This window comes from Paraburkholderia sp. NMBU_R16, from assembly GCF_013282575.1.
Classification (GTDB): Bacteria; Pseudomonadota; Gammaproteobacteria; order Burkholderiales; family Burkholderiaceae; genus Trinickia.
On record NZ_JAAAYE010000038.1, the window covers coordinates 1 to 55,229 of the forward strand.

The 55,229-nt window shown below is 64.5% G+C and carries 45 protein-coding genes and 1 pseudogene; 30 read left to right on the plus strand and 16 right to left on the minus strand.

The features are described 5' to 3' along the window. The first annotated feature begins 374 nt into the window (after positions 1-374). Both GWC77_RS18820 and GWC77_RS18825 read left to right on the plus strand, forming a co-directional pair. Positions 375-1,859: a coproporphyrinogen-III oxidase family protein gene (locus tag GWC77_RS18820; RefSeq protein WP_254367036.1), complete on the plus strand. Its 1,485-nt coding sequence runs from the start codon at positions 375-377 to the stop codon at positions 1,857-1,859. Then, positions 1,856-2,734, plus strand: a complete 879-nt coding sequence (locus GWC77_RS18825; protein WP_173259501.1) for an alpha/beta fold hydrolase — start codon at positions 1,856-1,858, stop codon at positions 2,732-2,734. The genes GWC77_RS18820 and GWC77_RS18825 overlap by 4 nt, the downstream gene beginning before the upstream one ends. A 69-nt stretch (positions 2,735-2,803) precedes the next feature. On the opposite strand, the gene GWC77_RS18830 is transcribed toward GWC77_RS18825, so the two are convergent. Both GWC77_RS18830 and pdxY read right to left on the minus strand, forming a co-directional pair. Then, a complete protein-coding gene (locus GWC77_RS18830; RefSeq protein WP_173259503.1) occupies positions 2,804-3,952 on the minus strand; it encodes a branched-chain amino acid ABC transporter substrate-binding protein in 1,149 nt (382 codons plus the stop codon). 357 nt (positions 3,953-4,309) lie between these two features. Next, positions 4,310-5,161, minus strand: coding sequence for a pyridoxal kinase PdxY (gene pdxY, locus GWC77_RS18835; RefSeq protein WP_173259505.1), 852 nt, complete (start codon positions 5,159-5,161; stop codon positions 4,310-4,312). Between the two features lie 486 nt (positions 5,162-5,647). On the opposite strand from pdxY, the gene hpnI reads away from it, so the two are divergent. The 14 genes and pseudogenes from hpnI (at position 5,648) to astE (ending at position 21,420) form a co-directional block, all read left to right on the plus strand. Beyond that, complete coding sequence (gene hpnI / locus GWC77_RS18840) at positions 5,648-6,802, plus strand: bacteriohopanetetrol glucosamine biosynthesis glycosyltransferase HpnI (protein ID WP_173259573.1); 1,155 nt, start codon at positions 5,648-5,650, stop codon at positions 6,800-6,802. 39 nt (positions 6,803-6,841) lie between these two features. After that, on the plus strand, positions 6,842-8,284 hold the full coding sequence (hpnJ, locus tag GWC77_RS18845) for a hopanoid biosynthesis associated radical SAM protein HpnJ (protein ID WP_367949065.1): 1,443 nt from the start codon (positions 6,842-6,844) through the stop codon (positions 8,282-8,284). Positions 8,285-8,311: 27 nt separating this feature from the next. After that, complete coding sequence (gene hpnK / locus GWC77_RS18850) at positions 8,312-9,184, plus strand: hopanoid biosynthesis-associated protein HpnK (protein WP_173259509.1); 873 nt, start codon at positions 8,312-8,314, stop codon at positions 9,182-9,184. A 2-nt stretch (positions 9,185-9,186) separates the two neighbouring features. Continuing rightward, positions 9,187-10,262, plus strand: a pseudogene (locus GWC77_RS18855) (lysylphosphatidylglycerol synthase domain-containing protein). 125 nt (positions 10,263-10,387) lie between these two features. After that, positions 10,388-11,077 (plus strand): histidine ABC transporter permease HisQ, encoded by a 690-nt coding sequence (locus GWC77_RS18860; RefSeq protein WP_173259513.1) that lies wholly within the window; start codon positions 10,388-10,390, stop codon positions 11,075-11,077. Then, the gene (locus tag GWC77_RS18865) at positions 11,074-11,787 is read left to right on the plus strand and encodes an ABC transporter permease (RefSeq protein ID WP_173259515.1); all 714 of its coding nucleotides are present in this window, start codon (positions 11,074-11,076) and stop codon (positions 11,785-11,787) included. The genes GWC77_RS18860 and GWC77_RS18865 overlap by 4 nt, the downstream gene beginning before the upstream one ends. A gap of 19 nt (positions 11,788-11,806) precedes the next feature. Beyond that, positions 11,807-12,601, plus strand: coding sequence for an ATP-binding cassette domain-containing protein (locus tag GWC77_RS18870; protein ID WP_173259517.1), 795 nt, complete (start codon positions 11,807-11,809; stop codon positions 12,599-12,601). A 114-nt stretch (positions 12,602-12,715) separates the two neighbouring features. Next, positions 12,716-13,810, plus strand: a complete 1,095-nt coding sequence (locus GWC77_RS18875; RefSeq protein WP_173259575.1) for a GlxA family transcriptional regulator — start codon at positions 12,716-12,718, stop codon at positions 13,808-13,810. Positions 13,811-13,919: 109 nt separating this feature from the next. Next, positions 13,920-15,155: an aspartate aminotransferase family protein gene (locus GWC77_RS18880; RefSeq protein ID WP_173259518.1), complete on the plus strand. Its 1,236-nt coding sequence runs from the start codon at positions 13,920-13,922 to the stop codon at positions 15,153-15,155. Between the two features lie 79 nt (positions 15,156-15,234). Beyond that, complete coding sequence (aruF, locus tag GWC77_RS18885) at positions 15,235-16,377, plus strand: arginine/ornithine succinyltransferase subunit alpha (RefSeq protein WP_173259577.1); 1,143 nt, start codon at positions 15,235-15,237, stop codon at positions 16,375-16,377. Beyond that, positions 16,374-17,459, plus strand: coding sequence for an arginine N-succinyltransferase (gene astA / locus GWC77_RS18890; RefSeq protein ID WP_173259520.1), 1,086 nt, complete (start codon positions 16,374-16,376; stop codon positions 17,457-17,459). Before aruF ends, astA begins: the two co-directional genes overlap by 4 nt. Continuing rightward, positions 17,456-18,937 carry a succinylglutamate-semialdehyde dehydrogenase gene (gene astD, locus GWC77_RS18895; RefSeq protein ID WP_173259522.1) on the plus strand — a complete coding sequence of 494 codons (1,482 nt, stop codon included), beginning with the start codon at positions 17,456-17,458 and terminating at the stop codon, positions 18,935-18,937. Before astA ends, astD begins: the two co-directional genes overlap by 4 nt. An 88-nt stretch (positions 18,938-19,025) precedes the next feature. Then, positions 19,026-20,366 (plus strand): N-succinylarginine dihydrolase, encoded by a 1,341-nt coding sequence (gene astB, locus GWC77_RS18900; RefSeq protein WP_173259524.1) that lies wholly within the window; start codon positions 19,026-19,028, stop codon positions 20,364-20,366. After that, positions 20,350-21,420, plus strand: a complete 1,071-nt coding sequence (astE, locus tag GWC77_RS18905) for a succinylglutamate desuccinylase (protein ID WP_173259526.1) — start codon at positions 20,350-20,352, stop codon at positions 21,418-21,420. Before astB ends, astE begins: the two co-directional genes overlap by 17 nt. Positions 21,421-21,461: 41 nt before the next feature. Here the strand turns inward: astE and GWC77_RS29150 are convergent, their stop codons facing one another. Continuing rightward, entirely contained in the window at positions 21,462-22,349 is an 888-nt protein-coding gene (locus tag GWC77_RS29150; protein ID WP_217283334.1) for a hypothetical protein, read from the minus strand. A 104-nt stretch (positions 22,350-22,453) separates the two neighbouring features. After that, positions 22,454-23,293, minus strand: coding sequence for a LysR family transcriptional regulator (locus tag GWC77_RS18915; protein ID WP_173259527.1), 840 nt, complete (start codon positions 23,291-23,293; stop codon positions 22,454-22,456). A gap of 127 nt (positions 23,294-23,420) precedes the next feature. Between GWC77_RS18915 and GWC77_RS18920 the strand changes: the two genes are divergently transcribed. From GWC77_RS18920 to GWC77_RS18935, 4 genes are all read left to right on the plus strand, one after another. Beyond that, positions 23,421-24,056, plus strand: coding sequence for an FMN-dependent NADH-azoreductase (locus GWC77_RS18920; RefSeq protein WP_173259529.1), 636 nt, complete (start codon positions 23,421-23,423; stop codon positions 24,054-24,056). 55 nt (positions 24,057-24,111) lie between these two features. Next, a complete protein-coding gene (locus GWC77_RS18925) occupies positions 24,112-25,050 on the plus strand; it encodes a helix-turn-helix transcriptional regulator (protein ID WP_173259531.1) in 939 nt (312 codons plus the stop codon). Between the two features lie 274 nt (positions 25,051-25,324). Beyond that, entirely contained in the window at positions 25,325-26,119 is a 795-nt protein-coding gene (locus tag GWC77_RS18930; protein ID WP_173259533.1) for an ABC transporter substrate-binding protein, read from the plus strand. A gap of 141 nt (positions 26,120-26,260) precedes the next feature. Beyond that, positions 26,261-27,622, plus strand: a complete 1,362-nt coding sequence (locus GWC77_RS18935; protein WP_173259535.1) for an EAL and HDOD domain-containing protein — start codon at positions 26,261-26,263, stop codon at positions 27,620-27,622. Between the two features lie 14 nt (positions 27,623-27,636). On the opposite strand, the gene GWC77_RS18940 is transcribed toward GWC77_RS18935, so the two are convergent. Both GWC77_RS18940 and GWC77_RS18945 read right to left on the minus strand, forming a co-directional pair. Beyond that, on the minus strand, positions 27,637-29,094 hold the full coding sequence (locus GWC77_RS18940) for an HDOD domain-containing protein (protein WP_173259537.1): 1,458 nt from the start codon (positions 29,092-29,094) through the stop codon (positions 27,637-27,639). A gap of 67 nt (positions 29,095-29,161) precedes the next feature. After that, a complete protein-coding gene (locus tag GWC77_RS18945) occupies positions 29,162-31,009 on the minus strand; it encodes a bifunctional diguanylate cyclase/phosphodiesterase (RefSeq protein WP_173259539.1) in 1,848 nt (615 codons plus the stop codon). A 259-nt stretch (positions 31,010-31,268) separates the two neighbouring features. Here GWC77_RS18945 and GWC77_RS18950 point away from each other — a divergent pair, with 259 nt between their 5' ends. Continuing rightward, a complete protein-coding gene (locus GWC77_RS18950) occupies positions 31,269-31,832 on the plus strand; it encodes a peroxiredoxin (RefSeq protein ID WP_173259541.1) in 564 nt (187 codons plus the stop codon). 39 nt (positions 31,833-31,871) lie between these two features. On the opposite strand, the gene GWC77_RS18955 is transcribed toward GWC77_RS18950, so the two are convergent. The 6 genes from GWC77_RS18955 to GWC77_RS18980 form a co-directional block, all read right to left on the minus strand. Next, a complete protein-coding gene (locus tag GWC77_RS18955) occupies positions 31,872-32,330 on the minus strand; it encodes a YMGG-like glycine zipper-containing protein (RefSeq protein ID WP_254367037.1) in 459 nt (152 codons plus the stop codon). 112 nt (positions 32,331-32,442) lie between these two features. Beyond that, complete coding sequence (locus GWC77_RS18960) at positions 32,443-32,859, minus strand: hypothetical protein (RefSeq protein WP_173259545.1); 417 nt, start codon at positions 32,857-32,859, stop codon at positions 32,443-32,445. Between the two features lie 141 nt (positions 32,860-33,000). After that, entirely contained in the window at positions 33,001-36,306 is a 3,306-nt protein-coding gene (locus tag GWC77_RS18965) for an efflux RND transporter permease subunit (protein ID WP_173259547.1), read from the minus strand. Positions 36,307-36,318: 12 nt separating this feature from the next. Continuing rightward, positions 36,319-39,462, minus strand: a complete 3,144-nt coding sequence (locus tag GWC77_RS18970) for an MdtB/MuxB family multidrug efflux RND transporter permease subunit (RefSeq protein WP_173259581.1) — start codon at positions 39,460-39,462, stop codon at positions 36,319-36,321. Positions 39,463-39,499: 37 nt separating this feature from the next. After that, positions 39,500-40,870, minus strand: coding sequence for an MdtA/MuxA family multidrug efflux RND transporter periplasmic adaptor subunit (locus tag GWC77_RS18975; RefSeq protein WP_173259549.1), 1,371 nt, complete (start codon positions 40,868-40,870; stop codon positions 39,500-39,502). Between the two features lie 160 nt (positions 40,871-41,030). Next, on the minus strand, positions 41,031-41,867 hold the full coding sequence (locus GWC77_RS18980) for an IclR family transcriptional regulator (protein ID WP_367949066.1): 837 nt from the start codon (positions 41,865-41,867) through the stop codon (positions 41,031-41,033). 424 nt (positions 41,868-42,291) lie between these two features. On the opposite strand from GWC77_RS18980, the gene GWC77_RS18985 reads away from it, so the two are divergent. The 5 genes from GWC77_RS18985 to GWC77_RS19005 all read left to right on the plus strand — a co-directional run bounded on the left by GWC77_RS18985 (position 42,292) and on the right by GWC77_RS19005 (position 47,834). Further along, positions 42,292-43,221, plus strand: a complete 930-nt coding sequence (locus tag GWC77_RS18985; protein WP_173259550.1) for an ABC transporter ATP-binding protein — start codon at positions 42,292-42,294, stop codon at positions 43,219-43,221. Further along, positions 43,221-43,982 (plus strand): ABC transporter permease, encoded by a 762-nt coding sequence (locus GWC77_RS18990; protein ID WP_173259552.1) that lies wholly within the window; start codon positions 43,221-43,223, stop codon positions 43,980-43,982. Before GWC77_RS18985 ends, GWC77_RS18990 begins: the two co-directional genes overlap by 1 nt. A gap of 130 nt (positions 43,983-44,112) precedes the next feature. After that, positions 44,113-45,711 (plus strand): ATP-binding protein, encoded by a 1,599-nt coding sequence (locus GWC77_RS18995; RefSeq protein WP_173259554.1) that lies wholly within the window; start codon positions 44,113-44,115, stop codon positions 45,709-45,711. 18 nt (positions 45,712-45,729) lie between these two features. Further along, a complete protein-coding gene (locus GWC77_RS19000) occupies positions 45,730-46,188 on the plus strand; it encodes a response regulator (protein WP_173259556.1) in 459 nt (152 codons plus the stop codon). Further along, positions 46,185-47,834 carry a response regulator gene (locus GWC77_RS19005; RefSeq protein WP_173259558.1) on the plus strand — a complete coding sequence of 550 codons (1,650 nt, stop codon included), beginning with the start codon at positions 46,185-46,187 and terminating at the stop codon, positions 47,832-47,834. Before GWC77_RS19000 ends, GWC77_RS19005 begins: the two co-directional genes overlap by 4 nt. An 84-nt stretch (positions 47,835-47,918) precedes the next feature. On the opposite strand, the gene GWC77_RS19010 is transcribed toward GWC77_RS19005, so the two are convergent. Beyond that, on the minus strand, positions 47,919-48,398 hold the full coding sequence (locus GWC77_RS19010; protein ID WP_173259560.1) for an Rrf2 family transcriptional regulator: 480 nt from the start codon (positions 48,396-48,398) through the stop codon (positions 47,919-47,921). Between the two features lie 196 nt (positions 48,399-48,594). Between GWC77_RS19010 and hemN the strand changes: the two genes are divergently transcribed. From hemN to GWC77_RS19030, 4 genes are all read left to right on the plus strand, one after another. Continuing rightward, a complete protein-coding gene (gene hemN / locus GWC77_RS19015) occupies positions 48,595-50,040 on the plus strand; it encodes an oxygen-independent coproporphyrinogen III oxidase (protein ID WP_173259562.1) in 1,446 nt (481 codons plus the stop codon). Positions 50,041-50,057: 17 nt separating this feature from the next. Further along, a complete protein-coding gene (locus GWC77_RS19020) occupies positions 50,058-50,759 on the plus strand; it encodes a Crp/Fnr family transcriptional regulator (protein WP_173259564.1) in 702 nt (233 codons plus the stop codon). A 167-nt stretch (positions 50,760-50,926) separates the two neighbouring features. Continuing rightward, positions 50,927-52,162 carry a nitronate monooxygenase family protein gene (locus GWC77_RS19025; protein ID WP_173259565.1) on the plus strand — a complete coding sequence of 412 codons (1,236 nt, stop codon included), beginning with the start codon at positions 50,927-50,929 and terminating at the stop codon, positions 52,160-52,162. After that, the gene (locus GWC77_RS19030) at positions 52,159-52,584 is read left to right on the plus strand and encodes a putative zinc-binding protein (protein WP_173259567.1); all 426 of its coding nucleotides are present in this window, start codon (positions 52,159-52,161) and stop codon (positions 52,582-52,584) included. The genes GWC77_RS19025 and GWC77_RS19030 overlap by 4 nt, the downstream gene beginning before the upstream one ends. Here the strand turns inward: GWC77_RS19030 and GWC77_RS19035 are convergent. From GWC77_RS19035 to GWC77_RS19045, 3 genes are read right to left on the minus strand one after another with little or no spacing between them, the layout of a single operon-like run. Next, positions 52,558-53,256: an anaerobic ribonucleoside-triphosphate reductase activating protein gene (locus GWC77_RS19035; RefSeq protein ID WP_173259585.1), complete on the minus strand. Its 699-nt coding sequence runs from the start codon at positions 53,254-53,256 to the stop codon at positions 52,558-52,560. The genes GWC77_RS19030 and GWC77_RS19035 overlap by 27 nt on opposite strands. A 37-nt stretch (positions 53,257-53,293) precedes the next feature. Then, positions 53,294-53,476, minus strand: coding sequence for an anaerobic ribonucleoside-triphosphate reductase (gene nrdD, locus GWC77_RS19040; RefSeq protein ID WP_173259569.1), 183 nt, complete (start codon positions 53,474-53,476; stop codon positions 53,294-53,296). 2 nt (positions 53,477-53,478) lie between these two features. Continuing rightward, on the minus strand, positions 53,479-55,152 hold the full coding sequence (locus GWC77_RS19045) for a ribonucleoside triphosphate reductase (protein WP_173259587.1): 1,674 nt from the start codon (positions 55,150-55,152) through the stop codon (positions 53,479-53,481). Positions 55,153-55,229 lie beyond the last annotated feature (77 nt).

Sequence of the window (55,229 nt, forward strand, 5' to 3'; positions counted from 1 at the left end):
CGAGCCTCAGACCATCAGAAATCCCTGAAATGAGGCCCAGATTTCCATATCCCGAAAAATCGACTGGCTCGACGAGCCGACGAAAGGTACGCGCTCGCTGACGAGGGGTATTTCAGCAAGCTGCTAGCGCACACCGTATTTTCGGGGTATTCGTTTTCGTCGCACTGTTGAAAACGAACATCGATTTTGCATAAGCGTGATATCGAATCCGATAATCGAAAAGAACTACGGATTGTGACGCAGGTGAGCAGTCGATGCAGACTTAAACTCGATTCCGTCGAATTAATACGAATTCAACAAAGCAAGACGGTGAATCGGGGAAGAAGCTTGGCAACGGCGCGCCGTTGCCGAGCGCGTCGATCACGGAGAACGGCATGTCTACGACCGATATGACGCGTGCTGATGTAGCCGCGTTCATCGAGCGCGAGTTTTCGCGTCCACAGAGCAACAAGGTACTCCATACGCACCCCAGCCCGATGTATTGGCGGGCGAACGATGGCAAGACCCGCGAACGTTGGGAAAAGCGGGCACATTTGGCGAAGCAGCGCCGGTTCAAGGACAACCTTTACTTGGGTATTCCGTTTTGTATTCCGACCGATCCGGCGCATTGCGGATTTTGTCTTTTTCCCACACAGGATTATCGAGGGAAGTCGCAAATTTCCGATTACCTCGATTATCTCGAGCGTGAAGCGGACCTTTATGGCGATATGCTGTCGGGCGATACGCTGGCATCGCTCTACGTCGGCGGTGGCACGCCGAACCTGCTGCGTGACGGCGAGTATGCGCGCCTCATGACGATCGTCCGGAAGCTCTATGGCGACGTCGCGCCCGGAATCGAGAAGACGCTCGAGGGCATCCCGCAGCTTTTCACGCGTGACAAGGTCGATGCCATTCGCAGCGCCGGCTTCACGCGTGTAAGCATGGGCGTGCAGCAACTGAGCGACCGGCTGATCCGCTATAGCGGCCGCAAGCAGACGCGCCAGCAAGTGATGGACGCGCTGGCATATTTCAACGAGGCTCAGCTCGCCTGCAACGTGGACCTCATTTACGGCTGGCCCGAGCAGACAGTCGACGACATGCTGTTCGATCTCGACGAACTGGCGCGCTCGGGCGTTCGCCATATCACGCACTATCAGCTCAATATCGCGGGGCGCAGCGACTTCAGCAAGACGCAACGTGCGCAGTTGCCGTCGCTCGAGGAGACGATCGAGATGTATCGTGAATCCGTGCGATTTCTGAGCGCCCGGGGGTTTCGTCAAGCGACCGTGTATGACTGGGAGCGCATCGCCCCTGACGGCGACGGGCGCTTCGAATTTGCCGGCGCCGAGCGCTACGAATACGAAACGCACCTGCGCCGCCTCCTCAGTATGGACGGAAGCGATCTCGTCACGCAGCACATGATCGGCATCGGCTATGCGGCGATCAGCATGCCCCCATCGTCGTGGAGCCCGGACGACGGGCTCAACTGGTTGCAGATGAATCATCGCTCGCTCGAGGCGTATCATGCCGCGATCGATGCCGGGCAGTTTCCGGTCGACAGGCAGTTCGTGCAGGCCTTGCCGGACATGAAGCTTGCATGGCTCTTCCAGGAGATGCAGACGATGAATATCGATCTCGGTGCCTACGAAATGGCGTTCGGGTGCGACGCCATCGGAGAGTTCGAGCCGATCTGGGAGGAGCTCGGTGCGCGCGGGTGGATCGAAATCGAAAACGATACGATCCGTTTCGTCGACATCGGGGCGTTTCACATCCCCATGCTGCAAGCGCTGATGAGCCAGACGCGGCTACGCCAGTTGCGCGATGGCGTGGACCTCGGGGGCGGTACGCGGCGCGTCGTTCCGATTCACGCCGAGATATGACCGCGCTCGCCGAATGTATTTCGACCCGGGACGGTGTGCGGCTCGCCCTCACGCGCGTGGGCAACGGCCGGGGCGCGCCCGTCGTTCTCACGCACGGTACGTTCTCGAACCACCGCTGCTGCATGGCGCTCGCCGAGTACCTGGCCCGCCGTGGGCTTGCCTGCTGGGTGTTCGACTGGCGCGGGCACGGCCGCAGCGCAAAGGCGCCGACGCCTTACACGTTCGACACGGTCGCGCGCGAAGATGTCGAGGCCGTCGTCGATGCGCTCAGGACGAAAAGCGGGGGGCGACCGATCTACTGGGTCGGGCACAGCGGCGGCGGGCTCGTTGCGGCGATGTGGATGGCGCGCAATCCGGCGCGCGCGGCACGTGAATTCGGCGGACTCGTGTTGTTGGCCAGCCAGGCGACGGCCGCGGCGCTGAGTTGGCGCAACCGCGCGCGCGTGCGGGCGATGGCCGCGTGGATCGCCTGCGGTGGGCGCTTGCCCAGCTGGCTTTTGCGCGTCGGTCCCGAGGGCGAAGAGCCGCGACTCATGCGCCAGTGGTGCCGGTGGAGCCTTACCCGGACGTTCGACGGCGAGGACGGGTTCGATTACCTGGGCGCGCTCGGCGCCGTCGAAGTACCGCTGCTTGCGCTCGCAGGCAGCGGCGATGCATTCATCGCACCGGAGCAAGGGTGCGCGACGCTGGCCAACGCCTTCGGCGGCGCGGACCGTACCTACCGGCTGTGCGGCCGCGATCGCGGTTTTAGCGAAGACTATACGCACGAGCGCTTGATTCTCTCGCGCAATGCCGCGCGCGAAACGTGGCCGCTCATCGGGCGCTGGCTCGAGGCGCATCGCGCGCATGGCGCACAGGACGAGCGGTTCGCCTGAGCCGGAAACGCAACACGGCGCCCGAAGGCGCCGTGTCGTGCGGTGCGGCGGCGATGCCTGGGCGCTGGATCAGAGCCCCGCTTTCGTGGCAACGGTCACCCACTGACCGTTCTTGACTTCATAGACGGTCGACGAGCCTTGCTTGAGCGAACCGTTCGAGTTGAATGCGATATGGCCGGTGATGCCGTCGAAGCTGATCGCCTTGAGCTTGGGACGGTAGTCCTCCGGCTTGATCGAGTTCGCGGCCTGCATGGCTTTGATGGCCGTCCATGCGGCGTCGTAGCCGAACGGCGCGTACGACAGCACATCGACGCCGAACTTCGCCTTGAATTTGCTCGCGAACTCCTTACCCACCGGCGTGCTGTCGAGCGGGCGGCCGTACTCCCACGCCAGGGCGCCCTGGGCGGAGTCGCCGGCGAGCTTGATGAAGTCGATGTCCTTCACGCCGCCGCCGCCCACGAACTGAGCCTTGATGCCAAGCTGGCGCATCTGTTTCATGATGCCCGCGGCCTGCGGGTTGAGCGCTGCGACGAAGATGAGGTCCGGGTTGACGCCTTTGAGCTTCGTGAGTTGCGTCTTGAAGTCGGTCGCGCTGTTCGTCGTATATTCGCGTCCCACGATATTGCCGCCAGCCTTCTTGACGGCCTTCTCGAATTCGTCGGCTTCGCCCTGACCGAATGCCGTCCGGTCGTCGATGATCGCGATGCGCTTGGCCTTGGTCGTCTGCACGGCATACGTGCCTGCCGTACCCGCGTTTTGCGCATCGCTCGAAATCACCATGAACACGTTCTCGTAGCCGCGCCCCGTGATGATCGGATTCGTGGCGGCCGGATCGATGTCGGGAACGCCCGCTTTCTGGTAGATCTCGGAGGCCGGAATCGTCGTGCCCGAATTGAAGTGGCCGACGATCACGTTCACGCCCTCATCGACGAGCTTCTGCGCCACCTGGGAGCCGGTCTTGGGATCCGCCTGATCGTCCTCGGCGACGAGTTGAAACGATGCGGGCTGTCCGTTGATCTTGATGCCTTGCGCCTTGGCATCGTCGAGCGCCATCTGCACGCCGTCCTGGAGATCCTTGCCGTAGCTGGCGTTGGGGCCCGTGAGCGGGGCGGCAAAGCCGATCTTGACCGTGACATCGGCGGATGCGGAAAACGGCACGACTGCGAGAAGCGCTCCAACAGCAACTGCGATAGGGGTAATCGTCTTCGCGAAACGCATGTTCTTTCCTTTTGGGCGACAACATGGAAAACGGCAGTGGTGTGCATCCCGGCATGCGCGCGAAGGTGCGCGACACGCGCGGATCTTATCCGCGCCGAAAACGCCGGTGCACGACTCTTGTTCGGTGAGAGGGCGTGTGGCGGAACCTCCTGGGATTCGTAGTTTTCGTCGATCTGTGCCGCCGGCGCGTCGGCCTGCCGCGGCACCCCCTTGACGCGAATATAGGAAGCCAATAACAGGCCGTCTTGACCGTTCGCGTCGTCCAGCATGCGCATTTCGGCATAGCGGCGCTGCGCCGGCAATCAGGGCAAACACGCTCGTTCCGCGGAAGCACCGCCCGCGCGGCGGCGATGCGCGTCAGGCGGCCCCGACGAACCACGCGCCGAGCCACTCGCGCGGACGCGCGATATCGTCTTGTGCGGCGACGAGTTCGAGCTCGTAGCGACCGGCTTCGTAAGTCGCCTTCAGCACCGCGTGCACAGCGGCGGACGTATGCTCGAGCGCGGTTCGCACTGAATCTCCCGTGAGGCGCCGTGCGACGAATATGGCACTCGTGAGTTCCGACACGCCGACGGGCTGGCGGGCGAACGGGTAGCGCGGATACTGGCTCATCCACGCCTCGCTCGCTGTCACCGCAAGCAGGTTGACGCGGTCGGCCGGGCTGTTGCGATCCCGCAACTGCTTGACGAGCACGAGTTGCGGCCCGCGCGCGATGATCTCCCGAGAGGCCACGACGGCTTCGTCGACGGTCTCGATTGCACGGCCGACCAGCTTTTGCAGCGTTTCGTGATTCGGAGCGAGGCCATCGGTGGCCGCGGGCATCGCGCTGAGCAGGTATTCGTCGACGTGGGCGCCGGCGCCCGCGCCGATGACCGGCGTGGCGAAATGCCACGCTTGGGGATTGGCCGCTTTCACCGCCTTCACGATATCGACGACGGCCTGCACCTGCTCAGTCGAACTCAAGTAGCCGGAGAGCACGGCGTCGCAGCGCCGCAAGACGCCAATAGTACCGATTCCTTCGACGAGTTCGTTCATCTGGGCGGCGTCGATCGCGCTGCCGGCCCAGTGGCCGTACTGCATGTGATTCGAAAACTGCATCGTCTCGAGCGGCCAGACGTTCACGCCGAGGCGTTGCATCGGAAACACCGCGGCGCTGTTGCCTACATGGCCGAACACGACATGCGGCTGTATGCTGAGAACGTTTTTCATGGTGGCTTCGCTTCGCGCGGCGCGCGCTTCGAGGTCGACTGGCCCGCCGGCCGGCGCGAGTCGCTTCGACCGCTCGTGCGGGCGGCGGGAAACAGCATCTAATTGAACACGATACATGACTTGCTGCGCCGCGTCATCGCTCGGGGCCGGATACCGCACGTTGCGCGCCCGGCCGCCGTGCCCAATGCAGCGTCCACGCGACGGAATCCAGTAGTCGATACGCGTTGCGGCACCGCTTATGCTTCGCACTGCTACAATTACGGGTTTGCGGCTTCGAGCTTCAGGCGCGCGGGCGGGGCCCATTTTCCCGCCGGGACCTGTGGCACGAGGCACGCGCTCGTCTTCTATGAAGGAGCAACGACCCGTGCGAGCCAGCACCTTTTCATCGCGGTTGACCGTGGCGTGCCGCGAGCCGGTCCGTTGCGTGCCGCCATTGGCGGGGCGCGTACGGTGAACGCGGCGGTGGCCTCGGCATTGTCCGATTGGATGCTGGTGATGCTCGCGTGCATCGCCGCGGGCTATGCGCTTGCGGCGGCGTTGGCCATGCCGTCGGCACGGGCGTTCAGCCGGGCCCGCGCCGCCCGGCCGCCCGCGAGCCCATTGGGCGTGAGCGTGCTCAAGCCGCTGTGCGGTGCCGAGCCGCGGCTCTTCGAAAATCTCGCGACTTTCTGCGAGCAGCGCCATCCGTGCTACCAGCTGCTTTTCGGCGTTTCCTCGCCGAACGATGCGGCCATCGGTGTCGTGCGGCGGCTGCAGGCCGTCTACCCGGGGCGCGATATCGAACTCGTCGTCGATTCGCGCGTGCACGGCAAGAACCTGAAGGTCAGCAATCTCATCAATCTCGCCGCGCGTGCGAAGCATCCGCTCATCGTCGTGGCGGACAGCGACATCGCGGTCGAGCCCGGCTATCTGGAAGCGGTCACCGCGCCGTTGGACGACCCCGAAGTCGGCATCGTCACGTGCCTGTACCACGCCGAAAGCGTCGGCGGTTTCTGGACGCGCGTGGGTGCGCTGTTCGTCAACGAATGGTTCGCGCCGTCGGTGCGGCTCGCGCATGCGGGCGGTTCCCGGCGCTTCGGCTTCGGCGCGACGCTCGCGCTGCGCGCCACGACGCTGGAATTGACGGGCGGCTTTGCCGCCCTCAAGGATTGCCTGGCCGACGATTACTGGCTGGCCGAGCATGCGCGCGTGCGGGGTCTCGAAACGGTGTTGTCGGAGGTCGTGGTGGCCACGGACGTCATCGAGCCCGATTTCGCGTCGCTGTGGCGACGCGAGACGCGCTGGCTGCGCACGATCCGCTCGATCAACCCGGCCGGTTTCGCGTTTCTGTTCGTGACGTTCACGATGCCGTGGGTCGTGCTGGCCGCACTGCTTGCCTACGGGCTCGCCGGCCATGGCGCACCCGTGCGCGTTGCGGTGCTGGCCGCCGCCGCGGTGCTTGGCTTGCTCGCGCGGCTCGCGGTGCACGCGCGAGGCGCGCGCCATATCAGCACGTTCTGGCGCGATCTGCCGCTCGTTCCGCTGCGCGATGGGTTGCTTGCGCTGCAGTGGCTTGCCGCGGCGTTCGGCTCGCACGTCACCTGGCGCGGCGCCCGGGTACCCATCGTGGCGCGCGTGGCGGAGGGCTCCGATGGCTCCTGACGCCGCGTTCGCACAGTCTTCTTCTTTTCATCCGTATTCATGCAGGTTGCCGGAGCATCCATGAAATCCCTGTTCTTGCAGGCCCCGTCCTATGACGGCTTCGACGGCGGAGCCGGATCGCGCTATCAGGCCAAGCGCGAGATCCGCTCGTTCTGGTATCCGACCTGGCTCGCGCAGCCCGCGGCGCTCGTGCCCGGCAGCCGCGTGCTCGACGCACCGGCCGACGGACTCTCGGTGCAGGCATCGCTCGACATTGCCGTCGAATACGACGTCGTTTTCATCCATACGAGCACGCCGTCGTTTCCGACCGACGCGCTTTTTGCGCAGGACCTGAAAAAGCGCAAACCGTCGGTGCTGATCGGCATGGTGGGCGCCAAGGTAGCGGTGGATCCTCATAACTCGCTCACGGCAACCGACGCGATCGATTTCGTCTGCCGCGAGGAGTTCGACTTCACCTGCAAGGAAATCGCCGAAGGCAAGCCGTTCCCGGAAATCAAGGGTTTGAGCTGGCGCGCGAAGGACGGCTCGATCGAGCACAACGAAGCGCGTCCGATCCTCGAGAACATGGACGAGTTGCCGTTCGTCGCGCCCGTGTACAAGCGCGATCTGAAGATCGACAACTACTTCATCGGCTACCTGAACTACCCGTACGTGTCGATCTACACCGGGCGCGGTTGCAAGTCGCGCTGCACGTTCTGCCTGTGGCCGCAGACGGTCAGCGGCCACCGCTATCGCACGCGCTCGGTCGAGAACGTGCTCGAGGAAGTGAAGTGGATTCGCGACAACATGCCGGAAGTGAAGGAGATCATGTTCGACGACGACACTTTCACCGACGACACGCCGCGCGCGGAAGAGATCGCCCGCGGGCTCGGCAAGCTTGGCGTGACGTGGTCGTGCAACGCCAAGGCGAACGTGCCGTACTCGACGCTGAAGATCATGAAGGAGAACGGCCTGCGCTTGCTGCTCGTCGGCTACGAGTCGGGCGACGATCAGATTCTCGTCAACATCAAGAAAGGGTTGCGCACGGATTTCGCGCGCCGCTTCAACGCGGACTGCAAGAAGCTCGGCATCAAGATCCACGGCACCTTCATTCTCGGTTTGCCCGGCGAGACGAAGGAGACGATCCGCAAGACGATCGAGTACGCGAAGGAAATCAATCCGCACACGATCCAGGTCTCGCTCGCCGCGCCCTATCCCGGCACGACGCTGTACAAGCAAGCCGTCGAAAACGGCTGGCTCGAAGAAAACAAGGTCATCAATCTGGTGAGCAAGGAAGGCGTGCAGCTCGCCGCGATCGGCTACCCGCATCTGTCGCGCGAAGAGATCTATCACCACCTCGAGGCGTTTTACAAGGAGTTCTATTTCCGTCCCTCGAAGATCTGGGAGATCGTGCGCGAGATGCTGACGAGCTGGGACATGATGAAGCGGCGTCTGCGCGAAGGCGTCGAGTTCTTCCGCTTCCTGCGCGCACATGAGGCATGAGCTCAACCCTCGTACGGAAGTAATCCGGTGTCTCGTTCTGCCGCGCGGGCACTGATCGTCACGGCCGACGATTTCGGCCTCGATGTGCGCGTGAACCGGGCCGTCGAACGCGCGCATCGCGATGGCGTGTTGACGAGCGCGAGCCTCATGGTGAGCGCGCCGGCGGCGGGCGACGCCGTCGAGCGCGCTCGTCGGCTGCCGGGCCTGCGCGTGGGCTTACACCTCGTACTCGCGGACGGGCCGGCGACGTTGCCCCCGTCCGAGATTCCCGCGCTCGTCGGTGCCGACGGTCGGTTCGGCGATGCGATGGTGCGCGACGGTTTTCGCTTCTTTTTTCTGCCCGCCGTGCGCGCACAGCTCGCGCGCGAAATCCGCGCGCAGTTCGAAGCGTTCGCCGCAACCGGTTTGACGCTCGACCACGTCAACGCCCATAAGCACTTCCATGTGCATCCGACGGTGCTGTCGCTCGTCCTGTCGATCGGGCGCGAGTATGGGCTCGCGGCGATCCGTCTGCCGTTCGAAGCGCATGCGCCCTGGTGGCTCGCGCCCTGGATCGCGCTGATGCGCGCGCGGCTTGCGCGCGCGGGGATTGCGCACAACGATTACGTCGTCGGTATCGCAAACACGGGTGGCATGGACGAAGCCGTCATGCTCGACGCGCTGGCCGCGTTGCCCGAAGGCATCGGCGAAATCTATTGTCATCCCGCGGAGCCCGGCGAAGCGGGGCAGGGGCCGATCAGCGCCTCGATGCACGAGTATCGCCACGCAGACGAATTGGCTGCACTCGTCTCGCCGCGCGTCGCCGCGGCGATCGCGGGCATCCCGAGAGGCGGATTCGCCGATGTCTGCGGTGCAGGCGTCGCACGGATACCGGGCCCAAGCGCAGCGCAGGGCCGATAGCTATGACGAAATGGTTCAAGTGGGCCGGCTGGCCCATCGGCATTGCGATCCTGATTGCGCTCGTCGTGCGCAACGGAGCGGGCGATGTCGTGCACATCATCGGCGAGGCCGGGTTTGCGCTGCTTTGGCTCGTGCCATTTCACGCGCTGCCGCTCCTGCTCGATGCACGCGCGTGGCAGTTGCTGCTGCGAGGGCGCGCGCCGCTCGTCTTTCTGTGGTGGGTCGCGACGGTCCGTGAGGCGGTGAGCCGGCTGCTGCCCGTGGTAGGAGTGGGCGGCGAGATCGTCGGCATTCGCCTGGCGCGTTGGCACGTGAGCGATGCGTCTCGGGTCAGCGCATCGGTGATCGTCGAGGTATTGATCACGATCGCCGTGCAGTACGCGTTTTCGGCGCTCGGCCTCGTGCTGATCTTTGCTTCGACGGGTGGGGCGGGTGCGACGACGATCGCCCTGGCGCTCGCGATGTCGTTGCCGCTACCCTTCGTGACGATCGCGCTCGTGCGCCGTGGGGGGGTCTTTCATGCCATCGAACGTTTCGCCGTGCGCGCGCTCGGCAGCGAGCATCGGCTGCTGCAAGGCATCGACGGCAAGCGGCTCGATGAAGAAATCGACGCGCTGATGAAAAAGACCGGGGTGCTCGTGAGGGCGTTCGCCTGGCAGCTCGCCGGCTATGTGCTCGGCGCGCTCGAGACTTATTGGGCGCTGGCGTTGCTGGGCCATCCGGTCTCGATTGGCGGCGCCATCGCCATCGAGGCGCTCACGCAGGCTGTGCGCCACGCCGCGTTCATGGTGCCCGGCGGACTCGGCGTCCAGGAAGCTGCCGTGGTGCTGCTCGCGCAGCTGTTCGGGGTCGACCGCGAAGTCGCGCTGTCGCTCGCGCTCGTCAAGCGCATGCGCGAGGTCGTCTTCGGCTGTGCGGCGCTTGCGTCGTGGCAATGGGCCGAGCTCTCGCGCGGGCGCAGCCTCGTACGGTAGGCGTGAAGAGGCCCGGGCGCATTCGAATATCGAAAATGCGACGGGAAGTTTTCGCAATTCACCCGGAGCCGAGTCGACTGGCTCGCCGCAGCGCCCGCGTATGAGCGGCAGGGCGTGACGTGCGGTCTCGATAACGCGGATGTTGCACTGCCGCAAAGCACGGCGCCGCGTTTGCGGAAACATTTTTCGCTTGCGACGATCCGCGCCATCCCTTAAGACGGAGATGCGCGTGTTTCTCTACGGTTTTGGACCGGTGTTGCTTGCGGGCACGCTGAAGACGATCGAGCTGTCGGTGCTCTCGCTCGCCGTGGCGGTGCTGCTGGGCCTCGCCGGCGCGCTGGCCAAGCTTTCGCGCCGGCCGGCCGTGGCGGGCGCGGCCACGGCCTACACGACATTGATCCGTTCGGTGCCGGATCTCGTGCTGATGCTGTTGCTCTTTTACAGTATCCAGATCGCGGTGAATCAGCTGACCGACGCGCTCGGCATCGAACAGATCGATATCGATCCGTTCGTCGCCGGCGTGCTGACACTCGGCTTCATTTATGGCGCCTACTTCACGGAAACCTTTCGGGGCGCGTTCATGGCCGTGCCCCGCGGGCAGCTCGAAGCCGGCATGGCCTACGGGATGAGCGGCGCGCGCGTCTTCGCACGCATCCTCTTTCCGCAGATGATGCGCTTCGCGCTGCCCGGTATCGGCAACAACTGGCAGGTGCTCGTCAAGGCGACCGCGCTCGTATCGATCATCGGTCTTGCGGACGTCGTGAAGGCCGCGCAGGACGCCGGAAAGAGCACGTTCAACATGTTCTTTTTCGTCGTCGTTGCCGCGCTGATCTATCTGGCCATCACCACCGTGTCGAACATCGCGCTCATTTGGCTCGACCGCCGCTATTCCCTCGGCGTACGAAAGGCGGAGCTATGATCGACATTGTTTCCCAATTCGGCCGGGCGTTTCTCTATTGGGACGGGCAGGGCCTATCGGGCCTGGCCATGACGCTCTGGCTGCTCGTCGCCTCGCTCGCGATCGGCTTTACCATGGCCGTGCCGCTTGCCGTTGCGCGCGTCTCGCGCAATCGCTGGTTGTCGGTGCCGGTGCGCTGCTATACCTACATCTTTCGCGGCACGCCGCTTTATGTGCAGTTGCTGCTCATCTACTCGGGTCTTTACAGCCTCGAAGTCGTGCGCGCGCATCCCACGCTGAACGAGTTTTTCCGCAGCGGGCTGAACTGCGCCATCCTAGCCTTCGGTCTCAATACGGGCGCCTATACGACGGAGATCTTCGCGGGCGCGATCCGCTCGATCTCGCATGGCGAAGTCGAAGCTGCGCGCGCCTATGGCATGCACCGCTTCACGATGTACCGGCGCATCGTCTTGCCCTCGGCGCTGCGACGCGCGTTACCGCTTTACAGCAACGAGGTCATTCTCATGCTGCATGCGACGACGATCGCATTTACCGCCACGGTGCCCGACGTACTCAAGGTCGCACGCGACGCCAATTCGGCAACGTACATGTCGTTTCAGGCATTCGGCATCGCTGCATTGATCTATCTTGCGGTATCGTTTGCGCTCGTCGCGGTATTCAGACGGGCCGAACAGCACTGGCTGGCGTACCTCGCGGTCGGCCGCCGTTGAATTACTCGAGGAGAGCACGGTGCTTCAAGCGACATCCCAATCCACCGCCGTCAAGCTCGCGGCGCTCGACATCCACAAACGCTACGGCGACAACGAGGTTCTCAAGGGCGTGACGCTCGAAGCAAAGGCCGGCGACGTCATCAGCATCATCGGCGCGAGCGGTTCGGGCAAGAGCACGTTCTTGCGTTGCATCAACTTTCTCGAGCGGCCGAATGCCGGGCAGATCGTCGTCGACGGGGAGGCCGTGCGCACGCGCGCCGACCGCTCGGGCAACCTCGAGGTGGCAGATCACAAGCAGCTGCAACGCATGCGCACGAAGCTCGCGATGGTGTTTCAGCACTTCAATCTGTGGGCGCATATGACGGTGCTCGAGAACGTCGTCGAAGCGCCGATCCATGTGCTCGGGCTCTCGCGTCGCGAAGCCGAGGAACGCGCACGCGCTTACCTCGAGAAGGTCGGGCTCGCGCCTCGCCTCGAGCAGCAGTATCCGTCGCACCTGTCGGGCGGGCAGCAGCAACGCGTGGCGATCGCACGTGCGCTGGCCATGAACCCGGACGTCATGCTGTTCGACGAGCCGACTTCGGCCCTCGATCCGGAACTTGTCGGCGAAGTGCTGAAAGTCATGCAGAAACTCGCCGAAGAAGGCCGTACGATGATCGTCGTCACGCACGAGATGGGCTTTGCGCGAAACGTCTCCAACCATGTCATGTTTTTGCACCAGGGCCGGACCGAGGAAGAGGGCGATCCGTCGATCGTGCTCGCCCAGCCACGAAGCGAGCGGCTGCGGCAGTTCCTGTCGGGCAGCCTCAAATAAGCCAGGCATGCGGTTAGTGCTGTCGAGACCGTCTCATGGACCCACCGCCCGATCGGCGCCGGGCGTACCCCGCATATTCGAAGCATGTCAGCCGTTCGACGCGGGGACAGCGTGATGGTACGCGCCGGCCAGGTCGTGCCGAGCACGTCAGGCGCGCCGCGTGCCACGGAGGTTGTCATCGTGGCGCTGCCGCCCGTTTCGATGTCGGGGCTCGGCCCGATCGTCGATACGCTGCGCCTCGCCAACGAAATCGACGGCCGCCTGCTTTACCGCTGGCGGATTTGCTCGTGGGATGGCCGGGCCGTGCCGCTCGACGGGGGGGCTACGTTGGCGGCCGATGGCGCATTCGGCGACGGCATCGCCTGCGATTGGCTTATCGTCGTCACGGAGCGTTTTCAGCAATTCGCCGATTACCGGCTCTTTCTCGCGTCGCTCGCGCGCGTGGGCCAGCGCACGCCGCTCGTCACCGGTATTCATCATGGCGTCTGGTGGCTCGCCATGGCGGGCCAGCTTTCGGGCTATCGGGTCAGTGTGAATTGGGAAACCTATCAGCAGTTCGCGGAGCAGTTCGAGCGCTCGATCGTGACGCAGCAGCTCTTCGAGATCGACCGCGACCGGGCGAGCTGCGCGGGTGGCCAAGCCAGTGCCGACTTCATGCTCGCCATGGTCGCGCGCGAGCACGGCCCGGAGTTGGCCGAACGCATTGCCGACGCGTTGGGCCTCGGTGTGCTGCGCTCAGGCGAAGAGCGCCAACGCATTCCGCACGTGACGGCGCCCGGCGAACGCCATCCGCGGCTCAACGATGCGTTACAGCTGATGGATGCGAATGTCGAAGATCCGCTGACGACGGACGAGATCGCGGAACTCGTCGGTATCTCGCGCCGTCAGCTCGAGCGGCTCTTCAAGCAGTATCTCGGCGCAATGCCGTCGAAGTACTACTTAGGTCTTCGGCTCACGAAGGCGCGTTTGCAGCTGCAGCGCTCGAGCAAATCGATTGTGCAGGTCAGCCTGGCATGCGGATTTTCGTCGGCCGCGCATTTTTCGAATGCGTACCGCGAACGGTTCGGCGTCACGCCGCGCGAGGAGCGCCGCAACTGGATTGCGCGACAGCATGGCGCGGGCGCGCCGTTTGCGGGCGAACCGCGTGCGGGTGCTTTGATCGAGCCACCCGACACGGATGAAGGGACGGCACGCAGCGAACCACGATAGATCGCGTCGCCGGTGCGCAAGACGGCAACGTGAACGTTTCCTAAACTAACGATATTCGCAGTACCGATACGAGCGGTTTTGATCTGTATTACCTCAACGAGGATCTGCCATGAACGATTTCGCTGTGAACCGCCAGACGTTCGACGACGTCATGGTGCCCGTCTTCTCGCCTGCGCCTTTCGTACCGGTGCGCGCAGCGGGCTCGCGTGTCTGGGACTCCGAAGGGCGCGAGTACATCGATTTCACGGGCGGCATCGCGGTGACGGCGCTGGGGCACACGCACCCAGAACTCGTGCGCGTGTTGCGCGAGCAGGGTGAGACGCTGTGGCACGTCAGCAACGCCTATACGAACGAGCCCGTGCTGAGGTTGGCCAGCCGGCTCGAGGCGCTGACGTTCGCCGAACGCGCATTTTTTGCGAACTCGGGCGCCGAAGCCAACGAAGCCGCGCTGAAACTGGCGCGCCGGGCCACGCTCGAGCGTCATGGCCCGGAGAAGATCGAGATCGTCTCGTTTTCGCAGTCGTTTCATGGCCGCACGCTGTTCACGGTCAGCGTCGGCGGCCAACCGAAGTATGCGGAGGGCTTCGGCCCCGTGCCGGCCGGTATCGTTCATTTGCCATACAACGATATCGAGGCGGCGCGCGGCGCAATCGGTCCGAAAACGTGTGCGGTCATCGTCGAGCCCATTCAGGGTGAGGGCGGCGTGATTCCTGCCGATCCCGCATTTCTGCGGACATTGCGCGAGGCGTGCGACACGCACGGCGCGCTGTTGATCTTCGACGAGGTCCAGACCGGCGTCGGCCGCACGGGCCATCTCTACGCGTACATGGATACCGGCGTGACGCCGGATATCCTCACGACAGCCAAAGCGCTCGGCAACGGTTTTCCGATCGGCGCGATGCTGACGACGAAAGCCATCGCCGCGCATTTCAAGGTGGGCGTGCACGGCACGACCTACGGCGGCAACCCGCTCGGTGCAGCGATTGCGGACAAGGTCATCGAGCTCGTCAGCGAGCCCGCGCTGCTCGCTGGCGTGAAGCGTCGCGGCGCGGCGCTGACGGCACGGCTCGATGCAATCGGCAAGCGGTTCGGACTCTTCAAGGAAATTCGCGGCAAGGGGCTATTGATCGGTGCCGAACTCGTCGCGGCATTCGAGGGGCAGGCGAAGGAGTTCGTGAATGCGGCCGCGCGGCATGGCGTGATGCTGCTGATCGCGGGACCCAACGTGCTGCGTTTCGCGCCATCGCTGATCATCGACGATGCCGATCTCGAAGAAGGTCTCGCGCGGCTCGAAAAAGCGATCGAGGAGACTGTCGCGGCGGCTGCCGACGCATCGGCCCGTTGAGCCCGGGTTTGTGCCGCCACTTATGACGACGCCTGTGGCAGCGCATGTGCCACCGCATCTGCCACCGAATGGAACGATGATGCTCTTCGTACGCCCAGCAAGACTTTCCGATCTCGACGCGCTCGAACAGATGGCGCGCGCCGCGCGGCCCGTGCTGCATTCGCTGCCGCACGATCGCCATGCGCTCGAGGCACGCATTGCGCTGTCCGAGGATTCGTTTCGCGCCGAGGTCGATTTCCCGGGCGAGGAGTTCTATCTCTTCGTGCTCGAGGATGCGGCGACCGGCACGCTGCTCGGCACGTCGAGCATCGTGGCCGCGGCCGGCTATGCCGAGCCGTTCTACGTTTTTCGCAACGATGCGCTCATTCATGCTTCGCGCGAGCTCCACGTGAACCGGAAAATCCACGCGTTGACGATGTCGCACGAGCTGACCGGTAAGAGCCGGCTCGCGGGCTTCTACCTGGGTCCCGCCGTAACGGGCGACGCGAGCGCACATCTGCTTTCGCGCGCGCGCATGATGTACGTCGCGGCGAACCGCCGGCGCTTCACGCCGGAGGTCTTCTCGCTCTTGCTCGGTGTCACCGACGAAGCGGGGACGTCGCCGTTCTGGGAAGCGGTGGGGCGCAAGTTCTTCGCGCGCGATTTCGCCGAAGTCGAAAAGATTTCGGGGGGACGCAGCCGTACGTTCATCGCCGAAGTGATGCCGAGCTATCCGCTTTATGTGCCGCTGTTGCCCGAGGCGGCGCAGCGTGTGCTCGGCGAGCCCAACGCCAAAAGTCTGCTTGCCTACGATATCCATCTCGAAGAAGGTTTCGAGCCCGACCGTTTCGTCGATATCTTCGATGCGGGCCCCGTGCTGACCGCGCAGGTGGACCGCAGTGCGTGCGTGGTGAGCAATGAGACCCGAATCGTGCGTGAGAAGACCGAAGCGGCATCCGCCGCCGATCCGTCGTCCGCAGCCGCAGCCACGACCTATCTCGTCGCGAACAACCGGGCCGGCGAATTCCGCTGTGCCCTGGCGGAGCTGCCGCTTGCGCGCGAGGAGCAGGCACCGCTGACGTCATCGGTACGCGCGGTGCTCGGCGCGGTCGCGGGCGATGCGGTGCATTGCGTGCCATTGCATCGCGCGTCCGAAGTCGAAGCCCCCACCGCCGAGTCGCAGGCCGATCTCGATGGCGAGACGGCTGCCTTGCGTGCCACTCACCCGGGAGTTCGTCGATGATCGTCGTTCGCGCTGTCAAGACCACTGACCTCGATGCGGTCGTGGCACTCGCGCAGGAGACCGGGCCGGGTTTGACGACGTTCAAGCCCGATCCCGATGCGCTTGCCGCACGCATCGCGCGATCGAAACGGACGATGGAAGGACAGGCCGCGCCCTATGAGGCAGGCTACTTTTTCGTCATGGAAGATACGGCGACGAACGACGTTGCCGGCGTGTGCGGAATCGAGACGCAGGTCGGCCTCGAGCAGCCGTTCTACAACTATCGTGTGAGTACCGTCGTGCATGCGAGCCAGGAGCTTGGCGTCTGGACCAAAATGTCGCTGCTCAACATCTCGCACGACCTCACGGGCTATGCTGAAGTCTGCTCGCTGTTCCTGTCGCCGCGTTATCGCGCGCATGGTGTCGGCGGGTTGCTGTCGCGCTCGCGCTTCATGTTCATCGCGCAATTTCGCGACCGGTTTCCCGAGCGCCTGTGCGCGGAGCTGCGCGGCCATTTCGACGCCGACGGTACCTCGCCGTTCTGGCGCGCGGTGGGTTCGCACTTCTATCAGATCGACTTCAACGCGGCCGATTATTTGAGCGCGCACGGGCGCAAGTCTTTTCTCGCCGAACTCATGCCGCGCTACCCCGTATACGCCGATTTACTGCCCGAGGATGCCCGGCAGGTCATTGGCCTGACCCATCGCGACACGGCGCCCGCGCGCAAGATGCTCGAAGCAGAGGGGCTTCGCTATCAGGGCCACGTCGATATCTTCGATGCGGGCCCGGTGCTCGAGTGCCACATCGACGATTTGCGAACCGTGCGCGAGAGTGTGGTCGTGCCTGTCGTCATCGGTGAAGCCGATTCGGTGGATCCGCTTGCATCCGGGGCAGGCCCCGCCCAAGCGCCGCGCGAGCGCGCACATCGTTCGCTGGTCGCGAATACGCGGCTGGCGGATTTCCGTGTCGGCTTCGCGCCGGGCGGCGTCGAAGACGGCGTCATGCGTCTGTCCGCAGACGACGCGGCGGCGCTGCTCGTGCGCGAAGGCGATCCGGTGCGGGTGCTCGCCACCTCTCATACCCAGCAGAGTCAAAAGTCATGAGCGAACTTTTCATCGAAGGCGAGTGGGCGCAGGCAAACGGGCCTCGCTTCTCGTCGCATAACCCCGGTACGGGGTCCGTGGTGTGGCAAGGGCACAGCGCGAGCGCGGTCGATGTCGATCGCGCCGTGGCGAGCGCGCGCCGCGCATTCGCCGATTGGTCCGCCATGCCGTTCGACGCGCGTTGCGAGATCGTGCGCCGATTCGCGGCGCGCCTCGTCGAGCACAAGGAAGCGCTCGCGCGTGCGATCGGACGCGAGACGGGCAAGCCGCTGTGGGAGGCGCGTACCGAGGTCGCCGCGATGGCGGCCAAGGTCGATATCTCGGTGACGGCATATCAGGAACGCACGGGCGAAAAGCGCGTGCCGATGGCCGATGGCGTTGCCGTATTGCGCCACCGCCCGCACGGTGTCGTCGCGGTCTTTGGACCTTACAACTTCCCCGGGCATCTGCCGAACGGCCATATCGTGCCGGCGCTCATCGCGGGCAATACGGTCGTATTCAAACCGTCCGAACTCGCGCCGGCTGTGGCGCAGGCCACGGTCGAACTCTGGCGCGACGCCGGTTTGCCCGCGGGCGTGCTGAACCTCGTGCAAGGAGAAAAAGAGACGGGCGTCGCGCTGGCCAATCATCGACAGATCGACGGCCTGTTTTTCACCGGCAGCTCCGATACCGGTACGTTGCTGCACAAACAGTTCGGCGGACGGCCGGAAATCGTGCTGGCCCTCGAAATGGGCGGCAACAATCCGCTCATCGTCGCCGAAGTGGAAGATATCGACGCGGCGGTACATCTCACGATTCAATCCGCGTTTCTTTCGGCCGGGCAGCGCTGCACCTGTGCGCGCCGCATCTTCGTGCCGCGAGGATCGTTCGGCGAGCGCTTCGTCGCGCGCTTCGCGGAGGTGACTTCGCGCATCGTCTACGGCCTTTACGATGCCGAGCCGCAGCCCTTCATGGGAGCGGTCGTTTCGGCGCGCGCGGCCGCCAGACTCGTCGCGGCGCAGGAACGGCTCGTCAAGGCCGGGGCGCGGCCGCTCATTGCCATGACGCAACGCGATCCGGCGCTCGGCTTCGTGAATCCCGCGATCGTCGATGTCAGCGCAGTTTCGGCATTGCCCGACGAGGAGCACTTCGGTCCGCTCGCGCAGATCGTTCGATATGCGAGCCTCGATGAAGCGATCGAGCGTGCGAACGATACGGCCTACGGGCTCTCGGCCGGCCTCGTCGCGGACGACGCGAGCGCCTGGGAGCGCTTCAGCCGCACGATCCGCGCAGGCATCGTGAATTGGAATCGGCCGACGAACGGTGCATCGTCGGCCGCGCCGTTCGGCGGTGTCGGCCGCTCGGGAAATCATCGTCCGAGCGCGTTCTACGCGGCCGACTACTGTGCCTATCCGATGGCGTCCGTCGAAAGTGCGCAGCTCTCGATGCCTTCGAGCGTATCGCCCGGGCTTCGCTTTGACCGAGTCTCGAACGATTGAGACGCGGCGCCATGCACGAAGCGGCGACGCGACGGCAAGACTGAAAGTTTAAAGTTTGGAACATTGAACGACCGACCAAGGATCGACGATGCAAGCACGGGAAGCCAACTTCGATGGACTCGTAGGTCCGACGCACAACTATGCGGGACTCTCGTTCGGCAACGTCGCGTCGCAAACGAACGAGAAATCGGTCGCGAATCCACTCGCCGCTGCCAAGCAGGGACTGCGCAAGATGAAGCAGCTCGCGGACCTCGGATTCCTGCAAGGCGTGTTGCCGCCTCAGGAGCGTCCTTCGCTGCGTCTTTTGCGCGAGCTCGGGTTCTCGGGCTCGGATGCGCGCGTCATCGATCGCGCCGCAAGGGAAGCACCGGAGTTGCTGGCCGCGGCCAGCTCGGCCTCGGCGATGTGGACGGCGAACGCCGCGACGGTCAGCCCGTCCGCCGATACGGCCGATCGGCGCGTGCACTTCACGCCGGCCAATCTGACGAGCAAGCTGCATCGCGCGATCGAGCACGAGGCGACCCGTCGGACGCTGCAAGCCGTGTTTGCGGACGAGCGCCACTTCGCCGTGCACGAGGCACTGCCGGGCACGCCGGCGCTCGGCGATGAGGGCGCCGCCAACCATACGCGCTTTTGTGCCGCTTACGGCGAGCCCGGCGTGGAATTCTTCGTCTACGGACGCAGCGAATACCGGCGCGGCCCCGAGCCCGTGCGTTATCCGGCTCGTCAGACGTTCGAGGCGAGTCGAGCCGTTGCCCAGCGCCACGGTCTGGCCGAGGCATCCACGGTTTATGCTCAGCAAAATCCCGAAGTCATCGACGCGGGCGTGTTCCATAACGACGTCATTGCCGTCGGTAACCGCGAGACGCTCTTTTGTCATGAACGCGCATTCGTCGATCAACGGGAAGTTTGCGACCGGTTGCGTGCGCAACTTTCCGGGCTCGGCGCCCAGTTCAACGTCATCGAGGTACCCGATGGGCGCGTGGGCGTAGAAGATGCGGTTTCGTCATATCTGTTCAACTCTCAGTTGCTCACGCGTCCCGATGGACGCGATGTTCTCGTGGTGCCGCAGGAATGCCGTGAAAATCCGCGCGTGGCCGCCTATCTCGACGATCTGGTGAGCTCGGGCGGTCCCATCTCCGAGGTGCTGGTTTTCGATTTGCGCGAAAGCATGAAAAACGGCGGCGGCCCGGCATGCCTGCGCCTGCGCGTGGTACTCGACGGCGCCGAGCAAGCGGCGGTCGCTCCTGGTGTCTGGATCGACGATGCGCTTTTCGCCCGGCTCGACACCTGGATAGCCAAGCATTATCGCGACCGGCTCGCCCCCGCCGATCTCGCCGATCCGACGCTGCTCGACGAATCGCGTACGGCGCTCGACGAGCTCACCCAGATTCTCGGCCTCGGTTCCCTTTATGACTTCCAACGCTGACGGGACGAGAACCATGACTGACGCGCCGGGCTTGCTGACCGACTTCCTGTCGTTCTCGCTCGCCGATGCGCGTCCCGTTGCCGATCGCGCGGGCGGCGAATGCGCGCATGGTGTGCGGTACCAATGGCTCGGGGCCGGCTTGCTCCAGTTCGAGCCCGAAGCGAAGCCCGTCGCGAGCGTCGTCGTGTCCGCTGGGGTGCATGGCGACGAGACGGCGCCCATCGAACTCGTCTCGCGCATGGTGGCGGACATCGCGTGCGGCGCGCTGCCGCTTGCGTGCCGGCTGCTCGTGGTACTGGGCAATATCGGGGCAATGCGGGCGGCGTGCCGCTATCTCGACGACGATCTGAACCGGCTTTTTTGCGGCGCGCACGCCCGATTGCACGGAGGCAGCGAGAAGGCGCGCGCGGCAACGCTCGAGGCGGCGACGGCGCGGTTCTTCGCGCAAGCGGCACCGGCCGACGCCGCGCCGCGTTGGCATATCGACATGCATACCGCGATCCGTGCTTCGGTCTTCGAACAGTTCGCTCTGCTGCCGCACACGGGCCGGGCGCCCGCGGACGCGATGCTGGAATGGCTTGCCCGCGCGCGCATCGCTGCGATTTTGCTGCACACGGCTGCGGGGACGACGTATACGCAGTTCACGGCACAGACCTATGAGGCCATGGCTTGCACGCTCGAGCTCGGCAAAGTGCGACCGTTCGGGCAAAACGATTTGTCGCATTTCGACGCAGCCGACCGCGCCGTGCGTTCGCTCGTCGCGAACGTGGCATCCGGGTCCGCGACGCCGATGCCGCGCGTGTTCACGGTTGTCGACCAGATCACGAAACGCACGGACGCATTCGAACTCGCGCTGGCGAGCGATGTGCCGAACTTCACCGTGCTTGCGAAAGGACAGGAGGTGGCGCGCGACGGCGACTATCGCTACATCGTCACCCGCGGCGACGAGCGGATCGTGTTTCCGAACCCGAGCGTGAAGCCGGGCTTGCGAGCGGGGCTCATCGTCGTCGAAACGACGGCTGAAACGCTGGCGCGCACACCCCGCGGTTCTTGATATCGATGCACCCCCAAGGCACGACGCACCCCCGATGCCGATCACTGCTCGGCCGGCACCGGCTGCCATCCGCCCGGACAGGTCGCGACATACGGATAGTATTGGTCCCAATAAGGACAGTAGTACCAATAGCCCGTGTCGTCCGGCGGCGCGTCGGCGAATCCAGGGACGAACGGGTCCGGATAGGGATAGATCGGCGCGGGATAAAAGTACCAGGCGCCGCCGACGATCCACCACCAGCCGTGCCGGCCGTCATGGTGCCCGTGATGCCAGTGTCCCGACCGCCAGACACGGACATCGTGCTCCTGGAAGCGGCCGATATCGCCATGCCACGGCGCGCGCGTGCGGGCGGGAGGAACAGCGGCGCGCGGTGCCACGCCCGGTTGCGGCGCGGTGGCGCGCGGTGCTATGCCGGGTTGGGGCGCGGTGACGCTCGGCGCGACGCCGGGCTGCGGATGCGGCTCGTGGGGGACGGGCTCTCTGTCGGGCGGTCGGGGCGCGGCGTTCGCACCTGGGCCGGCGCCGCCGGCCGCGCCCATCTGCGGAGTCGGCACATGCGGTGCCGGCATGATGCGGGGCCCAACCGCCGGCGGCGTGTGCGGGCCGATCGCGCGCTGCTGCATCGGAGGCGCTGCCCCCGGCATGGGCGGTGCCGCGCGGTTTTGGGCTGGCATCGGCGTATTCGGTGCAACGGCGCCGTGCTGCGGGGACGGCATTGGAACATTCGGGGCAATGCCGCCGTGCTGCGGAGCGGGCATTGCGGGTGCGGCGTGGCTCGGCGCTGGCGCCTGCCGGAATTCCTGAGCCTGAGCCCCTGCCGCGTGACCGGGGCCTTGCATCTGCGCGCGAACGGCGCCGCTGTTTGCGAGCGCTGCCGCAAGCAGCGCTGCCACGCGCAACGTGTTTCGTGTTCCGTTTCGCATCGACATGGCGCACCTCCTCGCGACGCGTCGTCTCCCCTTCAGCATAGGCCTGTCGAGCGCCGCGCGCTCGGGCGGCCGGTGCGTCATTGGTCTGATCACGGCGCGGGCGCCTAGCGTAGATCGCGCTGCGCTGCGCCGCAGAGTTCTTCGACGAGTGCGGTAACCGGGCTGCCACCGAACAGCGTGAACTCGACGTTCGGCAACGCGGGCAGCCGCGAATCGGCCCCGAGGGCCTGCAAGCCGCTATCGAGACGGCTCTCCAGCATCGGCGCAATAGCGAGGCCTGCCCGCACCGCGGCGAGTACGCCGCCGCTGCTCGGACAGACGAGCGCGATGCGACTGTCGATGCCGGCATGCGCGAGTGCGGCGAGCGCCGCCTCACGGTAAGGGCAAGGCTCCGGAAACACGGCCAGCGGCAACGGCAACGACACGTCGACGTTCATCCATTCCGCCGCTGCCCATACGAGCGGCTCGCGCCAGAGCGGGCGGCCCGGCCGGTCGTCATGACAGCGCCCGCCGAGCACGAAGTCGAGTTCTCCGCGATCCATCGCCTGCAATAGCGTGCCCGGCACGCCGATCGTGATGTCGAGCGCCACTTCCGGGTTGCGCAGCCCGAACGTATGCAGCCGCTCCATGATGCGGGCGTGGGCGAAATCCTCGGACATGCCCATACGCACCGTGCCATCGCTCGAACTGCGACGCAAACGCGCACGTGCGTCGCGATTCAGGGCCAGGATCGCGCGTGCATAACCCAGTAGCAGTTCGCCGTCCGGCGTGAGGGCGGTCGAGCGCGTCGTGCGCATGAACAGCGTCTTGCCCGCTTGATCCTCGAGTCGCCGCAAATGCGCACTGATGGCCGATTGCGTCAAATGCAGCCGTGCCGCGGCGCGCGTGAAGCTGCCTTCCTGGGCGACCGTCACGAACGAGCGCAACAGCACGGTATCGAACATGGGATTTAGTGAGGTTCGTGTTGAATGATTGAAGAATACTTCGTTTTCAATCGAATTCGCAATGTGATTAGATGAAGCTGGAGCCCACCCACCAGGCTTCACGCCCGCCATTCTTCGGAGAACCCCTATGACAAGGCTGTTGCACATCGAGTCCTCGCCGCGCAAATCCCGCTCCGCATCGCGGGAGGTGGCGCACGCGTTCATCGAGGCTTACCGGAGCGCACACGCTGACGCGTCCGTCGAGACGCTCGATCTGTGGCATACACCGTTGCCCGAATTCGACGGCGCGGCGATGCAGGCGAAATATGCGGGGCTTGCTGGAACGCCGCTCACCGACGAGCAGCGCGATACATGGAAGGCGATTCACGCCCTCGCGAGGCCGCTTCACGATGCGCATACGCTGCTGTTCTCGGTGCCGCTCTGGAACTTCTCGATTCCCTACAAGCTGAAGCATTTCATCGATGCGGTTTCGCAAAAGGACGTGCTTTTCTCGTTCGACGAGCGGGGGTTCGGCGGACTGCTGCGCGGCAAGCGGGCCGTCGTCGTCTATGCGCGCGGACTCGATTATTCGAAGGAATCAATTACGCCCGCCGAGTGTTTTGACTTCCAGAGGCCCTATGTCGAAGCCTGGTTGCGATTCGTAGGCGTCGACGATATCGAAACGGTCGTCGTCGAAAAGACGCTGTTCGGGCCTGAAGTCGATACCGCGGCGCGCCGCGACGCATGTGCGAGCGCCGAGGCGCTTGCGCGCGCTCGGCCATGAGCGCGTTTTGCCGGGGCGTTGTCGCGGCCGCCCGTTTCATCCGCCGGGAGATGTCATGTCGGAATCGTTGCGCACCGATGCAGGTCAGCGTTCCTATCGCATCCTCAGGGACCCCGAGCTCGGCCTCGGGCCTGGCCCTGTCGTACTATCGCGAGAGGAGGGCGAACCCGCCCGTTCATCGGCTGCGCGTCTTGCAGCGTTGGCGGACGGGCTCGCGGCGCAGTCCGACGGCGCGCTGCGCCGTACGCTGATTCGCAACTGCCTCGTCGATGCCGGCTTCGATTGGCTTTGCTATTGCCGCATCATGTGCCTCGATGCCCGGGTGAGCCGAGCGGCCTGGTACGCACAGTATTCGCCGCCGGGCTGGGCGGAGGCCTATTGCGGCGCGCACTGCTTCGACGCTGACGTGCGAGTCGTCAAGGCGTGCACGGTCGGCTGGCCGTTTGCATGGGGGCTCGAAGACCTGACACGCGATGCGGCCGGCGCGGGCAGGGCGGGCGCGGCCGCACGGAGTCTTGCGGCGCTGGCGGCTCGCGCCGGCATCGGTTCGGGCGTGACCGTGGGCTTCGAGACGGCGCGTCCGTTCGAGTACTGCATGGTGACGCTGTCGAGCACGCTTGCCATGCGCGCCTGGATTTCCGATGCGACGATGGGCGCGGCGCTGGTGTTGGCGGGCGCAATACACGCGTTCATCGAGCCGCGTATCGGCCCGCTGCTGACGACAACGGGCGCAGATGGGCTCACGGCGCTGCAAAAGCGCATGCTCGATCTGATGACCCAGGGCTCGTCCGATCGCGAAATAGGCGCATTGCTGTCGCTCTCGACCGATCAGGTGGCCTATCAGCTCGGCGGCATCGAGCGGCGCTTCGGAACGCGCAATCGCGCGCAATTGGCTTACGTGGCGGGCGTGTTGTCCCGGCAACCCGCCGAACGTGCCGCCCAACCGGCGATGGAACCCGTGGAGGACGACGGACGGCGGGTGCGGTACGCATGAACGGCGCCGGGGCTGCGAGGGTCTTCGCGTGAGTCTCGGCGTTTGCCGCTGAGCGACATCGAATTGCATCTTTGGGCATGCCATTGCCGCGGCCCGGTTCGTCCGGTTTTCTTCCCCTTCTCGAACGAGCGCGCGGGCGCCGCCTACAATGCGGCGCCCGCTCGTTTTGTGCATCGCACAAGACGAGCGCCGGGCATTTGAACGCTGATTTTGGCGCGGCGACGATGCGCCGGCTGCGTCCATCGTTGCAACTCTTTCTCGTTTAGGGATCCTGATGAAATCGAACTTCCGAAAGCACACAGCGCTTGCGCTCTTCGCTGCGGCGTCGCTGATCGCGAGCGGCGCATCGGCCGCCGAACTCAAACAGATCCGCTTCGGCGTCGAGGCGTCGTATGCGCCGTTCGAATTCAAATCGCCGACGGGCGAGCTTCAAGGCTTCGACATCGAAGTCGGCCATGCGGTTTGCGCGAGGCTCAAGGTCAAATGCGTCTGGGTCGAGAACGACTTCGACGGCCTGATTCCGGCGTTGTCCGCGCGCAAGTTCGACGCGATCAATTCGGACATGACGATCACGGAGCAACGTAAAAAGGCCATCGACTTCACCGAGCCGATCTATTCGATCCCGAATCAGCTGATCGCCCGGAAGGGCAGCGGCCTGCTGCCGAGCGCCGCTTCCCTCAAGGGCAAGCGCGTCGGCGTGCTCCAAGGCACGATTCAGGAATCGTATGCGAAGGCGAAGTGGGCGGGCGCAGGCGTCGACGTGGTGCCGTACCAGACGCAGGACCAGATATACGCCGACCTCGCCGCCGGACGGCTCGACGCCGCGTTCCAGGATTCGGAGGCGGCATCCAAGGGGTTTCTCAAGCGTGCGCAGGGCGCGGCGTTCGAGTTCGCGGGGCCGACGGTCACTGACTCGCAATTGCTCGGCTCGGGCGTGGGCTTCGGCGTGCGCAAGGGCGATGCGGCGTTGAAGGCGGCGCTCGACGAGGCGTTGCGTGCGCTGAAGGCCGACGGCACGATCGAGCGAATCGCGGCCAAGTATTTCGACGTGAAGGTCGTGCTCAAATAAGACCGCTTCGCCGGCGTTGCTCCGGCCCTCCTCGAGCTATCGCTTCGCTGCGGCCCCGTCGTATAATCCGGCCCAGATTGGCCACGGGGCCGGTACGCGCAGTACCGGGCGGCGCTAAAAGCAGACAAAGAAGAGGGGCTGATGGAGACGACCAACGTGACGGCGGTACAACCGGCGGTGGCCAGCGAGCCTACCCAGGCGGGACATCCGCCCGGCGCGGTTACCCATCCCGCGCGTCAGCCGCTCGTCGACGCCGAGGGGCTTTTGTGCGGATTCGAGTTGGTCACGCGCGAGCCGCTCGCCGGCGACGGTGCCGCGGCTGTGGACGCTGACCCCGCAAGCCGCCGTGCCGCATCCGACGCTGCGCTGACGCAAACGTTGGCGCTACTCGGAGCGAGTGGCGTGCATGCGGCGCTGGGTGGCCATCGAGGCTATCTGAGCGTGAATCGCGCATTGCTCATGGCCGACGATCTCGCTCGCATCTCCCCGGAACGCTACTTCTTCCAATTGCCGCCCGATATCGCCATCGATGGCGAGTTGACGGCCCGTCTCGTGGCGCTGCACGGCAAGCGTTATCGCTTCGTGCTCGACCGCGTGAGTGCGCCCGACGCGACGTTCGCCAAACTGCTGCCTTACGTCTATGCCGTCAAGATCGACGTCGCGAAGGTGGCGCCCGATCTGCTTGCGAAGCTGGCGGACGCGCTGAAATCGGCCGGCAAGATTCTCATTGCGCTCGGTGTCGATTCGCACGAGACCTTCGAGCGCGCGAAGGCCGCGCGCTTCGATGTCTTCCAGGGGTACTTCTTCGCGCGCGCCGACAGGCAGGCCTCGCGGCGCGCGAGTGCACCGCGCCAGGCGCTGCTGAACCTGTTGCGGCTGCTTTCGGCGGATCCGAGCGTCGCGCAACTCGAAGCCGAGCTCAAGCTCAACCCGGTGCTCGTCATGCACATCATGCGGCTCGCCAATTCGGGCGAGGCGAGCATCGGGCGCAAGGTGGCGACGCTGCGAGATGCGATCAATGCGACGGGCACCAACCGTATCGCGCGCTGGACGCAGTTGCTGCTGTACGCGGACGGCCGAAAGGTCCGGCTCGAGGACGATCCGCTCGTGCAGCTCGCGGCCACACGCGCGCGTTTCATGGAAATGGCGGCGGCCCGCCTGACGCAGGCGAACCGGAAGGTCGTCGATGCGGCGTTTTTGACCGGCGTGTTTTCGCTCGTCGACGCCGTGTTTGGCGATACGCTCGAAGCCACGTTGGACGCGCTGATGCTGGCGGGCCACATCCGCGCGGCCATTCTTCGGCACGAGGGATTGCTCGGCACACTGCTGGCCGCCGTGCAGGCGCTCGAGCGCGCCGACTGGGCTGCGCTCGAGCAGATGAGCGCGGCACTGGCACCGTTCACGCCGCCCGAACTCGCCGAATTGGCCATCGCTTCAGCGGCATGGGCCAGCGCGGCCGATCAACACGGCGACAACGCGGGGCTCGAGCGCGTACAGGAATAGTGCGCTCGCGCGCCTCAGAGCGTTTCGACTTCCTGCGCCGGCGCATGTGCGAAGAAGCGGCCGAGCTCGCGGGCGAGCTCGTTGAGCGCGCTCATTTCGACTTGCGAGATCTTGCGGGGCTCTTGCGCGTGCGACCAATCGCCGTACAGCAGCGCGACCGTCGATTGGTCGACGGTCACGGGCAGCAGGACGAATGAGCGGGCGTCGGAAAAGGCATCGCGGAACCAGGCCGGCAGCCGTGCGAGCATCTTCGGATCGTGCGCGTTCTCGATGAAAATGCCGATCGAGTTGGCGATCGCAAGATGAAACACGTCGGGCTCGAACGCTTCATTGAACGAAAGCGTCGGCAGCAGTTTCTCCACATCGCGTCCAAAGCCCAGCCGCGACTTGAATAGCCCCGGTGCCTGTCGCACGAAGACGATCGTGCGGGCAAAGCCGAGACCGGCCAGCACGGTCTCCGAGGCAAGCGCCAGGACCGGCGCCAGCGCATTCTCGGAGGGCAGCGCGCGTAGATCCTCGAGGCCCGCGGCGATGCGCGCCTCCGGCGCCACGCCCGCGCGAGCAATGGCATCGGCGCTTGCTCGCAGTTCCACGATTTCCCGCATGACACCCATGCCGGCTTCCTCGCGCGCGAGCGCCGTGCTCATCGACACGAGCGCCTCCGGCGCTATCGCCAGTGCGTCGCCGTAGCGTTGCGCCAACGCTGCGAGTTCCATTTCGGGGGCTTGCGCGTGTACATCGGACGCGCTCAGCACGTCGGCCACATCGGCCGAAAAATTGGTTACCGCGCGTAGCCATTGGACGTGCTGCGGCTCGTTCGCCTCGGGTTCATAGCGGCCCATGCCCGCACGGATCTGCTCCGGCAGACGCCAGCGCGAGGCCGCTTCGAGGCCGATTTCGTCGAAGGTGACGCCAAGCACGGCGTTGCAGGCAGCGGCTTCGTCGAGCCCATCGCTTTCGACCTTGCGCCGGATCGTGTCCCACTCCGCTTCGAGATAGCAAACGACGAGCAGCTTGCCGACTTGCCGCATCAGCGTGCAAACGACGGCTTCCTCGCCCGCGCCCAAATCCGCTGTGTCCGAAGTCAGCTTGCGTGCCACGCTGCCGGACAGCAGCGTACGGTTGAGTTCGAGCTTCGCGTCGATGCGGTGCGGCGCGCTTTGGTGGAAGTGATCGACGAGCTTGAGTCCGACGACGAGGTGGCCGACCGCATCCATGCCGAGCACCATCAGCGCGCGCGTGACCGTCGTGATGTTGCCGCCGAATGCCATGTACATCGCCGAGTTGGCGAGCCGCAGGACCTTTTGCGTCAGCGCAAAATCCGACAAGACGACCTGTACCAGCGCCGAGAAGTCGAGATCGTCGTTTTTCATCGCGGCCACTGTGGTCCGCAGCGATTGGGAGAGCATCGGAAAGTCGCCGCGCTCGCTCATTTGAGCCCAGAGCTTATCGAGCAGCGCCGCCTTTACCATGTGAATTCCGTCAAAACCATATACATGTCGATTGATGGAGCCGTCCTGCGTGCCTTTTTCGCGTGCTTCAAGCGAAAGACGCGTCTTCGTGCAGGCGCAAAACGCGGGCCGCGAAGCGTTGCGCGAGCTCTTCCGAGGGCAGAGCCTGGCAGACCAACCACCCCTGGATGTGCCCGCAACCCATCTCGGTCAGGAGCCGCCGTTGCGCCTCCGTTTCCACGCCTTCCGCGACGAGTTCGAGCTCGAGCGTGCGCGCGAGTCCGACTACGGCGGATACGATGGCCTGGTCGTTGCGAGAGGTTAGCAGGTTCTCGACGAAACTGCGGTCGATCTTGAGCTTGGCGAGCGGAAAACGTTGCAAGTACGCAAGGCTCGAGTAGCCCGTACCGAAATCGTCGATCGCGAAGCGGATGCCGAGCGCCGTCAGCTCCTCGAGGAGCGCCTTCGCATGGGCCGGGTCCTGCATCAGCAGGCTCTCGGTGATCTCGAGCACGAGGCGGCTCGCGTTAAGCCCGGTGAGCGTGAGCGCGTCGCGCACGTTTTGCGTGAAGCGCGGATCGCGGAACTGCTGCGGCGAGACGTTGACCGCGACGTATTGCAGCGCGATGCCCTGGATGTCCCACTGCACGAGCTGCATGCAGGCGACTTTGAGCACCCAGTTGCCGAGGTAGTTGATGAGCCCGATCGATTCGGCCAGCGGGACGAACGTCGAAGGCGGCACGAGGCCATGGACCGGATGGTGCCAGCGCATGAGCGCCTCCACGCCGACCACGCCGCCCGTCCGGCTCTCGGTGATCGGCTGGAAATGCAGCGCGAACTCGCCGTTGCGCACGCCGTCGTAGAGATCGGCTTCGAGTTTCAGGCGCTCGGCATCGGCCGGATCGGCGTTGGGCGTGTGAAATGCGATCGTATTGCTGCCCGAGGCCTTCGCCTGAGCGAGCGCGTGATCCGCGCGTCGCAAAAACTGCTGGTGGTGGCCGGCCCGGCCGCCGCCCGGCACGGCCGGATCGGGATAGAGCGCGATGCCGACGCTCGCCGAGAGATGGACAGCCTGGCCGTTGAACGAGTAGGGCTGTTGTATTGCGGTCATGAAACGGCGCGCGAGCGCTTCGGCGGCCGCGGCCGCGTGCTCGCGCGTGTCTGCGCGCACGAGTACCGCGAACTCGTCGCTCGTCACGCGCGCCAGCGTTTCCTCGGATGACACGAGACTCGCGAGCCGCGCGGCCGTCTCGCGCAGCAAGGCGTCGCCCGCTTCGTAGCCGAGTGCCCGGTTCACGCGTTGATAGTCGTCGAGATCGACGAGCAGCAGCGCCGCGCCGGTACTTTGTGTGTCCACCGTTTCCAGAGCGCTCTCGAGCGCCGCGGCGAGTGCCGTGCCGTTGGCGAGGCCCGTCATGCGGTCGTTGTGCAGCTCGTAGGTGAGGCGTTCTTCGGTGGCGCGCCAGCCTGAAATGTCGAACGCCGAGATCGCGAAGCCGAGGGTGCCTTCATGAATACCCGCCACGGCGCGCAGTTCGACCGCAATCGGGTAGGTCAGAGATTTCATCAAGTGCACGGTGGCGCGCTCGACGCCGCCCGAGGCACTCGCGCGTGCAAGGAGGTCGTCCAGGGCGGCGGTGTCGCCGGCCGCGACCAATTCGTGCAGCGTGACCGCACGTAGATATTCATGGCGATAGCCGACGAAACGCAGGCTCGCTTCGGACACGTAGAGAAAGTGCAAGCCGGCGTCGACAAAAGCCAGGAAGTCCACGCCGCGGACGAGCCGGTCCAATTCGGCGGCCAGCGCATTGCGCCCCTGCGGCGCCGGGACGGCCGCGGCGGCCACGGGCGGGGCCGCGGTTTTTCGCCGCCACAGCCGGTCGATCGTCTCACGCCAGGTGCGCCGGCGCGGCACGTTGCTTCTTTTTGCTTCCATTGAATCTCGCTGACGACGGGTCCCGACATTGCGGCGAATGTGCTTCGATGAGGCCCGCGCCGCGCGGGGCGCGTCCCGCGCACGCCTCCATCAGGCGGATTATCGGCTCCGATCCGAAATTCTTTAGCGGTTTTCGCGAATTGTTACGCGCTGTTACCGCCGCCTACCGATTCAGCCGGGAATCGCGCTCTTTGAGACAATGGCGGTAGCCCGCATTGGCGGCTCTCCCGCAGAGGTTGAACCGATTCGAGGAAGCGACATGAAACGATGGATGGGACGTATCGCGCTATGCACGGCGCTGATGACCGGCCTGGGAGCCTGGTCGTTCGACGCGGTTGCCGTGCTCAAGGCGGGCGACAAGGCGCCCGACTTCACGACGCAGGCCTCGCTTGGCGGCAAGACGTTCTCCTACTCGCTGGCCGACGCGCTCAAGCGCGGCCCCGTCGTGCTTTACTTCTATCCCGCGGCATTCACGAAAGGCTGCACCATCGAAGCACACGAATTCGCCGATGCCGTCGATGAATATAAACGATATGGCGCGACGGTGATCGGCGTGTCGCACGACGATATCGCAACGCTCGCGCGCTTTTCGGTCAGCGAGTGCCGCAGCAAGTTCCCCGTGGCTGCCGATGAAAGCGGCCACATCATCGAGTCGTACGATGCCGCGTTGCCGCTCGTGACCAAGCGAGCGAACCGGGTGTCCTATGTGATTGCCCCGGATGGCCGTATCGTCTACGAGTACACGTCGCTATCGCCGGACGAGCATGTCAAGAACACGCTTGCCGCCGTGAAGCAATGGGCGGCCGAACACCCGCACCGATGAGACGTGGCACGCCGCGCGTCCGGTGAAGGCCGCGCCGTCTCATTGACGTGGCGGCGGGGGCGGCGGTATTTCCGGCGCCCCCCTGTCACGCTGCCCTTCGGCATCGAACTGTTGCCGGTAGCTTCGCGCCATCCCGGCAGGCACCGGCACGCGCTCGCCCGCTGCGTACATGCATTGGATATACGCATAGTCATAGCGGCGTTGTATCCCGTATCCGGAGGCCTGTGCGGTGCCCGCACCGATGGCGCTGCCCCCGAGAAGCCCCGCGCCCGCGCCGATCGCCGCACCCTGGCCGCCGCCGAACGCGGCGCCGGCCGCGGCGCCCACTGCCGTGCCGAGCGCCGCCGAGCCGACGGCACTCGTCGTTGCCGCTTGTTCGGCGCTGACACCGCCCACTTGCGCGAGAGCATATTGCCGGCACGACGCATCGTCCCCGCGAAACTGATCGAAAGACTTTCCGGTTCCGGGCAATGCCAACACGCTTGGGCCACTCGGCATCACCGTGCAGCCGGCGAGTGCGGCCGCCAGCGCCGCCGCCGCGGGAGCGGCGACGAGCCGCCGTTTGGCCCGCTGGCCGTCATGATAGGAGGAAAGCATCGGCGACCTCACTTCAGCGATTTCGCTCGGGCGTGGCCGGGACGTCCTGCCAGCCGCCCGCGCAGTCCTTGACGTAGGGGTAATACTTTTTAGACGCCGCGCAGTACCAATAGGTTTTGCCCGAAGACGAACGTTGCGTCGTCGAGGGCGCCGCTTGCGAGCGTTCGATGTAGACATCGGGCTCGGGCGGCTGGACGACGACCGGCGGGGATACGATGACGGGCGGGCCGTAATACGCCGGCGGGTAGGGCGCATAAGGGACGTAAGGCGGCGGATAGGGTCCGTAGTAGTACGGCGCCGGGACCACCGGGTAGTAGGGCGCGGGGGCCCCGACAAATACGCCCACGTTCCAGCGTGCCGCGTGGGCCGTACCGCTTGCGCAGGCCGCGGCGGCCGCGAGCAGCGCGAGGGAAGCGTTTCGCCATCGCACGACGATCTCCTTCAGAGGGCAGCGCCGAAACCGACCGGCGCACGAATCAAAGGTATGCCAATCGCGCCGCGAGTGCCATAACAGCGCGTCTCACAATTATTCCGATCTTTTACGGCCCACAAAGCGGGATTTTTCTGATCTTCAGTGGGACTCGCCGGACGCGAGCCCGGGTGCACGGCGGCGCGCCCAGCGAACGCGCAGCCGGTCCAGGCACAAGTAGACGACCGGCGTCGTGTAAAGCGTGAGCACCTGGCTCACGATGAGGCCGCCGACGATGGAAATCCCGAGCGGCGAGCGGAGTTCGGCGCCCTCGCCGGTGCCGAAGGCGAGCGGCAGCGCGCCGAGCAATGCGGCGCAGGTCGTCATGAGAATCGGTCGGAAACGCAGCAGACAGGCACGCCGAATGGCATCGAGCGACGACATACCCTGCCTCGATGCTTCGATGGCGAAGTCGATCATCATGATCGCGTTCTTTTTCACGATGCCGATCAGCAGAATGACGCCGATGAACGACATGATGCTGAACTCGGTCTTGAAAGCCAGCAGCGCGAGCAGCGCGCCGACGCCGGCCGAGGGCAGGGTCGAGAGAATCGTGATCGGATGGATGTAGCTCTCGTAGAGCACGCCCAGCACGATATAGACGGCCGCGAGTGCCGCGAGCGTGAGGATGGGCAGCGTCGACACTGACGACTGGAACGCTTGCGCCGTGCCCGAAAAGCTGCCGTGAATCGTTCCCGGCATGCCGATCTCGGCCATCGTCTGCTCGATCGCTTTTGTCGCGCTCGACAGGGACTGGCCGGGCGGGAGGTTGAACGAGATAGTGGAAGCGACGAACGAACCCTGGTGACTGACCGACAGCGGTGTATTGCCGGGCCCGAACGAGGCGATGGCCGATAGCGGAATCATCGTCTCGCGCGAGGTCGAGACGGCGGAACCGGTGGAGGCGCTCGACTTGCCGCTCGCCGCGATCGCATTCGTCGCAAGGTTGCGCGCTGCGTCGGCAGCCGCTGAGGTCCCCGCGGCGGCGCCCGTGCCCGCACTCCCAGTGCGGCTGGCGCTGCCGCTCGTCGACGCGCTCACGGTCCCGGCGACGGCATTCGTCGATTGGGAGCCGCTCGCGTTGCCGCCCGACGTGCTGATATAGATCTGCTTCAGCATTTCCGGGTCCTGCCAATAGCGCGGCGCGACTTCCATCACTACGTGATATTGGTTCAGCGGGTTGTAGATCGTCGAGACCTGGCGTTGGCCGAACGCATCGTAAAGCGTATTGTCGACTTGCGACGGCGTGATCTTGAAGCGGGCGGCACTGGCGCGATCGATCGTCACCATCGACTGAAGCCCGCCTTGTTGCTGATCCGAATTGACGTCGACCAGCTCAGGGCGACGCTTGAGCGCTTCGGTGAGCTTCGGTCCCCACTCATACAGCTCGGCCGTCGAATCGCCGAGCAATGTGAATTGATACTGCGCGTTCGATTGGCGCCCGCCGACGCGGATATCCTGCACCGCCTGCAAAAAGGTCTGCGCGCCGGCAACGTGCGAGAGTGGGCCGCGCAACTGGGCGATGACCTGATCGGCCGACAGTTTGCGTTCGCTCTTCGGCTTGAGCGAGATGAACATGAAGCCCGCGTTCGTCGCGCGGCCGCCGGTGAAACCCGTCGCCGTATCGACGGCCGGGTTTTTCTTGACGATCTCCATCATCTCGGCGAACTTGGTCTTCATGAGCTGGAAAGACGTGCTCTGGTCAGCCATGATGCCGCCGACGAGGCGTCCAGTGTCCTGCTGGGGGAAGAACCCTTTGGGCACCGCTATATAGAGATAGACGTTGAGTGCGACGGTGGCGACGAGCGTCGCAAGCACGAGCGCAGGATGTGCGAGCGCCCAGCCGAGCGTGCGTTCGTAGCCGGCCGCGAGCCTGTCGAAGCCGCGCTCGAGCGTGCGCGCGAGACGGCCTTGCGCTTTTTGTTCGTGGATCGGACGCAAGAGGCGCGAGCACATCATCGGTGTCACGGTCAGCGAAATCGCGAGCGAAACGCCGATCGCCACCGACAGCGTGACCGCAAACTCGCGAAAGAGCCGGCCGATGATGCCGCCCATCAGCAAAATGGGCAGGAACACCGCGACGAGCGAGAGGCTGATCGACAGCACCGTGAAGCCCACTTCGCGCGCGCCGAGATAAGCCGCGCGCATCGGCGGTACACCTTCTTCGATATGCCGCGAGATATTCTCGAGCACGACGATCGCGTCGTCGACGACAAAGCCGGTCGCCACGATGAGCGCCATCAGCGAAAGGTTATCGATCGAGTAGCCGAGCAGATACATCGCGCCGAAGGTACCGATGATCGATATCGGTACGGCGACGCTTGGAATCAGCGTTGCACGCCAGTTGCGCAGAAACAGAAATACGACGGACACGACGAGCGTGACGGCGATCAGCAGCGTGTGCTCCGTATCCTTGAGCGAGGCGCGGATCGTCGTCGAGCGATCGATCACCGGGGTGACATCGATCGCGGCTGGAAGCGATGCCTTCAGCTGCGGGATCATGCCGATCACGCGATCGACGGTCTGAACGATGTTCGCACCGGGCTGCCGGTAGAGGATGACGAGCACCGCCCGCTTGCCGTTCGATAACGCCAGGTTGCGCAAATCCTCGACCGAATCGACGACTTCGGCCACGTCGGACAGCTTGACCGCCGCGCCGTTACGGTACGCGATGATCAGATCCTTGTACTGCGAGGCGCGCGTAGCCTGATCGTTGGTATAGATCTGCACGGTGTGCGGGCCGAAATCGATCGAGCCCTTCGGGCTGTGCGCATTGGCCGCGGCGAGCGCGGCGCGTACGTCCTCCAGCCCGATGCCGTAGTGAAAGAGCGCCTGCGGTTCGAGCTCGACGCGCACGGCGGGGTTCGCCGCGCCGCTGACGTCCACTTCGCCGACGCCGTCCACTTGCGAGAGCGCTTGCTGCAGTACCGTCGATGCCGCATCGTAGAGCTGCCCGGCCGACATCGTGGGGGAAGTCAGCGAGAGAACGAGAATCGGTGCATCCGACGGGTTGTACTTGTGATAGGTCGGATTGCTGCGCAGGCTGGTCGGCAAGTCGGCGCGCGCCGCATTGATGGCCGCTTGTACGTCGCGCGCGGCGCCGTCGATATCGCGGTTCAATCCGAACTGCAGCGTAATGCGCGTGTAGCCGACGGAGCTTTGCGAGGTCATCTCAGTGACGTCCGCGATCTGCCCCAGATGCCGTTCCAGCGGACTCGCGACGCTCGTCGCCATCGTATCGGGGCTTGCTCCGGCCATCTGCGCCATGACCACGATCGTCGGGAAATCGATCTGCGGCAGCGGCGCGACGGGCAGCTTCACGAATGCGAAGATGCCCGACAAGGCAATGCCGATCGCGAGCAGCGTCGTCGCGACGGGGCGCGAAATGAACGGGCCCGAGAGATTCATGCGCTCATGCCCTCATACACCGGTATCGCCCGCGTGTCCGCGTCCGGCCGCCGGGCCGAAGCGTTCGCGCAGCTTGCGCGCGAGCGAATCGAAACCGAGGTAAATCACCGGCGTCGTGAACAGCGTAAGCAACTGGCTGACGAGCAGACCGCCCGCGATCGCGATGCCGAGCGGATGACGCAGCTCCGAGCCGACGCCCGTGCCGAGCATCAGCGGCAGCGCACCGAGGAGCGCCGCCATCGTCGTCATCAGGATCGGCCGGAAACGTAACAGGCACGCTTGATAAATCGCCTCGCGCGGCGATTTGCCTTCTTCGCGCTCGGCTTCGAGCGCGAAGTCGATCATCATGATCGCGTTTTTCTTGACGATACCAATCAACAGGACGATACCGATGATGCCAATGACATCGAGGTCGTGCCCCGAGATCATCAGCGCGAGCAGCGCGCCCACCCCCGCGGACGGCAGGGTCGAGAGGATCGTGATCGGATGGATGAAACTCTCGTAGAGCACGCCGAGCACGATGTACATCGTGACGACGGCCGCGAGAATCAGGAACAGTTCGTTCGCGAGCGAGGCCTGGAAGGCGAGTGCGGCGCCCTGAAAGTGGGTTTGGAACGACGCGGGCAGGCCGATCTCGGCCTGGGCCGCACGAATCGCTTTCACGGCCTGGCCGAGCGAGGCACCCGGGGCGAGGTTGAACGAGACGGTCGTGGCGGGGAACTGGCCGAGGTGGGTGACGAGCAGCGGCGCCGGCCGTTCGGAAAACGTCGCGACGGCGGCGAGCGGCACTTGCCCGCTCGAGGCGATCGACGAGGGCAGATAGATCGACTTGAGCGCGTCGATGTAGTGCTGCATTTGCGGCTCGACTTCCAGAATCACGCGGTACTGGTTCGATTGCGTGAAGATCGTCGACACGATGCGCTGTCCGAATGCGTCGTAAAGCGCATTGTCGACCGTGGCCGGCGTGATGCCGAAGCGCGCGGCGCTCGCGCGGTCGATTTCGACATAGACCGAGCGGCCGCTTTCCTGCAGATCGGTGGCGACGTCTGCCAGCTCCGGCGCCGTTTTAAGCCGCTCGACGAGCCTTGGCACCCACGCCGAGAATTCGTCGGGATTGGGGTCCGTCAGCATGAACTGATATTGCGTGGGGCTGACAGTCGAGTCGATCGTCAGATCCTGCACGGGCTGCATATAAAGGGAGATGCCGGGTACGTCGGCGACCGATGCGGTGATCTCGCGGATGACGCTGCTCGCGTTTTCGCTGCGCTCGCTCGCCGGCTTCAGGTTGATCAGCATGCGGCCGCTGTTGAGCGTCACATTGGTTCCGTCCACCCCGATGAACGAGGTCAGGCTCTCGACATTGGGATTGCGCAGGATCTCGGCGGCGAGTGCGCTTTGGCGCTCGGCCATCGATCGATAGGAGACCGACTGCGGTGCTTGCGTGATGGCCTGGATCACGCCTGTGTCTTGTACCGGGAAAAAGCCCTTGGGGATGAAGACGTAGAGCACGCCGGTCAGTACGAGCGTGAGCACCGCTACGACCAGCGTTGCGCGCCGCCGCTCGAGCACCCATTCGAGCGCGACGCCGTAACGCGCGATGATCGCGTCGATGGCCGCATGAGCCTTGGCTTCGAAGCGGTGGCTTTCAAGCGGCGGCGTGTGGCGCAGCAGCTTGGCGCACATCATCGGCACGAGCGTCAGCGAGACCACCGCCGAGATCACGATCGTCACGGCGAGCGTGATCGCGAACTCGTGAAAGAGCCGCCCCACCACATCGCCCATGAACAGCAGCGGGATCAGCACGGCGATCAGCGAGACCGTCAGCGAGATGATCGTGAAGCCGATCTGTCTGGAGCCTTTGAGCGCCGCCTCGAGCGGCGATTCGCCGGCCTCGACGTAGCGGGCGATGTTTTCGATCATGACGATCGCGTCGTCGACGACGAAGCCCGTCGCGATCGTCAGCGCCATCAGCGACAGGTTGTCGAGCGAGAAACCGCAGAGATACATGACGGCCAGCGTGCCGATCAGCGAAAGCGGTACCGAGAGGCTCGGAATGACGGTCGCGTAGACGTTGGCGAGAAAGAGGTACATGACGAGCACGACGAGCACGACCGACGCTGCGAGTTCGAATTGCACGTCGCGCACGGAGGCGCGGATGGTCGTCGTACGGTCCGTGACCACGGCCACGTCGAGCGCCGCGGGCAACGATGCGCGAAGCTGCGGCAAGATTTTCTTCACACTGTCCACCACCTGGATCACGTTCGCGCCCGGCTGGCGCTGCACGTTCAGCAAGATGGCGGGCGTCACGCGCTGCGAGCCCTGTTGCATGCCGACCCAGGCGCCGAGCCGCGTGTTCTCCGCGCCGTCGACGATCTTCGCCACGTCGGTCAGCATGACGGGCCGGCCATTCTTGTAGGCGACCACCGCGCTTTGGTAGGCGCTGGCGTCGGTCAACTGGTCGTTGGCGTTGATCGCGTAGTTGCGCGTCGGTCCGTCGAAGTTGCCCTTCGGCGTGTTGACGTTGAGGTTGGCGATCGTCGTGCGCAGGTCGTCGAGATTGAGACCGTAGGAGGCGAGCGCCAGCGGATTCGCCTGGATTCGCACGGCGGGGCGCTGGCCGCCCGACAGGCTCACGAGGCCGACGCCTGCGACTTGCGAAATCTTCTGCGCGAGGCGCGTGTCGGCGAGGTTTTGCACGTCGGTGAGCGGCATCGTCTTCGACGTGATCGCCAGCGTCAGGATCGGCGCGTCCGCCGGATTCACCTTCGCATAGATGGGCGGCGCGGGCAGGTCCGACGGCAGCAGGTTGCCCGCCGCGTTGATCGCGGCCTGTACTTCCTGCTCGGCCACATCGAGCGGCAAGTCGAGGCTGAACTGCAGCGTGATGATCGACGAGCCCGCGGAGCTGTGCGAGGCCATCTGATTCAGCGAAGGCATTTGCCCGAACTGGCGCTCGAGCGGCGCCGTCACTGACGATGTCATCACATCGGGGCTCGCGCCGGGATAAAACGTCTGCACCTGAATGGTCGGGTAGTCGACCTCGGGCAGTGCCGAGATCGGCAGGTAGCGCAGCGCCACGAGGCCGACCAGCATGATCGCCGCCATCAGCAGTGCAGTGCCGACCGGGCGCAGGATAAAGGCGCGGGAAGGATTCATGCGTTCGATGCCCGGGTCCGGTGCCTCATTGCGATCGTCATTGCGCGCCGGCAGCCGATGCGGACCGTCCGCCGCTTGCCGCGTGGCCGTGAGCGCGGGCGTGCCCGGCCGCCGCGCTGGCAGCATTGCCCTGCGAGGCGCCCGAAGCTGCGTCAGCCGGAATCGTGATCTTGGCGCCTTCGCGCAGGCGGTCGGTACCGTCTATGACGACGCGCTCGCCGACCGTGAGCCCCGACGCGATGCTCGTGCGTTCGCGGTCGACGGGGCCGACGGTCACGGGCCGCACGGTGACGGTATTGTCGGACTTCACGACGTAGACGAAGCGGCCGGAAGCGCCGTTGAGCACAGCCGAGGTCGGCACGATCACCGCATCGTGAAGCGTATCGATGAGCAGCCGCGCGTTCACGAACTGATTTGGAAACAGCAGTTGCCCGTCGTTCTTGAACAGCGCCCGCAGCTTGACGGTGCCCGTTGCGGTGTCGATCTGGTTGTCGATGGTATCGAGGTAGCCCGTTTCGAGCGGTGCCGTGTTGTTGCGATCGTAAGCCGTCGTCGAAAGCCTCGCGCCCGCGTGCATGCTTTTCAGGATGGCCGGCAGATTGTCTTCGGAGGTCGTGAAGACGACGCTGATCGGCTGCAATTGCGTGATGACGACGATGCCGTTCGTGTCCGATGGCGTCACGTAATTGCCAGGATCGACCTGACGGAGGCCGACTCGCCCGGAGACCGGCGCGGTGATGCGCGCGTAGACGAGATCGAGCTTGTAGGTGTCGACGCTCGCTTGATCCGAGCGCACCTGCCCTTCGTATTGCTTCACGAGCGATGCCTGCGTGTCGACCTGCTGGCGGGCGATCGAATCCTGCGCGAGCAGCGCTCGATAGCGTTCCAGGTCGAGCTTCGCCGTTTGCAGCAGCGCCATGTCTTTTGCGAGCGTGCCTTGCGCGTTGTCGAGCGAGATCTGGTAGGGACGCGGATCGATCTGGGCGAGCAGATCGCCTTGCTTGACCATTTGCCCTTCGCGGAACGCGACGCTTTGCAGCGTACCGGCCAATTGCGTCTTGACCGTCACGGAGGCCAGCGGCGTCACCGTGCCGAGCGCCGTCAACACGATGGGCATTTCTCCGCGCACGGCTGTCGCGACGTGTACCGGTTGCGGCATGTTCCCCAACCGGCCCGCACCGCCGCGGCCCGCGTGTGCGCCGCTTGCGCCGGCCGGCACCGCGCCGGAGGGATTCGTGCGGCTCCAGGGCCGCCACCAAGCCAGCACGAGCGCCGCTACCAGGACTGCGGCGACGAGCACTCCGAGTCGGCGGCCTCGGGAGCGGGGGGCGACAGGTTTCGGCGCTTCGCCTGGACCGGGGTCGTGGGAGGGGCGGTGCGGTTCGGGACGGTTTTCCTGTTCGGCCATCGGTAAGGGTCAAGAGTTGCGATGCTGATGCGCTCGATGCGGGCGCTCGGTTGGGATAAAAAGCGCCCATGTGCGACAAATGTTCGCGATGCATGATGCTACGTCGTGCGCTCGACCGCAGTCCACCCAAGTATTTTTCAGCCGGTTACCGCTGTTACTGCTACTCGGACAGCCGCAGCCGCGGCGCGCCGCCGATCTCCCGCACGATCTTGGCGACGCATCCGACGAGTGCCGGCGCGGCGTGTTCGAGCAGCCACTCGCGCGTGGAGAGATGCGCGGCGCCGCCGCAGTTCACCGCGTAGCGCTCGCCCGAGGGGCCGACGAATCCGGCCGCGATCGCGTTCAGGCCCGCGGACCACTCGCCGGTCTCGATCGCAAAGCCGTTCTTGTCCGTTTGCGCGAGCGCGTGCGCCACGCGGGCGTGAACATGGGGCCAGTCGTCGCCGGCGGCGGCTTGCACCCCTGCCATCAATGCCTTGCGTTGCGGCGCCGTGAGTGCGGCGAGATAGGCGTGCCCCGCCGCGGTGCGAGTCAGATCCATGCGCGAGCCGATCTCGAGCCGCGAGACGAGCAGCGCCGAGGAGGGCCGGACAGCCTCGATCACGACCATGTCGAGCCGGTCACGCGTGACGAGGTGAACCGAGAGCGCCGTGCGATCGGCGAGCTCGACGAGAAACGGGCGGGCGCGCGCCCGGATATCGAAGTTGCGCAAAAAGCCGTTGGAGAGCTCGAGCACCGACGCCGTCAGTACGAATCGCTCGCTGTCGGGCAACTGGAAGAGAAACCCTGCCTTGACGAGTGTCGCGGTCAGGCGGGAGACGCTCGGTTTCGGGATACCCGTCAGCTCGGCCAGTTCCCGATTGCTGATCGGGGCATCCGCGCTTGCGACGCGGCGCAGCACGGTGAGCCCCCGTGCCAGCGCGGCGACCTCCTCGGTGGCGCCGTCTTTCTCGGCGGGTTTGCTGACGGGAGCGGGTTTGCGCGTCGTTGCGGGCACGATTGTCTTCCGATGATTTTTTCGAAACTTTATTTCATGTTTGCCTTTCATCGCTTGCAAGTGCGCAAATCCCTTCCGTTGGAATCGGTAATAAATACATAGCATCTCCGATGTAATCGTTTGCCATGAGAGGGTACCTGTCAACAATTCGGCAAAAATTATCTTGACTTCGTCGGCTGAAAGAGAAAAAATGGAACCTCATTTCGGAGAGAGATATCGCCAAGCGTGGCGTCGAGCTGCGCGCGGGCGGTTGGAAGTTCCGGAATACCGTCTCTCAGGTTCTAGCACGGCCCTCGGAATGGCTAGAACTTCTTTAAGGCGCCACGGTGACGTGGCGCCTTTTTTTTCGCCGTTCTTTCGTCGGCTACGCGGCGTGGGCGGGGATCCCGGCGGTTTCGCCGCGGTTCTGCTATCGTCCGTGTCCATGCAACCTATCCTGACCATTTCCGGCCTGTCGAAGACCTACGCCTCGGGCTTCACAGCGCTCAAGAACATCAACCTCGAGGTGCGCCGCGGCGAGGTCTTCGCGTTGCTCGGACCGAACGGCGCCGGCAAGACGACGCTGATCGGCATCGTCTGCGGCATCGTCAACGCAACGTCGGGCCGCGTCGTCGTCGACGGTCACGACATCGTGCGCGACTATCGCCGGGCCCGCGCGATGATCGGGCTCGTGCCGCAGGAGTTGACGACGAACGCGTTCGAGACCGTCTGGGCCACCGTCTCGTTCACACGCGGGCTGTTCGGCAAGCCGGCCGACCCGGCGCATATCGAGAAAGTGCTGCGTGCACTGTCGCTCTGGGACAAGAAGGACAACCGCATCATGATGCTTTCGGGCGGAATGAAGCGGCGCGTGCTGATCGCCAAGGCGCTTGCGCACGAACCGGCGCTGCTCTTTCTCGACGAGCCGACGGCGGGTGTCGATGTCGAGCTGCGGCGCGACATGTGGAACCTGATGCGCACGCTCAAGGAAAGCGGCGTGACGATCATCCTGACGACGCACTACATCGATGAGGCCGAGGAAATGGCCGACCGCATCGGCGTCATCAATCGCGGCGAAATCATTCTCGTCGAGGAGAAGGCGCAACTGCTGCGCAAGCTCGGCAAGAAGCAGCTGACGCTCGATCTGGAGGCGCCGCTCGAAACCGTGCCGCCGTCGCTCGCGGGCTATGGGCTCGAGTTGTCGGCGAACGGCAGCGCGCTCACGTACACCTATGACGACACTCAGTCCGAGCGGGCCGGAATCGTGCGACTGCTCAAGGACTTGGCCGATGCTCAGATCCGCTTCAAGGATTTGCAGACCTCGCAGAGTTCGCTCGAAGATATTTTTGTCGACTTGGTCAGGGAGACGTCCTGATGAATCTGTACGCGGTGCGGGCGATCTACCTGTTCGAAATGGCGCGGACCTGGCGCACGCTGATGCAAAGCGTCATCTCGCCGGTCATTTCCACTTCCCTCTACTTCGTGGTGTTCGGCGCGGCCATTGGCTCGCGCATCCGTGAGATCGACGGCATCAGTTACGGCGCGTTCATCGTGCCGGGGCTCGTGATGTTGTCGTTGCTCACGCAAAGCATTACGAACGCCTCGTTCGGCATCTACTTCCCGAAATTCACCGGCACTGTCTACGAATTGCTTTCGGCGCCCGTGTCCTATCTCGAGCTGGTCGTGAGCTTCGTGGGCGCGGCGGCGACCAAATCGATCATGCTCGGCCTCATCATCATGGCGACCGCGGCGTGCTTCGTGCCGCTCAGGATCGAGCATCCATTCTGGATGCTGCTCTTTCTCGTGCTGACCTCGATCACGTTCAGCCTGTTCGGCTTCATCATCGGCATCTGGGCCGACGGCTTCGAAAAACTGCAGGTCATTCCACTGTTGATCGTCACGCCGCTCACGTTTCTCGGCGGCAGCTTCTATTCGATCGGCATCCTGCCGCCGGTATGGCGCACGATTGCGCTCGCGAATCCCGTCGTCTATCTGATCAGCGGCTTTCGTTGGAGCTTTTATGGCGTGGCCGACGTGCACGTCGGCGTGAGCCTGGCCATGACGGGCGTATTTCTGTTGGTTTTCATGGCCATCGTCGCCTGGATCTTCAAGACGGGATATCGGCTCAAGACCTGAGGGCCGCCGGCCGCGGCGCGAACGGACGGCAGGCGCGCATGACAGCGCGCTTTGTCATTCCTCGCAAACGTCGACATAATGCTCGGACTGACAGACGCATCGCCAGGTTCGCGACCCCATTCCTTCGAGCATGAGACTGACGACCAAAGGGCTGCTGCTGATTGCGATTCCGACGTTGTTCGAACTCGTGCTGCTTTCCGGGCTCGTGAAGGCGCAGGCCAATGCCGAGCAGGCGGAGCAATGGGCGCTGCATAGCAAGGACGTGCTGCGCCAGACGAACGCGATTCTCGAGCCCGTGTTGCTCGAGACGGTACGCATGCGCGGCGCGGTGCTCAATGACGACCGGACGACGGCTACGCCCGTTTCGCTTTGGGTCGATCTCGATCGCAATATAGACAGACTGGTCGATCTTGTTGCGAACAACCCCACCCAGGTCGAGCGCGCCGCGCAGATTCGCCAGTCAGTGCAGGCGTACCGGCAATGGTCCGACCGCGTACAAGACTTGCTGCGCAACGGCCGTCACGACGACGTGCTGGAACGCTTTCGCAATCAGGCCAATATCGACGTCATCGACCGTTTCCGCTCGCAGGTAGCGGCATTCCAGGCCGAGGAATTGCGCATCGATTCATTGCGCACGGAGGAGGCCGCCGCCGCGCTCGCGCAGCAGCAGCGATTGACCACCGCGGCCGTCGTCGGCTCGCTCGCGCTTGCGGCACTGGCGGTATTCCTGTTTACGCGCGGACTGCGCGGACGGCTGCGGCAACTGTCCGATAACGCTGCGCGGCTCGCCGAGAACGCGCCGCTTGGACTGCCGTCGCCCGGCGATGACGAGATCGCGCATCTCGACTCGATCCTGCACGAGACGAGCCGCCGCCTGCGCGAATCCGAACGGATGCAGGCGCGCTTCCAGAACGACCTTGCGCGCCGGGCCGACGAACTGGCTCACACCAACGAAACGCTGCATCAGCAAACGCAGGAAAACGAGATGTTCATTTACAGCGTCTCGCACGATTTGCGTTCGCCGCTCGTCAATTTGCAAGGGTTTTCCAAAGAGCTGACCCATGCCTGCGACGATCTGCGCGCGGCGGTGCGCGAATCGTCGCTTTCGCCCGAGGACCGCGAGCATGTCGAGCGGCTCATCGACGAGGACATCGGCGAGGCGTTGCGTTTTTTGCAAAGCGCGGTCTTGCGTGCCGCCCACATCATCGATTCGTTGCTGCGGCTATCGCGCGTGGGGCGCGTCGAGTATCGCCGCCAGGCCGTGGATGTCGCGGCGCTCGTGCGCCATGTGCTCGATGCGATGCAAGGCTCGATCCGCTCGCGCAGCGCCGAGATCGTCGTGGTCGACCTGCCGCCCGTCTGGGGCGATCCGACGGCGCTCGAGCAGATATTCGCGAATCTGATCGGCAACGCGGTGAACTACCTCGATCCCGAGCGGCCGGGGCGCATCGAAATCGGGGCCATGCCCGCGCCCGCCGGAACGCACTCACTACGCATCTTCTATGTGAAGGATAATGGTCTCGGTATTCCGGCCGTGGCGATGCCGCGCCTTTTCCACGCGTTCCAGCGGCTGCACGGCAGCGTGGCGACCGGCGAAGGCATTGGGCTCGCCCTCGTGCGCCGCATGGTGGAACGACATGGCGGACGCGTGTGGGCCGAATCGACCGAGGGCGTTGGCACGACCTTCTATTTGTCGCTACCTGAGGCGGCCGAGCAGGTCGCCGCCTGATCGAGGGAAATCGATATCATGCATACCGGACCCGCAGACGGCCAGTCCGTCAACATCATCCTGATCGAGGATGACGACGGCCACGCAACGCTCATCGAGCGCAATCTGCGTCGCGCCGGTCTCACGAATGGGTTCACGCGTCTTTCCGACGGCCAGAAAGCGCTCGACTTCTTCTTCGGCGAGGACGCGCCTTTCCTGCGCGACCCCGCCCCGGCATCCGTCATCCTGCTCGATCTGAAGATGCCGCGTATCGATGGCCTCGAGGTGTTGCGGCGCCTGAAGGCCGACAAGCGCACGGCGTCGCTGCCGGTCATCGTGCTGACGACCACCGACGATCCTCGCGAGATCGAGCGCTGCTACGAGCTTGGCTGCAACGTCTACGTGACGAAGCCCGTGGAGTACGACGCCTTCATCGAGGCCGTGCGTCGACTCGGCTTCTTTTTGCAAGTGGTGAAACTGCCCGCGTGCGGCCGATGACGGCTCACGTCCTGTTCATCGACGACGACGAGGGGCTGTTACGCCTTGCCTCGCGCGCGCTCGGGCGCGCGGGCTATCGGGTGAGCTCGGCGTCCACGACCGGCGCCGCGCGCGCAACGATGACGCAGGAAACGCCCGATGTGCTCATCGTCGATTACACGTTGGGCGGTCGCGAGACGGGGCTCGAGTTTCTGCGAGCGCTGCGTCGCAACGGGCTTGCATTGCCGGCGATCCTCTGCACCGGTTTTGCGGACGAGGCGCGCGTCATCGAGGCGCTGCGCTCGGGCGTGGCCGATGTCGTGCCGAAGAGCGAGCATTACCTCGAGTATTTGCCGGAGGCGATCGAGCGCGTGCTGCGCGAGCGACGCATCGAGCGCGAGCTGGCCGAGGCGCAACGCGCGCAGGAGCGCGAGGCCCATTTCCGGGCGCTGGCTGAAGAACGCGAAGCGCTGCTTGCCTCCGAGCGGGCCGCGCGCGCCGAGGCCGAACGCGTTTCGCGCATGAAGGACGAATTCGTCGCGATGCTCTCGCACGAATTGCGTACCCCCTTGAATGCGATCATCGGTTGGACGCAGGTCCTGCTGCGCGATGCAAGCGCGTCCGAATCCGTTCGCAAAGGGCTCGAGGTGGTCGACCGCAATGCGCGCGCCCAGGCGCGGATGGTCGACGATCTGCTCGACTTTTCGCGGATTCTCGCCGGCAAGCTGCGTCTCGATGTCGAGCGCGTCGATTTCGTCGATCTCGTCGAATATGTCATTCGCTCGCTCGGTCCCGCCGCGCTCGCCAAAGAGATCGTCATCGTGCCTGCGCTAGAACCCGATGCTGCGATGCTTGGCGATCCCGCGAGGCTGCAGCAGATCGTCTGGAATCTGCTGTCGAATGCGGTGAAGTTCACGGGCAAGGGCGGCAGCGTCGAGGTCGCGCTACGCCGTATCGATGACGAGATCGAACTGACGGTGGCCGATAACGGTCAGGGCATTACGCCCGAGTTTCTACCGCACGTGTTCGAGCGTTTTTGCCAGGAGGACTCGAGCATCGCGCGGCAGCACGGGGGGCTCGGACTCGGACTGTCGATTGCGCGGCAGCTCGTCGAAATGCATGGCGGGCGCATCGAGGCGCGCAGCGATGGCGCGGGCATGGGCGCGGCGTTTGTCGTGCGCTTGCCCGCAAGCGTCGCCAAGCTTGCTCCTACTCCGCTCGACGAACCGTTGCCGGAGGTCACGCCGCCCGCGCTGGCGGGCTTGCAGGTGGTCATCGTGGAAGACGAGCCCGATGCACGCGAACTCGTGTGCCGTGTGCTCGAGGAGCGCGGTGCCCGGACACGCGCGTTCGGGCATGCGCTCGAGGCGCTGGAAGCGTGTATCGAGGCGCCGCCCGATGTGATCGTGAGCGACATCGGCATGCCGGGTGTGGACGGCTATGAGTTCATTCGCCGGTTGCGGACGTGGGAAGCACCGCGCGGGCGCGTGACGCCGGCCGCTGCGCTGACGGCGTTCGCGCGCAGCGAGGACCGCAGGCGTACGTTGCTCGCCGGGTTCCAGACGCACTTGGCGAAACCCATCGATCCGCTGGAGCTCGTCGTGGTCGTCGCCGCGCTGGCGGGGCGGGCGGCGTCGTTTTCGGGCGGGGAAGCGGGCGGCTGTTGAATCGGTTATCAAACGTCGTCGGGGTCACGGAAGACTTCGCTCGACCTACCCGGACGAGCCGTTGCGCTCGGGGCCGCACGTATCTCACGCATGCGCTTTACGTGCGAGCCGCACGAGCGGCTGCTCCCTCGCCGCCAACCCCAGCACGCGCGACAGCTTGGCCTGCTCCGCGGCGATGTCCGCGAGCGTGTATTGGTCCAGCACGCCAAGGTATGCGCGCAACGCGCTGCCAAGCACGCCACGCAGGCCGCATGCGGCCGTGATGACACAGGCGTTACCCTCGGTGTCGAAGCACTCGACCATGCGGAAATCCGGCTCCATCGTGCGCACCACATCGCCGACGCTGATGCGCGAGGCGGGACGGCCGAGCTTCAATCCCCCCGTTCTTCCTCGCGTCGTGGACAAAAAGCCCGCGCGCCCGAGCGCGTGGACGATCTTGACGAGGTGCCCGCGTGCAATGCCGAGCACCTCGGAAAGCTCCGCGATCGTGACAAGCTCGTCCGAGCGAACGGCCGCATACATCAGTACGCGCAAACTGTAATCGGTGAAGTCCGTCAGTCTCATAGTCAAGCCTATAAAGTCGATTCATTGTATATCTTTTATGGCGGTATTCGAGCGTGAAGTCATACCCACGTTGGGTCGCGCGAGCGAGGGAGAAACCGAAGATTGATGACATACATCAAGTTTGCCGTGACCGGCGATTCGATAATGGTCGAAGGCGGTATTGCCGCCGGGCCATGAACTTTCACGGGAAACGGATATGTCAGCTCATTCGGCGCAAAGCCGCGCAGCGTCAGCGAGCGTTGCCGAGCCGGACGTCGGCCGCTTCGGCGGCCTCGAAATATCGGAAGCGTTGATCCGTCGTTTCGACAACGCCGGTCCGCGATATACGTCTTATCCGACGGCAGACCGTTTCGTGCCGGAGTTCGACGAGGCGACGTATCGCCGCCATCTGGCCGAGCGTGCCGAGACGGCCGCCGCCGCGCCGCTATCGATCTACGCCCATCTGCCGTTTTGCGAGTCGCTGTGCTATTTCTGCGCCTGCAACAAGGTCATTACACGCGAGCACGGTCGCGCAGCGGAGTACCTCGACTACCTGCTGCGCGAAATAGCGATGGTTGCGCCGCAGCTCGGCAGTAATCGATCCACCGCGCAATTGCATCTGGGCGGCGGCACGCCGACGTTTTTCAGTATGACCGAGCTGGGTCGCCTCGTCGACGCGTTGCATCGCCACTTCGCCTTCGTTCCCGGCGCCGAAATGGGGATCGAAATCGATCCGCGCACCGTCACGGCAAACACGCTTTCGTCGCTCGCATCCCTGGGTTTCAATCGCACGAGCTTCGGCGTGCAGGATTTCGATCCGGCCGTGCAGCAAGCCGTCAATCGCATCCAGCCGCTCGACATGGTCGAACGTGCGTTGGCGGCGAGCCGCGATGCGGGGTTCGAGTCGATCAATGTCGACCTCATTTATGGGCTGCCGCGGCAATCGGTCGCAAGCTTCGATCGCACGCTCGACGAGGTCGTCCGGCTCGCGCCCGACCGTATCGCGCTTTATAACTACGCACACCTGCCGCACCGTTTCAAGGCGCAGCGGCTGATCGACGCGAGCGAGCTCCCGCTGGCCGAAGACAGGCTGCATATCTTCATGCACGCGACCCGTCGGCTGCTCGATGCGGGCTACGTGTATATCGGTCTGGATCACTTCGCGAAGCCCGACGACGAACTGAGCCGCGCGTTGCGAGACGGGACGTTGCACCGCAATTTCCAGGGCTATACGACGAAGGCCGAATGCGACCTGGTCGGCTTCGGCGTCTCGGCAATCGGCAAGATCGGTCGCGCGTATTGCCAGTCGACGCGCTCGGTGAAGTCGTATTACGAGCATTTGAACGCGCAGCGTTTGCCTGTCGAGCGCGGGCTGACGCTCAGTCCCGACGACCTGCTGCGTCGCGACGTGATCATGACGCTGATGTGCAGCGTGCCGCTCTCGTTTCGCGCGATCGAGGCGCGCCACGGGATCGAATTCGCGCGCTACTTCGCTCAAGAGATCGCTGCGCTCGGCCCGCTCGCACAGGCCGAGCTCATCGAGGTGGGCGACGATGCGATTCGCGTGCTGCCGAAGGGGCGCTTGTTCGTGCGCGCCATGGCGATGACATTCGACAAATACCTCGGGCGGCCCGGCGCGGCCTCGTACTCGAAACTGATCTAGGTCGATGGAGCATGCAAATGCAAAGAGCAAAGATTCGCGTCCAGGATTTCCTGGCGAGAATGCCGCTCTTCAACGAGCTGTCGCGCAACGAGCTCGATCGGATTGCGCTCGGCACGACACAGCAGCAGCTCGCGCGCAAGGAGATGGCGTTCCATTGCGGCGATGTCTGCTCGGGCTTGCATGCCGTGGTCTATGGGCAGATCAAGCTCAGCGTGGTCTCGCCGCTCGGCGAAGAGAAGGTCGTGCGGCTCGTCGGTCCCGGCGATAGCTTCGGCGAGGCCCTGATGTTTCTGGGCAAGCCGTATTTCGTGTCGGCACAGGCGATCAGCGATTCGCTGCTGCTGCATGTCGCGAAAGCGCCGATCGTCGAAGAATTGCGCGCTAATCCCGATTTCGCCTGCAAGATGCTCGCGGGCTTGAGCGCACGTCTGCATGCGTTGATGCGCGATGTGGAGGCCTACTCGCTGCGATCGGGCACGCATCGTCTCGTCAGTTACCTGCTTGCGCTAAAGGGCGAGGCCGAACCCGGCGAGGAACGAGCGGGGCTGCGCGTGCGACTCGAGGCGGGCAAGAAGATGGTGGCGTCCCGACTCAATCTGACGCCCGAACATTTTTCGCGCATTCTCCACGAACTGGGAGTGCGGGGGCTCCTCACGGTCCACGGGCGCGAGATCATCATTCCGGACGTCTCGAAGCTGCAGGCGGCATGCGCATACTAAGTGCTGACTCGCGTGTAGGGTGCCGATAGCCACGCAGCACACAGGCAAGCATCCAAAGCGCGATCAATTGCCGCACCGCAGGCCGATGGGTCCTTGACCCAGATTAAGGTCCGGCCTGGGTACGCACCTCAAACTTGCCGTTACTGCGATTTTCGTGAGGTCGTCCTGTGTCAGTGCCGAAGGCTGTGTTCGAACCCCTGCGCATCAAGGGCAAGACGTTGTTGCCCATCGTCCAGGGGGGAATGGGAGTGGGGGTGTCCGCGCATCGTCTCGCGGGTACCGTTGCCTCGCTGGGCGCAATGGGGACCCTCTCCAGCGTCGATCTGCGCCGTCATCACCTCGATCTGATGGCCGAGACTGCGCGCTCGCGCGACCGTGCACTGATCGATGCCGTCAATCTGCAAGCCCTCGATCGAGAAGTGCGCTCGGCGCTGCGGATCGCGGGCGGCGAGGGCGCCGTGGCCGTCAATGTCATGCGTGCGGTATCGGCCTATGCGCAGTACGTGCGGCGCGCGTGCGAAAGCGGGGCCCATGCCGTCGTCGTCGGCGCGGGATTGCCACTCGATTTGCCGGAGCTTACGGTCGATTTTCCGGATGTCGCGCTGATCCCGATCTTGTCGGATGCGCGCGGCATCGGGCTCGTGCTGAAGAAATGGATGCGCAAGCAGCGCTTGCCCGATGCCATCGTGATAGAAAACCCGCGGTATGCGGCAGGGCATCTTGGCGCGCCCTCGCTCGACAGCGTCGCGAACCCGCATTTCGCGTATCGCGAAGTCATCGAAGGCACGCTTGCGCTGTTCAAGGACCTTGGGCTCGAGCGCGAGAAGATCCCGCTCATTGTCGCGGGCGGCATCCATACGCACGAGCAGATGCGCGAGCTCGTGTCGCTCGGCGCGACAGCCGTGCAGCTCGGTACGCCGTTCGCGGTCAGCAAGGAGGGCGATGCGCATCCGAACTTCAAGAAAGTGCTCGCCGAAGCCCCGCTCGATGAGATCGTGACGTTCATGAGCGTGGCCGGGTTGCCCGCGCGTGCCGTGCTGACGCCGTGGCTTGCGGAGTACCTGGAGAAGGAAGAGAAGCTGCAGCGCGTCGCCAAGCCGCGCAAGTGTACGGTCGGCTTCGATTGCCTGCAGCAATGCGGCCTGCGCGATGGCATCGCGAAACACGGGCAATTTTGCATCGATAAACGGCTCGCCTACGCGCTCGCCGGCGACGTCAAGCGCGGGCTCTTCTTTCGCGGCTCCGAGCCGTTGCCGTTCGGCAGTCGGATTCGCCCCGCGCGCGATCTCATCGAGTACATGTTGACGGGGCGCACCCCTGCCGACGACCACGCGGACCCCGCGGATAATGTTGCTCTTCCTGTCACGAGGCGGCTTGACGCTGGATCGCCGATTCCACTATGACGAACGATCGTTTCCCACCGAGCGGCGAACGCCGCGTACTGCCGCTCGTTTATTCGTGCTCGGGCTGTTCGAGCGCCGCGCAAATGGCGAACTATGTAGCCGTGCAATTGGATCGGCGCGGTGCGGCCGAGATGTCGTGTATCGCCGGTGTAGGAGGCGATGTGCCGGCGCTACTGAAGCTCGCACACTCGGGCAGGCCCATCATTGCGATAGACGGATGCCCGCTTGCATGCGTGAAGCATTCTCTCGGGCGGCATGAGCTTGCGGCGGACGAATACGTGCAATTGGCTGAGCATGGCGTGCGCAAGCGATTTCACGCCGACTTCGACATGCAGCAGGCCGACGAGGTCGTGAACGAAGTCGAGGGGCTCGCGCGCGAATTGCGGGACCGCGCATCAGCCTCGTCTGACGTCGAAGGATAGAAACCGTCCGCGCATTTCGTCGAGTACGCTTTCGCTTGGATAGCCGGCGAGCGAGACGGCGTTCAGTTGCGCGTCGCGCGAACCCTGCTTCCGAAAGAGTTGCAGGGCGTACTTTTTCACGCCCAGATTCGCAAGCGTGCGCGCCAGCACGAGCAGGTCCGTCTCCGACAGCAACGCCGGGTGCGCCGTCGTGCGACATTCGTAATCGACATCGCTGGCCAGTAGTGTTTCGAGGCTGCGTCTGGCGGATATCCCGCTCTCGCGCACACGTGTCACGCGTTCGTAGTCGGTGAATGGCGCCTTGATGTCGAACCCCACCCAATCGAGCAACGGCAGCAGCTGCGCGAATCGGCGAGGATGCGTGCCCGCGCTGTGCAGCCCGACTTTGAAGCCGAGCGCACGAACATCGCCGATCGCACGGCCAAGCGCCGGGTCCGCGGTGGGCTCGCCTCCGCTGAATACGACCGCATCGATCAGACCGGTCCTGCGCGCCAGCAGGCGCATGACGTCGGTCCAGGGTACCGCGCCTGCCCGAGTGCGCGGTTGCAAGTGCGTGTTATGGCAATAGCCGCAGCGCCATGGGCATCCTTGCACGAAGACGACGGCCGCGAGCAGACCCGGAAAATCCGTGGCAGTAAATGGCGCCACGCCGCCGACCTTGATGGGCCGCAGCGACGCGGCCGCACGAGCGGCCGGCGTACTCGGGATGTCACGTTGCAAGAGAAACCTCCTCGGTGAAATAGGTACGCTCGTAGAATTCGCCTTTCTTGCCCGTATTGAACGAAGAAACGGGCCGGTGGTATCCCATGACGCGCGTCCAGATCTCGCACGGTTGGCGTTCTTCGTCGCGAAGCTCGACGGGGGCGGTACGTGTCGCGTGATTCTGATTCATGTTCAAGGCTCCATTAGTTCAGGGGTTGCGGGGCGGTTGCATTTGCGATGAAGCAGCGCCTCGTCGCATTTGGGACAAAACTCGTGGCGGCCCGGCAAGTAGCCGTGCTTCGGGCAAATCGAGAACGTTGGCGTGACGGTGATGTACGGCAGCGAAAAGCGGCTCAGCGTACGCTTGACGAGTTCGCGGCAGGCGTCGGCCGACGACAGCGGCTCAGTCATATAAAGATGCAGGACCGTGCCGCCCGTGTATTTGCGCTGCAAGTCGTCCTGATGCTCGAGCGCCTCGAACGGATCTTCGGTGAAGCCGACCGGCAACTGCGACGAGTTCGTGTAGTACGGCATGTCGGCAGTGCCTGCTTGCAGGATGCCCGGGTAGCGTTTTCGATCTTCCTTGGCGAAGCGGTATGTCGTACCCTCGGCCGGCGTGGCCTCCAGGTTGTACATATGCCCGGTCTCTTCCTGGAACGCGAGCATCTTCGCGCGAACGCGATCGAGCAGGCGGACAGCGAAGGCATGTCCCCAGTCGGTCGTCAGATCGTGCGCGTCGGCCGTGAAGTTGCGGATCATCTCGTTGATGCCGTTGACCCCGAGCGTGGAGAAGTGATTGCGCAGCGTGCCGAGGTAACGCTTCGTGTACGGAAAGAGGCCGTCATCCATCAACTGCTGGATCACGCGTCGTTTGATTTCCAAACTTTCCTTGCCCAGTTCGAGCAACGCGTCGACGCGAGCCATCAGCGCACCTTCGTTGCAGGCATAAAGATGGCCTAGCCGCGCGCAGTTCAACGTCACGACGCCGATCGATCCGGTCTGCTCGGCCGAGCCGAACAGGCCGTTGCCGCGCTTGAGCAACTCGCGCAGATCGAGCTGCAGGCGGCAACACATCGACCGGATCATGTTCGGTTTCAATTCCGAGTTGATGAAGTTCTGGAAATACGGCAGACCGTAGCGTGCGGTCATCTCGAACAATCGCGTGGCGTTCGGGCTGTCCCAGTCGAAGTCGGCCGTGATGTTGTACGTCGGAATCGGAAACGTGAAGACGCGGCCTTTCGCATCGCCCGCTTGCATCACCTCGATGTAGGCTCGATTGATCATGTCCATCTCGGCCTGCAGATCGCCGTAGCGGAAGTTCATTTCCTTGCCGCCGACGACCGGCACTTGCTCGCGCAGATCTTCGGGGCACACCCAATCGAAAGTGAGATTCGTGAACGGCGTTTGCGTGCCCCAGCGCGACGGCACGTTCAGGTTGTAGATGAGTTCCTGAATGTATTGGCGCACTTCCTCGTAGCTCAACCGGTCCTTGCGCACGAACGGCGCCATGTAGGTGTCGAACGAACTGAACGCTTGGGCGCCGGCCCATTCGTTCTGCAGCGTGCCCAGAAAATTGACGATTTGCCCGACGGCGCTCGACATGTGTTTGGGCGGTGCCGCTTCCACCTTGCCGGGCACCCCGTTGAGCCCCTCGGTGAGCAGCGTGCGCAGCGACCACCCCGCGCAATAGCCCGAAAGCATGTCGAGGTCATGGATGTGCAAGTCGGCGTCGCGATGGGCCTCGCCGACGGCGGGCGGGTAGACATGGCTCAGCCAGTAGTTCGCGACGAGCTTGCCCGAGATATTGAGGATCAGACTGTGGCGCGACAATCTGGATGAGAGACGCGCGACAAACAAGATGAGAATGTCGCGGCGAGGTTGATGATGCCGATGTTGATTGACGCTGACAAGCGTTTGTTGATTGACGCGCGGCGCATGTTGCA

Coding starts and splice junctions, on each gene's coding strand:
- GWC77_RS18820 (WP_254367036.1), top strand. CDS start 375: ATGTCTACGACCGATATGACGCGTGCTGATGTAGCCGCGTTCATCGAG.
- GWC77_RS18825 (WP_173259501.1), top strand. CDS start 1,856: ATGACCGCGCTCGCCGAATGTATTTCGACCCGGGACGGTGTGCGGCTC.
- GWC77_RS18830 (WP_173259503.1), bottom strand. CDS start 3,952: ATGCGTTTCGCGAAGACGATTACCCCTATCGCAGTTGCTGTTGGAGCG.
- pdxY (WP_173259505.1), bottom strand. CDS start 5,161: ATGAAAAACGTTCTCAGCATACAGCCGCATGTCGTGTTCGGCCATGTA.
- hpnI (WP_173259573.1), top strand. CDS start 5,648: ATGCTGGTGATGCTCGCGTGCATCGCCGCGGGCTATGCGCTTGCGGCG.
- hpnJ (WP_367949065.1), top strand. CDS start 6,842: ATGCAGGTTGCCGGAGCATCCATGAAATCCCTGTTCTTGCAGGCCCCG.
- GWC77_RS18865 (WP_173259515.1), top strand. CDS start 11,074: ATGATCGACATTGTTTCCCAATTCGGCCGGGCGTTTCTCTATTGGGAC.
- GWC77_RS18875 (WP_173259575.1), top strand. CDS start 12,716: ATGGTACGCGCCGGCCAGGTCGTGCCGAGCACGTCAGGCGCGCCGCGT.
- GWC77_RS18880 (WP_173259518.1), top strand. CDS start 13,920: ATGAACGATTTCGCTGTGAACCGCCAGACGTTCGACGACGTCATGGTG.
- aruF (WP_173259577.1), top strand. CDS start 15,235: ATGCTCTTCGTACGCCCAGCAAGACTTTCCGATCTCGACGCGCTCGAA.
- astA (WP_173259520.1), top strand. CDS start 16,374: ATGATCGTCGTTCGCGCTGTCAAGACCACTGACCTCGATGCGGTCGTG.
- astD (WP_173259522.1), top strand. CDS start 17,456: ATGAGCGAACTTTTCATCGAAGGCGAGTGGGCGCAGGCAAACGGGCCT.
- astB (WP_173259524.1), top strand. CDS start 19,026: ATGCAAGCACGGGAAGCCAACTTCGATGGACTCGTAGGTCCGACGCAC.
- astE (WP_173259526.1), top strand. CDS start 20,350: ATGACTTCCAACGCTGACGGGACGAGAACCATGACTGACGCGCCGGGC.
- GWC77_RS29150 (WP_217283334.1), bottom strand. CDS start 22,349: ATGTCGATGCGAAACGGAACACGAAACACGTTGCGCGTGGCAGCGCTG.
- GWC77_RS18915 (WP_173259527.1), bottom strand. CDS start 23,293: ATGTTCGATACCGTGCTGTTGCGCTCGTTCGTGACGGTCGCCCAGGAA.
- GWC77_RS18920 (WP_173259529.1), top strand. CDS start 23,421: ATGACAAGGCTGTTGCACATCGAGTCCTCGCCGCGCAAATCCCGCTCC.
- GWC77_RS18925 (WP_173259531.1), top strand. CDS start 24,112: ATGTCGGAATCGTTGCGCACCGATGCAGGTCAGCGTTCCTATCGCATC.
- GWC77_RS18930 (WP_173259533.1), top strand. CDS start 25,325: ATGAAATCGAACTTCCGAAAGCACACAGCGCTTGCGCTCTTCGCTGCG.
- GWC77_RS18935 (WP_173259535.1), top strand. CDS start 26,261: ATGGAGACGACCAACGTGACGGCGGTACAACCGGCGGTGGCCAGCGAG.
- GWC77_RS18940 (WP_173259537.1), bottom strand. CDS start 29,094: ATGGTAAAGGCGGCGCTGCTCGATAAGCTCTGGGCTCAAATGAGCGAG.
- GWC77_RS18945 (WP_173259539.1), bottom strand. CDS start 31,009: ATGGAAGCAAAAAGAAGCAACGTGCCGCGCCGGCGCACCTGGCGTGAG.
- GWC77_RS18950 (WP_173259541.1), top strand. CDS start 31,269: ATGAAACGATGGATGGGACGTATCGCGCTATGCACGGCGCTGATGACC.
- GWC77_RS18955 (WP_254367037.1), bottom strand. CDS start 32,330: ATGCCGAGTGGCCCAAGCGTGTTGGCATTGCCCGGAACCGGAAAGTCT.
- GWC77_RS18965 (WP_173259547.1), bottom strand. CDS start 36,306: ATGAATCTCTCGGGCCCGTTCATTTCGCGCCCCGTCGCGACGACGCTG.
- GWC77_RS18970 (WP_173259581.1), bottom strand. CDS start 39,462: ATGAATCCTTCCCGCGCCTTTATCCTGCGCCCGGTCGGCACTGCACTG.
- GWC77_RS18975 (WP_173259549.1), bottom strand. CDS start 40,870: ATGGCCGAACAGGAAAACCGTCCCGAACCGCACCGCCCCTCCCACGAC.
- GWC77_RS18985 (WP_173259550.1), top strand. CDS start 42,292: ATGCAACCTATCCTGACCATTTCCGGCCTGTCGAAGACCTACGCCTCG.
- GWC77_RS18990 (WP_173259552.1), top strand. CDS start 43,221: ATGAATCTGTACGCGGTGCGGGCGATCTACCTGTTCGAAATGGCGCGG.
- GWC77_RS18995 (WP_173259554.1), top strand. CDS start 44,113: ATGAGACTGACGACCAAAGGGCTGCTGCTGATTGCGATTCCGACGTTG.
- GWC77_RS19000 (WP_173259556.1), top strand. CDS start 45,730: ATGCATACCGGACCCGCAGACGGCCAGTCCGTCAACATCATCCTGATC.
- GWC77_RS19005 (WP_173259558.1), top strand. CDS start 46,185: ATGACGGCTCACGTCCTGTTCATCGACGACGACGAGGGGCTGTTACGC.
- GWC77_RS19010 (WP_173259560.1), bottom strand. CDS start 48,398: ATGAGACTGACGGACTTCACCGATTACAGTTTGCGCGTACTGATGTAT.
- hemN (WP_173259562.1), top strand. CDS start 48,595: ATGTCAGCTCATTCGGCGCAAAGCCGCGCAGCGTCAGCGAGCGTTGCC.
- GWC77_RS19020 (WP_173259564.1), top strand. CDS start 50,058: ATGCAAAGAGCAAAGATTCGCGTCCAGGATTTCCTGGCGAGAATGCCG.
- GWC77_RS19030 (WP_173259567.1), top strand. CDS start 52,159: ATGACGAACGATCGTTTCCCACCGAGCGGCGAACGCCGCGTACTGCCG.
- nrdD (WP_173259569.1), bottom strand. CDS start 53,476: ATGAATCAGAATCACGCGACACGTACCGCCCCCGTCGAGCTTCGCGAC.